Source organism: Bradyrhizobium sp. 76, assembly GCF_023073025.1.
Classification (GTDB): domain Bacteria; phylum Pseudomonadota; class Alphaproteobacteria; order Rhizobiales; family Xanthobacteraceae; genus Bradyrhizobium.
In genome coordinates this window covers 170047-227717 of record NZ_JADPIS010000103.1, presented here as the reverse complement: position 1 = coordinate 227717, position 57671 = coordinate 170047, and the positions used below count along the sequence as shown (strand labels likewise).

General features: G+C 63.8%; 51 protein-coding genes (2 of these 51 only partly in view). 30 read left to right on the top strand and 21 right to left on the bottom strand.

All coding sequences use genetic code 11. From position 1 onward, the window contains the following. From pcaH to IVB48_RS27395, 4 genes are all read left to right on the top strand, one after another. Positions 1-53 carry the 3' portion of a protocatechuate 3,4-dioxygenase subunit beta gene (gene pcaH, locus IVB48_RS27410; RefSeq protein ID WP_247404763.1) on the top strand. 649 nt of this gene lie to the left of the window's left edge, so 53 of the gene's 702 nt are visible here — the last part of the coding sequence; the start codon falls outside the window, past its left edge; it ends in the stop codon at positions 51-53. Next, positions 54-644, top strand: coding sequence for a protocatechuate 3,4-dioxygenase subunit alpha (pcaG, locus tag IVB48_RS27405; protein WP_027566037.1), 591 nt, complete (start codon positions 54-56; stop codon positions 642-644). A gap of 206 nt (positions 645-850) precedes the next feature. Beyond that, positions 851-2542, top strand: a complete 1692-nt coding sequence (locus IVB48_RS27400) for a methyl-accepting chemotaxis protein (protein WP_027566036.1) — start codon at positions 851-853, stop codon at positions 2540-2542. A gap of 48 nt (positions 2543-2590) precedes the next feature. After that, entirely contained in the window at positions 2591-3679 is a 1089-nt protein-coding gene (locus tag IVB48_RS27395) for an ecdysteroid 22-kinase family protein (RefSeq protein ID WP_247404761.1), read from the top strand. A 17-nt stretch (positions 3680-3696) separates the two neighbouring features. Here IVB48_RS27395 and IVB48_RS27390 read toward each other — a convergent pair whose 3' ends face one another. Genes IVB48_RS27390 through IVB48_RS27380 form a run of 3 tightly spaced genes read right to left on the bottom strand, consistent with a single transcriptional unit; the run spans position 3697 to position 6908 of the window. Next, positions 3697-5253, bottom strand: coding sequence for an MDR family MFS transporter (locus IVB48_RS27390; protein ID WP_247404758.1), 1557 nt, complete (start codon positions 5251-5253; stop codon positions 3697-3699). Between the two features lie 4 nt (positions 5254-5257). After that, positions 5258-6433, bottom strand: a complete 1176-nt coding sequence (locus IVB48_RS27385; RefSeq protein WP_247404755.1) for an HlyD family secretion protein — start codon at positions 6431-6433, stop codon at positions 5258-5260. After that, positions 6426-6908: a MarR family transcriptional regulator gene (locus tag IVB48_RS27380; RefSeq protein ID WP_007598134.1), complete on the bottom strand. Its 483-nt coding sequence runs from the start codon at positions 6906-6908 to the stop codon at positions 6426-6428. Before IVB48_RS27380 ends, IVB48_RS27385 begins: the two co-directional genes overlap by 8 nt. 157 nt (positions 6909-7065) lie before the next feature. Between IVB48_RS27380 and IVB48_RS27375 the strand changes: the two genes are divergently transcribed. The 6 genes from IVB48_RS27375 (at position 7066) to IVB48_RS27350 (ending at position 13232) form a co-directional block, all read left to right on the top strand. Then, positions 7066-7560, top strand: coding sequence for a transcriptional repressor (locus IVB48_RS27375; RefSeq protein ID WP_247404752.1), 495 nt, complete (start codon positions 7066-7068; stop codon positions 7558-7560). A 36-nt stretch (positions 7561-7596) separates the two neighbouring features. Further along, a complete protein-coding gene (locus IVB48_RS27370) occupies positions 7597-8550 on the top strand; it encodes a DMT family transporter (RefSeq protein WP_247404749.1) in 954 nt (317 codons plus the stop codon). 12 nt (positions 8551-8562) lie between these two features. Further along, the gene (gene ispG / locus IVB48_RS27365) at positions 8563-9846 is read left to right on the top strand and encodes a flavodoxin-dependent (E)-4-hydroxy-3-methylbut-2-enyl-diphosphate synthase (protein WP_247404745.1); all 1284 of its coding nucleotides are present in this window, start codon (positions 8563-8565) and stop codon (positions 9844-9846) included. 240 nt (positions 9847-10086) lie between these two features. Continuing rightward, positions 10087-10983: a TauD/TfdA family dioxygenase gene (locus IVB48_RS27360; protein WP_247404741.1), complete on the top strand. Its 897-nt coding sequence runs from the start codon at positions 10087-10089 to the stop codon at positions 10981-10983. Positions 10984-11069: 86 nt separating this feature from the next. Beyond that, positions 11070-12407: a Rieske 2Fe-2S domain-containing protein gene (locus tag IVB48_RS27355; RefSeq protein WP_247404739.1), complete on the top strand. Its 1338-nt coding sequence runs from the start codon at positions 11070-11072 to the stop codon at positions 12405-12407. 3 nt (positions 12408-12410) lie between these two features. Then, positions 12411-13232: an N-acetylmuramoyl-L-alanine amidase gene (locus IVB48_RS27350; protein WP_247404738.1), complete on the top strand. Its 822-nt coding sequence runs from the start codon at positions 12411-12413 to the stop codon at positions 13230-13232. A gap of 26 nt (positions 13233-13258) precedes the next feature. On the opposite strand, the gene IVB48_RS27345 is transcribed toward IVB48_RS27350, so the two are convergent. From IVB48_RS27345 to IVB48_RS27335, 3 genes are all read right to left on the bottom strand, one after another. Then, on the bottom strand, positions 13259-14866 hold the full coding sequence (locus IVB48_RS27345; RefSeq protein WP_247404736.1) for a Na+/H+ antiporter: 1608 nt from the start codon (positions 14864-14866) through the stop codon (positions 13259-13261). Between the two features lie 48 nt (positions 14867-14914). Beyond that, positions 14915-15784 (bottom strand): class A beta-lactamase, encoded by an 870-nt coding sequence (gene bla, locus IVB48_RS27340; RefSeq protein WP_247357516.1) that lies wholly within the window; start codon positions 15782-15784, stop codon positions 14915-14917. A gap of 139 nt (positions 15785-15923) precedes the next feature. Continuing rightward, the gene (locus tag IVB48_RS27335; RefSeq protein ID WP_247404734.1) at positions 15924-16298 is read right to left on the bottom strand and encodes a nuclear transport factor 2 family protein; all 375 of its coding nucleotides are present in this window, start codon (positions 16296-16298) and stop codon (positions 15924-15926) included. A 92-nt stretch (positions 16299-16390) separates the two neighbouring features. Between IVB48_RS27335 and IVB48_RS27330 the strand changes: the two genes are divergently transcribed. Further along, complete coding sequence (locus IVB48_RS27330) at positions 16391-16819, top strand: GFA family protein (RefSeq protein WP_247404732.1); 429 nt, start codon at positions 16391-16393, stop codon at positions 16817-16819. Between the two features lie 180 nt (positions 16820-16999). Further along, positions 17000-18823 carry a caspase family protein gene (locus IVB48_RS27325; RefSeq protein WP_247404729.1) on the top strand — a complete coding sequence of 608 codons (1824 nt, stop codon included), beginning with the start codon at positions 17000-17002 and terminating at the stop codon, positions 18821-18823. A gap of 16 nt (positions 18824-18839) precedes the next feature. On the opposite strand, the gene IVB48_RS27320 is transcribed toward IVB48_RS27325, so the two are convergent. Together IVB48_RS27320 and IVB48_RS27315 are read right to left on the bottom strand one after the other, a co-directional pair. Beyond that, positions 18840-19532: a DUF1345 domain-containing protein gene (locus IVB48_RS27320; protein ID WP_027566020.1), complete on the bottom strand. Its 693-nt coding sequence runs from the start codon at positions 19530-19532 to the stop codon at positions 18840-18842. Between the two features lie 7 nt (positions 19533-19539). Next, the gene (locus IVB48_RS27315; protein WP_027566019.1) at positions 19540-20463 is read right to left on the bottom strand and encodes a polyprenyl synthetase family protein; all 924 of its coding nucleotides are present in this window, start codon (positions 20461-20463) and stop codon (positions 19540-19542) included. 160 nt (positions 20464-20623) lie between these two features. On the opposite strand from IVB48_RS27315, the gene mtgA reads away from it, so the two are divergent. From mtgA to IVB48_RS27300, 3 genes are all read left to right on the top strand, one after another. Next, a complete protein-coding gene (gene mtgA, locus IVB48_RS27310; RefSeq protein ID WP_247404726.1) occupies positions 20624-21298 on the top strand; it encodes a monofunctional biosynthetic peptidoglycan transglycosylase in 675 nt (224 codons plus the stop codon). A gap of 169 nt (positions 21299-21467) precedes the next feature. Continuing rightward, the gene (gene rpmF / locus IVB48_RS27305; protein WP_007598106.1) at positions 21468-21650 is read left to right on the top strand and encodes a 50S ribosomal protein L32; all 183 of its coding nucleotides are present in this window, start codon (positions 21468-21470) and stop codon (positions 21648-21650) included. 142 nt (positions 21651-21792) lie between these two features. After that, positions 21793-22425: a hypothetical protein gene (locus IVB48_RS27300; RefSeq protein ID WP_027566017.1), complete on the top strand. Its 633-nt coding sequence runs from the start codon at positions 21793-21795 to the stop codon at positions 22423-22425. Position 22426: 1 nt separating this feature from the next. On the opposite strand, the gene IVB48_RS27295 is transcribed toward IVB48_RS27300, so the two are convergent. Then, positions 22427-22687, bottom strand: coding sequence for a hypothetical protein (locus tag IVB48_RS27295; protein ID WP_027566016.1), 261 nt, complete (start codon positions 22685-22687; stop codon positions 22427-22429). Positions 22688-22908: 221 nt separating this feature from the next. Here IVB48_RS27295 and IVB48_RS27290 point away from each other — a divergent pair, with 221 nt between their 5' ends. Beyond that, the gene (locus IVB48_RS27290; protein WP_247404723.1) at positions 22909-24603 is read left to right on the top strand and encodes a bifunctional diguanylate cyclase/phosphodiesterase; all 1695 of its coding nucleotides are present in this window, start codon (positions 22909-22911) and stop codon (positions 24601-24603) included. A gap of 17 nt (positions 24604-24620) precedes the next feature. Here the strand turns inward: IVB48_RS27290 and IVB48_RS27285 are convergent, their stop codons facing one another. The 7 genes from IVB48_RS27285 to IVB48_RS27255 form a co-directional block, all read right to left on the bottom strand. Then, the gene (locus IVB48_RS27285) at positions 24621-26129 is read right to left on the bottom strand and encodes a tripartite tricarboxylate transporter permease (RefSeq protein ID WP_247404717.1); all 1509 of its coding nucleotides are present in this window, start codon (positions 26127-26129) and stop codon (positions 24621-24623) included. A gap of 4 nt (positions 26130-26133) precedes the next feature. Beyond that, positions 26134-26619 (bottom strand): tripartite tricarboxylate transporter TctB family protein, encoded by a 486-nt coding sequence (locus IVB48_RS27280; protein WP_247404713.1) that lies wholly within the window; start codon positions 26617-26619, stop codon positions 26134-26136. A gap of 82 nt (positions 26620-26701) precedes the next feature. Next, a complete protein-coding gene (locus IVB48_RS27275) occupies positions 26702-27679 on the bottom strand; it encodes a tripartite tricarboxylate transporter substrate binding protein (RefSeq protein ID WP_247404710.1) in 978 nt (325 codons plus the stop codon). Between the two features lie 193 nt (positions 27680-27872). Beyond that, on the bottom strand, positions 27873-30740 hold the full coding sequence (locus IVB48_RS27270) for a PAS-domain containing protein (protein WP_247404707.1): 2868 nt from the start codon (positions 30738-30740) through the stop codon (positions 27873-27875). A gap of 226 nt (positions 30741-30966) precedes the next feature. Next, on the bottom strand, positions 30967-31842 hold the full coding sequence (locus IVB48_RS27265; RefSeq protein ID WP_027566010.1) for a hypothetical protein: 876 nt from the start codon (positions 31840-31842) through the stop codon (positions 30967-30969). Between the two features lie 37 nt (positions 31843-31879). Continuing rightward, positions 31880-32860, bottom strand: coding sequence for an amino acid--[acyl-carrier-protein] ligase (locus tag IVB48_RS27260; RefSeq protein WP_247404704.1), 981 nt, complete (start codon positions 32858-32860; stop codon positions 31880-31882). 74 nt (positions 32861-32934) lie between these two features. After that, a complete protein-coding gene (locus IVB48_RS27255) occupies positions 32935-34152 on the bottom strand; it encodes an acyl-CoA dehydrogenase family protein (RefSeq protein WP_247404701.1) in 1218 nt (405 codons plus the stop codon). Positions 34153-34509: 357 nt separating this feature from the next. Here IVB48_RS27255 and IVB48_RS27250 point away from each other — a divergent pair, with 357 nt between their 5' ends. From IVB48_RS27250 to mtnA, 3 genes are all read left to right on the top strand, one after another. Further along, positions 34510-34782 carry a phosphopantetheine-binding protein gene (locus tag IVB48_RS27250; protein ID WP_247404698.1) on the top strand — a complete coding sequence of 91 codons (273 nt, stop codon included), beginning with the start codon at positions 34510-34512 and terminating at the stop codon, positions 34780-34782. A gap of 119 nt (positions 34783-34901) precedes the next feature. Next, on the top strand, positions 34902-35777 hold the full coding sequence (locus tag IVB48_RS27245; protein WP_247404695.1) for an S-methyl-5'-thioadenosine phosphorylase: 876 nt from the start codon (positions 34902-34904) through the stop codon (positions 35775-35777). A gap of 18 nt (positions 35778-35795) precedes the next feature. Beyond that, positions 35796-36905 (top strand): S-methyl-5-thioribose-1-phosphate isomerase, encoded by a 1110-nt coding sequence (mtnA, locus tag IVB48_RS27240; RefSeq protein WP_247404692.1) that lies wholly within the window; start codon positions 35796-35798, stop codon positions 36903-36905. Positions 36906-36946: 41 nt separating this feature from the next. Here mtnA and IVB48_RS27235 read toward each other — a convergent pair whose 3' ends face one another. Further along, on the bottom strand, positions 36947-37582 hold the full coding sequence (locus IVB48_RS27235) for an HAD-IA family hydrolase (RefSeq protein ID WP_247404689.1): 636 nt from the start codon (positions 37580-37582) through the stop codon (positions 36947-36949). 105 nt (positions 37583-37687) lie between these two features. Here IVB48_RS27235 and IVB48_RS27230 point away from each other — a divergent pair, with 105 nt between their 5' ends. Beyond that, entirely contained in the window at positions 37688-38446 is a 759-nt protein-coding gene (locus IVB48_RS27230; RefSeq protein WP_247404687.1) for a trypsin-like serine protease, read from the top strand. 125 nt (positions 38447-38571) lie between these two features. Then, positions 38572-40074 carry an NAD(P)/FAD-dependent oxidoreductase gene (locus IVB48_RS27225; RefSeq protein WP_247285227.1) on the top strand — a complete coding sequence of 501 codons (1503 nt, stop codon included), beginning with the start codon at positions 38572-38574 and terminating at the stop codon, positions 40072-40074. Positions 40075-40190: 116 nt separating this feature from the next. On the opposite strand, the gene IVB48_RS27220 is transcribed toward IVB48_RS27225, so the two are convergent. Beyond that, positions 40191-41120: a response regulator transcription factor gene (locus IVB48_RS27220; RefSeq protein ID WP_247285228.1), complete on the bottom strand. Its 930-nt coding sequence runs from the start codon at positions 41118-41120 to the stop codon at positions 40191-40193. Further along, positions 41104-44475, bottom strand: coding sequence for an ATP-binding protein (locus IVB48_RS27215; RefSeq protein WP_247404683.1), 3372 nt, complete (start codon positions 44473-44475; stop codon positions 41104-41106). The genes IVB48_RS27220 and IVB48_RS27215 overlap by 17 nt, the downstream gene beginning before the upstream one ends. 173 nt (positions 44476-44648) lie before the next feature. Between IVB48_RS27215 and urtA the strand changes: the two genes are divergently transcribed. From urtA to IVB48_RS27170, 9 genes are all read left to right on the top strand, one after another. Next, complete coding sequence (gene urtA / locus IVB48_RS27210) at positions 44649-45908, top strand: urea ABC transporter substrate-binding protein (protein WP_018455941.1); 1260 nt, start codon at positions 44649-44651, stop codon at positions 45906-45908. A gap of 148 nt (positions 45909-46056) precedes the next feature. Continuing rightward, entirely contained in the window at positions 46057-46983 is a 927-nt protein-coding gene (gene urtB, locus IVB48_RS27205; RefSeq protein WP_018455942.1) for an urea ABC transporter permease subunit UrtB, read from the top strand. 17 nt (positions 46984-47000) lie between these two features. Beyond that, entirely contained in the window at positions 47001-48140 is a 1140-nt protein-coding gene (gene urtC, locus IVB48_RS27200) for an urea ABC transporter permease subunit UrtC (protein ID WP_027565999.1), read from the top strand. A 118-nt stretch (positions 48141-48258) separates the two neighbouring features. Beyond that, positions 48259-49014 (top strand): urea ABC transporter ATP-binding protein UrtD, encoded by a 756-nt coding sequence (gene urtD, locus IVB48_RS27195; protein WP_027565998.1) that lies wholly within the window; start codon positions 48259-48261, stop codon positions 49012-49014. Positions 49015-49025: 11 nt separating this feature from the next. Further along, positions 49026-49715: an urea ABC transporter ATP-binding subunit UrtE gene (urtE, locus tag IVB48_RS27190; RefSeq protein WP_027565997.1), complete on the top strand. Its 690-nt coding sequence runs from the start codon at positions 49026-49028 to the stop codon at positions 49713-49715. A gap of 27 nt (positions 49716-49742) precedes the next feature. Next, a complete protein-coding gene (fmdA, locus tag IVB48_RS27185) occupies positions 49743-50972 on the top strand; it encodes a formamidase (RefSeq protein WP_007615916.1) in 1230 nt (409 codons plus the stop codon). A gap of 91 nt (positions 50973-51063) precedes the next feature. Next, complete coding sequence (locus IVB48_RS27180) at positions 51064-51441, top strand: zinc ribbon domain-containing protein (RefSeq protein WP_027565996.1); 378 nt, start codon at positions 51064-51066, stop codon at positions 51439-51441. Positions 51442-51481: 40 nt separating this feature from the next. Next, on the top strand, positions 51482-52522 hold the full coding sequence (locus IVB48_RS27175; RefSeq protein ID WP_247404681.1) for an aliphatic amidase: 1041 nt from the start codon (positions 51482-51484) through the stop codon (positions 52520-52522). A gap of 325 nt (positions 52523-52847) precedes the next feature. Then, positions 52848-55853 (top strand): autotransporter domain-containing protein, encoded by a 3006-nt coding sequence (locus IVB48_RS27170; protein ID WP_247405447.1) that lies wholly within the window; start codon positions 52848-52850, stop codon positions 55851-55853. 3 nt (positions 55854-55856) lie between these two features. Here the strand turns inward: IVB48_RS27170 and IVB48_RS27165 are convergent, their stop codons facing one another. Both IVB48_RS27165 and IVB48_RS27160 read right to left on the bottom strand, forming a co-directional pair. Then, a complete protein-coding gene (locus IVB48_RS27165; RefSeq protein WP_247285234.1) occupies positions 55857-56687 on the bottom strand; it encodes an MlaD family protein in 831 nt (276 codons plus the stop codon). Between the two features lie 150 nt (positions 56688-56837). Continuing rightward, positions 56838-57671 carry the final stretch of an acetate--CoA ligase family protein gene (locus tag IVB48_RS27160; protein WP_247404678.1) on the bottom strand. 1386 nt of this gene lie beyond the right edge of the window, so 834 of the gene's 2220 nt are visible here — the last part of the coding sequence; its start codon lies beyond the right edge, outside the window; the stop codon is at positions 56838-56840.

Below are 57671 nucleotides of genomic sequence, written 5' to 3'. Positions count from 1 at the left end.
GCTTTGACATTGTGCTGCGCGGCAAGAACGCCACCCCTATGGAGAACCGTTAAGTGCAGGACAATGGGATCACGCCGTCGCAGACCGTCGGCCCGTTCTTCAAATACGGCCTGACGCCGACCGGCGAGTATGCCTGGAACGATGCGTTCACCAACTCGACCCTGACGCCCGACGTCACCGGCGATCGCGTCCGGATCGAGGGCCGCGTGTTCGACGGCGATGGCGTCGTTGTGCCTGATGTCATGCTGGAGATCTGGCAGGCCGACGCGCAGGGGCGCTTTGCCGATCCGCAGGACAAACGCGCGCTGCCGAATGCGAGCTTCCGCGGCTTTGCCCGCTGCGGCACGGACAAGGACGGCAATTATTCCTTTGAAACCATCAAGCCGGGTGCGGTGCCCGATCCCGACGGCAAGCCGCAGGCACCGCATATCCTGCTTGCGGTGTTTGGCCGCGGCATGCTGCGGCATCTCTACACCCGCATCTATTTCAGCGACGAGGCCGGCAATGCCGCCGATCCCGTGCTGGCGGTGGTGCCGGCCGACCGCCGCGCCACGCTGACCGCAGTGCGCGAGGCCGGCAAGCCGGTTTACCGGCTCGATCTGCGGCTTCAGGGCGACAACGAGACGGTGTTTTTCGACGTGTGATCCCAGCCTCGTCCCGGACAGGCGGAGCGCCGATCCGGGACGACAGCGGAGGACGGGCCTGATTTCGCTGCCCGAAACCGTTCACCTGACGCCGTTTCCCGTACTTTTTCGGAGTTCGTGCGATGCAATTTCCGCGCGACGCAATCCCGTGTTTACCGTAATCCTTTAGGGTCCGTGGGATTCAGCGCGACCCATTGGATTGTTCCATGAAAATTCGCCTTTCGCTTTCTTCCGCAATCATTGCTTTCGGCATCGTTCTGGCGATCGGTTTCACCGCCGTGGTCTCCACCAGCCTTTACGCCTTGAAAGAGCTCAAGGTCGGCGGCCCGCTCTATTCCGACATCAAGCTCGGCAATGATCTCATCGCCGACATCCTGCCGCCGCCGGAATATGTGATCGAGGCCTATCTCGAGGCCACGCTCGCCATGCGCGAGCCCGACCAACTGGCGGCCCATGGCGAACGCCTGGTCCAGCTCCGCAAGGACTACGACGAGCGCAAGGCGTTCTGGGTCACCTCCAGCCTCTCGGCCGACCTGAAAACGGCCCTGGTGTCGAAATCCGACGCCGAGGTGCAGAAGTTCTGGAAGCTGTTGTCCGACCAGCTCCTCCCCGCCCTCAAGGCCAAGGACACGGCCGCTTCCGAGCGCGCCTACGCGCAGCTCAAGGACGCCTACACCGCGCACCGCGCCGTCATCGACAGCATCGTCGAGAGCGCCAACAAGCAGAATGCCGACATGGAGAAGCTGGCCGCGGACCGCGACAGCTCCATGCTTTATATCCTCCTCGGCGTCTCCGCCGCCGTCCTCGCCTTCATTGCGGCGGGCCTGCTCGGCGTCGCCCTCGGCGTGATGCGCCCGATCGTGCGCATGACCAGCACGATGCAAAAGCTCGCAACCGGCGATCTCGCCGCCGACATCCCTTTCGCGCACCGGCAGGACGAAGTCGGCTCGATGGCGGGCGCACTCCTGGTGTTCAAGCAGGCGGCGGTCGAGAATTCCCGCCTGCGCGAGGAGCAGTTGCAGAAGGCGCAGGAGGCGGCGCTCGCCAAGCGCGGCGCCCTGCACCAGATGGCCGAAACCGTCGAGCGCGAGACCGGCCGCTCGGTCGACACCGCGAGCGCCGCGACGCAAGGCGTGGAGCGTGCCGCCTCCAGTCTGTCCGAGATCGCAAGGTCGCTCTCGACACAATCGCAGGCGGTCGCAGCCGCCTCCAACCAGGCTCTCGGCAGCTCGCAGACCGTCTCGGCCGCAGCTGAAGAACTCAGTGCTTCGATCCGCGAGATCGCAACCCAGGTCGCGCGGACCAGCACGGTGACGAAATCGGCGGTCGCTGGTCGGGAACAGGCGCGCTCGACCATCCAGACGCTGGCCGGATCAGTGAAGAAGATCGCCGAGGTCTCCGACCTCATCGGCGGCATCGCCGGCCAGACCAATCTGCTGGCACTCAACGCTACGATCGAGGCGGCGCGCGCCGGGGAGGCCGGCCGTGGCTTCGCGGTGGTCGCCGCCGAAGTGAAATCCCTCTCCGACCAGACCGCCAAATCCACCGAGGAGATCGCGCGGCTGATTGCCGAGATCCAGGCCTCGACGCAGGCCGCAGTCGATGCCGTCGAAACCATGGGAGGTCACATCGTCGAGATCGACGGCGTTGCCACCTCGGTTGCCGCCGCGATGGAAGAGCAGGACGCGGCGACGCGAGAGATCACGCGGTCGATCTCCGAATCGGCTTCCGCGGCCAAGGAGGTCTCGGCCAAGATCGGTGATGTCAGCCGCGACGCCGCCTCCGTGAACGAGCGCGCCGCGGAGGTCAGACAGGCGATCGCCGGCATGGCGGCCAATCTCGAACAGCTCCGGTCGGTCGTGGTCCGGACGGTGCGCGACTCGACAGCGGCGGCTTGAGTCGGGCGCGGGGTCGTTCGCTGGCGCCTGCGGCCGTGATCGTGCAGTGTGACGCGGGACAGGGGCATCGTGGTTATGACACCTCCACAATTGCCAGCGGTCGTTGAGCCCGCCCAGCTGACGGCTGCGCTGCGCAGGAGTGGCGTACTGGACGCTGGCGCGGTGCGCGAAGTGAAGGTGCTGCATCAGCACCCGGCCATGGTGTCGCAGGTCATCCGCCTTGGGCTGCGCTATGTCGGGGAATCCGCCGGGGCACCGCCCTCCGTCATCCTCAAGATGCCGCATCCGACCTACGCCAAGGCGTTGGCCAATTCCGGTCGGCAGGAAGTGGCCTTCTACACTCATCTTGCGCCGAATATGCCGTCGCAGATCGTGCCGTGCTGCTACGATGGTCATTTCGACGAGGAGAGCCAGGACTGGCATCTTCTGCTCGAAGATCTCACCGACAGCCATGACGTTGCAGCTGACTGGCCATTGCCGCCCTCACGCGATCAGGCGATGGCGATCGTAACGGCGCTCGCCCGCTGGCATGCATCTTGGTGGGACCATCCGGGTCTCGGCGACACCATCGGCACCTGGATGAGCCTTGATGATACGGCGAGTCTGATAGAGACATTCGCCGGCCATTACGACCGCTTCGCCGATTTGCTTGGTGATCGCCTCAGTGAGGAGCGGCGGACCCTGTATCGGCGCTTCATCGACAAGGCCGAGCAACTGTTGCAACGCTACCATTCACATCGCCATGTGACCATCGCTCACGGCGATGCCCATACCTGCAATTTCCTGCTGCCACGCGCGGGCATCGCTGACGCTGTGCGCATTTTCGATTTCGATCATTGGCGCATCAACGTTCCTACCCACGATCTCGCCTACATGATGGCGCTGCACTGGTATCCGGAACGCCGGCAGGCGTTCGAACGCCTTCTGCTCAACCATTACCACGACACGCTGATCGCGCACGGCGTCACTGGCTATACGCGCGGCGCGCTCGACCAGGACTATCGCTGGTCGGTGCTCTGGCACATCACCAAACCGGTCTGGCAATGGAGCATCAACATCCCGCCGGTGATCTGGTGGAATAATCTGGAGCGGGTGATGATGGCGGTCGAGGATCTGGGCTGCGAGGAGATTTTGTAACTGCTCGCGCCACAGCGTTACTCCATCACCGCATGTTCCGGCCCGGCCGCCTGCTTGCGCAGGGTGGCCTTGGTCGAGCCGATCAGCAGGGCGAGCGGGATCGTGCAGAGGATGAAGAACATCACCAGCTCGTAGTCGTGCGCGAAGGCGATGATCTGCGCCTGCACGCTGACCATGCGATCGGCCATGGCGCGGCCGGCGTCGGTGGAGAGATTGATCATGCCGCTGACGCTCGGCATCTGGAGCGCGTGGTTGAACGGGTTGATGTGCTCGGACAGGATCGCGTAGGTCCGCCGCGTGCCCTGTGTCAACTGGGCGATGACGACGGAAATGCCCACCGAGCTCGCGACGTTGCGCATCAGGGTCAGCATCGCGGTGCCGTCGGTGCGCAGTTCGTTCGACAAGGTCAGGAACGCCACCGTCGATAGCGGCACGAAGACGAGGCCGAAGCCGAAGCCCTGGATGACGCTGACGGTCACGATCTCCGGCACCTGGGTCAAATCGGTCCAGCCGGTCATCTGGAACAGCGAGCCCGCGGTGAGCGTCAGGCCGGTGATGATCAGCGTGCGGGCCTCGATGTAACGCATCATGCGGCCGACCAGCATCATGGCGAAGAAGGTGCCGAAGCCGCGGCTCGCCAGCAGCAGGCCCGCGGTGATGATGGGATAGCCGATCACGTTCTGCATGTAGGGCGAGGCCAGCGCCATGGTCGAGAACAGCACGAGACCCATCACGACCATGAACATGCAGCCGGTGACGAAGTTGCGATCCCTGAAGAGCGCGAAGCGGATGAACGGCGTCGAGGTCGTGAAGGAGTGCGCGATGAAGAAGTAGAAAGCGACGGCCGAGACGATGAACTCGGCAAGGATCTCACCCGATTCGAGCCAGCCCAATTGCTCGCCGCGGTCGAGCGCGAGCTGAAGCGAGCCGATCGCGACCGCCAGCGCCGCGAAGCCGAACCAGTCGAACCTGAGACTGAGATCCTTCCGGGTCTCGTCCATGAAGATGATCAGCCCGATCACGGTGATGGCGCCGAACGGCAAATTGACGAAGAACACCCAGTGCCAGGAATAAGTCTCGGTCAGCCAGGCGCCGAGCGAGGGACCCATGATCGGCCCCATCATCACGCCCATGCCCCAGATCGACATCGCCTTGGCGCGTTCCTGGAGCGTGTAATAGTCGAGCATCACCGATTGCGACAACGGCACCAGGGCCGCGCCGAACACGCCCTGCAGCAGGCGGAATAGCACCATCTGGTTGATGTCCTGCGCAAGCCCGCACAGCACCGATGCCATGGTGAAGCCGGCCGAGCAGATGATGAAGATGCGCTTGCGGCCGAAGCGGTTGGCGATCCAGCCCACCGGTGCCGTCATGATCGCGGCGGCGACGATGTAGGAGGTCAGCACCCAGTTGATCTGGTCCTGCGAGGCCGACAGCGTGCCCTGCATGTAGGGCAGGGCGACGTTGGCGATGGTGGTGTCCAGCGCCTGCATGATCGTTGCCGTCATGGCGCAGATCGTCACCATGTTCCGGCGCAGGCCGGGAACCATAAGGGCGGGATTGGACTCCGCCATAGGATTAGTCCTTGTCCTGATCTTTGTCTTGGCTCGCGGTCGCCGACAGGCCGAGCAGGCCGGCGAGCGTGCGCTGGTGGCCGGTGTCGATGGTGGCGTAGACGCTCATGCCGGCCTTCAGCTTGCGCACGGATTTGTCGGTCTCGTCGAAATAGATGCGGATCGGCACGCGCTGCACCACCTTGACGAAATTGCCGCTGGCGTTCTGCGGCGGCAGGATCGCGAATTGCGCGCCGGTACCGGGCGAGAGCGAGCCGATCTTGCCCTTGAAGATATGGTTCGGAAACGCGTCGACCTCGAGCGTGACCGGCTGTCCTTCGGTGACGTAGGTGAGGTCGCTCTCCTTCGGATTGGCGTCGACCCAGGGATGGGCAACGTCGATGATGGAGAACACCGGCGTGCCGGCGGCGACGTAGCGGCCGAGCTGGATCTGCTCGACCTGTGTTGCCACGCCATCCATCGGCGCGCGCAGCACGGTGTGGTCGAGGTTGCGCTGGGCATCGTCCAGCTTGGCTTTCGCTTGCGCGTAGGCGGGGAATTGCTCCAGCGGCAACTCGGGATTGCCGAGCAATTGCGTCTTGGCATTGGAGAGTTGCTGCTTGATGTATTGCGCCTGCGCGCCGGCGGTCACCAATGCATTCGACGCGTTGTCGAGATCGAGCTGCGAGCCGTAATTGTTCTTCACCAGCGACTGCTTGCGTTCGACGTCGCGCTGCTTCAGGTCCATGCCCTGCTGGGCGAGATTGAGCATGTCGCCGTAGATCTTGATGTTGGCAACGAGATTGTCATAGGTGATGCGGGCTTGGGCGAGTTGCGCTTTGGCTTCTTCCAATGCGTGACGGAACGGAGCGGGGTCGATCTCGAACAGCTCGTCGCCGTGCTTGACGATCTGGCCCTCCTTGACGACGACCTTCTGGATTTTGCCGGAGATATCGGGGGTCACCAGCACTTTCTGCGCGCCGACATAGGCATCGTCGGTGCCGACATAGCGGCCGCCATTGAGATAGAAGGTGAAGCCGGCCACCGCGACGACGATCGGCAGCACGACCAGAAGCAGCACGCGGCGGTAGCGGCGCAGGCCCGCCAGCAGGCGGCGGCGCGGATTGGTGCCGGCTTTCTTGGTGGGCTTGCCGCCGTCGATTTTCTGCTCGGGCTGGAACTTGAGAACCTGATCAGCCATAGCGCTGCTCCTTACGCGCTTGTTCCGCTCCGCTGGTCTGGATCGCGGACCGCACGTTTTCCTTGATTGTTTCGAGTTGGGTGAGGAGGCGGTGGGCGTCCGCCGGAGTGATGCCGTCGAGCGCGTTGGCCGTGAGCTCGGATTTCAGCCCGCTCATCCGCCCGAGCAATTGCCGCCCGGCCTTCTTCAGGTACAGCCGCTTGACGCGGCGGTCCGACGGATCGTTGCGTCGCTCAATCCAGTCGCTGTCACAGAGCTTGTCGATCAGGCGTGTCAGCGTGATCGGCTGCACCTCGAGAAGCTCGGCGAGCTCCGACTGCTTCATGCCTTCGCTGCGCTCGACCTTGGCCAGCACCGCCCATTGCGCGCGGGTGATGCCGAAGCGCGAGGCTTCCTTGTCGGCATAGACCCGGAGCAGGCGATAGAGCTCGGCGAGCGTAAACAGGAAGTTCTGGTCCACGGGCCCTGGGCTCATGAGCTTGGTCTCCAATAAGCTTGGAATATAATAAGCAAGCTTATGATTATTTCATGGCGGGTTTGCGGGACACTGTCCCGCAGGCCGAGCATGGCTGATGGCCGCATCGCCGGTGCCGCTTTGGGTTCCCCTTTCGAAATGCTAGAACGCCGGTCGCATGACCCTCGCAAAACCGGCATTTCCCGCGCCCGACCACGATCACGGCCGCTGCACCGCGGATGCGCTGGCGCATGCCGAGGTCGTCTGCGGAGAGCGCGCGCAGAAATTCACGCCGATACGCCGCCATGTGCTGGGGGCGCTGCTCTCGAGCCACCGGCCGCTCGGCGCCTATGAGGTGATCGACGAGCTGGCAAAGTCGATGCCGCGGCCGGCGCCGATCACGGTCTATCGTGCTCTCGATTTCTTGATGGCCAACGGCCTCGTGCACCGCATCGAAAGCCGCAACGCCTATCTCGCCTGCGCCGCTCACGACCACGACGCGACCTCGGCGGTGACGTTCCTGATCTGCGAGCGCTGTGGCCTGGTCGGTGAGATTCCGTCGGCTTCCTTCGCCAGGGACCTCAACGCCGCCGCGCGCAACTCAGGCTTCGCTCCCAAATTGTCCGTGGTGGAAATCACGGGCGTCTGTGCGCATTGTCAGAAAGCTGCATAGAGCAACAACGGCGCAAAGCCGGTTTTTCAGGAAGAAATGTCCTCACCTCAAGCCATACCGTCCGCCGGTCGTCCCCTCAGTGCCGGCGCCATCGCCCTGATGCTCATGCTGTGCCTGACCTGGGGATTCAACCAGATCGCAGTGAAACTGGTGCTGCCGGACATCCCGCCGATGCTTCAGGCCACGTTCCGCTCGATGGGCGCGCTGCCGGTGCTGTTCATCATCGGCAGCTTGCGCGGCGTTAAATTCTTCGAACGCGACGGCACCTGGAAGCCGGGCGTCATCGCCGGACTGATGTTCGGCATCGAGTTCGTGCTGATCTTTCAGGGCCTGCGTTTCACACCGGCATCGCGGGCCGTCGTGTTCCTCTACACCGCGCCGTTCTTCGTTGCGCTCGGCTCCTACCAGGTGCTCGGCGAGCGACTTGGCGGGACGCAATGGCTGGGGCTCGCCATCAGCTTTGCCGGCGTCGCACTCGCGATCGGCGTGCCGCAGCCCAACGTCGATTCGCATGTTCTGCTCGGCGACCTCATGATCGTCGGCGGCGCCGCGCTGTGGGCGGCGACCACGCTGGTTGCCAAGGGCACCCGGCTGCGCTTCGCGGCGCCTGAAAAGGCACTCGGCTATCAGGTCGCGACCTCGATCCCGATCCTCGGCACGGCCGCCTGGCTGTTCGGGGAGACCATCCCCCACACCCCGTCGCCGCTGTCGCTGGGCCTGATGGCCTTCCAGGCCATCTGGGTGGTAGGAACCACGTTCACGCTTTGGTTCGCACTGGTGAAGACCTATTCGGCCAGCAAATTGTCGGCTTTTACCTTCATCACCCCTTTGTTTGGCGTGGTGGGTAGCTATTTCATCATGCACGACACCCTGAGCCTGACATTCGGGGCCGCTGCGGTCCTTGTAATTGCTGGGCTTTTTCTGGTTAACCGTCCCGGCCAATCCGCGGCGGCGCCGCGCGATGCATTGCTGAACGTCACCAAAACCTGATATTTGGACGCCATGAACAAGCTCGAAAACACCATCGATTCCGACATCGCGGGGCCTGCGCCGCGTCATCACACCACCCAGGTCAAGGTCGGCGACGTTGCCGTCGGCGGCGGTGCGCCGATCGTCGTGCAGTCGATGACCAACACCGACACAGCCGATATCGACGGCACCATTGCCCAGGTCGCAGCGCTCGCCCGCGCCGGTTCCGAGCTGGTCCGCATCACCGTCGACCGCGAGGAGGCGGCAGCTGCCGTTCCGCATATCCGCGACGGCCTGCTCAAGCTCGGTCTCACCACGCCCCTGATCGGCGACTTCCACTATATCGGCCACAAGCTGCTCGCGGCCTATCCGGCCTGCGCCGAGGCGCTCGCCAAATATCGCATCAATCCCGGCAATGTCGGCTTCAAGGACAAGCGCGACACCCAGTTCGCCGACATCATCGAGATCGCCAACAAGAACAGCAAGCCGGTCCGCATCGGCGCCAATTGGGGCTCGCTCGACCAGGAGCTGCTGACCAGGCTGATGGATGAGAACACCGCCTCGGCCAATCCGCGCGATGCGCGCGCGGTGATGCGCGAAGCCATGGTGCAGTCGGCGCTGCTCTCGGCGGCACGCGCCGAAGAGCTCGGCATGCCCAAGGACCGCATCATCCTGTCGGCCAAGGTCTCGGCGGTGCAGGATCTGATCGCGGTCTACGAGGTTCTCGCCAGCCGTTCCGATTACGCCATCCATCTCGGCCTCACCGAAGCCGGCATGGGCACCAAGGGCATCGTCGCCTCCTCCGCCGCGCTGGGCATCCTGCTGCAGCAGGGCATCGGTGACACCATCCGGATATCGCTGACGCCGGAGCCCGGCGGCGACCGCACCCGTGAGGTGCAGGTCGGCCAGGAGCTCTTGCAGACCATGGGCTTCCGCACCTTCGTGCCGCTGGTTGCGGCATGCCCCGGCTGCGGCCGCACCACCTCGACCACTTTCCAGGAGCTGGCCCAATCGATCCAGGGTTTCATCCGCGACGAGATGCCGACCTGGAAGACGAAATATCCCGGCGTGGAAGAGCTCAACGTCGCGGTGATGGGCTGCATCGTCAACGGCCCCGGCGAATCCAAGCACGCCAATATCGGCATCTCGCTGCCGGGCACGGGCGAAGCGCCGGCTGCCCCGGTGTTCGTCGACGGCAAGAAGTTCCGCACCCTGCGCGGCCCGACCATCTCCGCCGACTTCAAGGCGCTCGTGATCGACTACATCGAGCAGCGCTACGGCCAGGGCGTCAAGGTGCCGGTGACCGCGGCGGAGTAGTATTGCTCCGCTCGCGCCTCATACTGAGCTGTCGTCCCGGCGGAGGCCGGGACCCATAACCACAGGATTGGTGGTTAGAACGAGCTGTCGCTCCGAGTTTTCGCCAAACCAAATCCTGTGGTTATGGGTCCCGGATCTGCGCTTCGCTTGTCCGGGACGACGGGCGGTGTTTGCAATGCAGATTGCACATCCTTAACTGCGCGCTACCATGCTCCCAATCAAACGATCGGGAGACACGCCATGAGCTCACTCACCGGCAAGCAGGGTCCGCGCTATCGCCACGCGACGGACGACGGCGTGCCGTACGAGACCATCGCGGTCGAAAAGCTCACCCCGATCATCGGCGCGGAAATCTCCGGCGTCGACATCGGCAAGCTCGTTTCCGACGATGCCCGCTCCAACCGCCAGATGGACGAGGTCCATCGCGCGCTCGCCGAAAACCTCGTCATCTTCTTCCGCGACCAGACCATCACGCCACAACAGCATCTCGCCTTCGGCCGTAAGTTCGGCGAGCTGCATTTCCATCCTGCCGCGCCGCATGAGGACGAAGACCCGGCGCTGATGAAGATCTATGCGGATGCGAATTCGCCGCGCGCCAACGGCGAGGGTTGGCATTCCGACGTATCCTGCGATCTCGAGCCGCCGATGGGCTCGATCCTCTACATCAAGCAGTGCCCGCCGCGCGGCGGCGACACGCTCTTCGCCAACATGTATGCCGCCTACGAGGCACTATCGGATCGGATGAAGGCCTATCTCGACGGGTTGATCGCGCTGCATGACGGCGAGCCGATCTATCGCGGGCTCTACGCCAATTACGGCGTCGCCGACCGCCCGTCCTATCCGAGTGCCGAGCATCCCGTGGTGCGCACGCATCCGGTCACCGGCAAGAAGGCGCTCTACGTCAACCGCGGCTTCACCCGCCACATCAACGGAATCCCGCGCGACGAGAGCGATGCGATGCTTGCCTATCTCTACCAGCACGCCGAGAATCCGCTGTTCCAGTGCCGCTTTCGCTGGACCGAGAATGCCATCGCCTTCTGGGACAACCGCTGCACCCAGCACCGCGCGATGTGGGACTACTGGCCGCACACGCGCTCCGGCACGCGCGTGACGGTGAAGGGGGAGCGGCCGGTTTAACCCGCCTGCGCACCGCGTTCCGCGTTGACGTATTCCCGCGTCCGCGCCAATCTTGCCGAAAACAAAGACCGTCGGGAGGATTTTCCATGCTCCGCGCCGAGGACAACAAATTCCTGACGGAATCGGGCTCTGGAACGGGAATGGGCGAGCTGCTGCGCCGGTTCTGGATCCCCGTGCTGCTGTCGGAAGAACTCCCCGAGCCCGACGGCGAGCCGAAGAAGATCATCGTTCTCGGCGAGGAGCTGCTCGCCTTCCGCGATACCCGCGGCGTTGTCGGATTAATCGACCAGTACTGCCCGCATCGCGGCGCCAATCTCTGGCTCGGGCGCAACGAGGAATGCGGCATCCGCTGCGTCTATCATGGCTGGAAGTTCGACACCGATGGAAGGTGCGTCGACATGCCGACCTCCTATCCCGATCTCAACGCCAAGGATCTCATCCGCATCAAATCCTATCCGGCGCGCGAATGGGGCGAGATGATCTGGGCCTATATGGGTCCCGCGGACGCGATGCCCGAGCTGCCCGATCTCGAAATGGCGCTGCTGCCGGCCTCGCACCGGTACGTCAGCAAGAAATGGCAGGACTGCAACTGGGTGCAGGCGCTGGAAGGCTCGATCGACACCGCGCATTTCACCTTCGCCCATCTCTCCTTCGACAAGGAGGAGAACGAGATTCTGGATATCAAGAAGGATTTTGTGAATCCGATCGCGCGGATGTCGAGCGATCACATGCGCTGGATCGCCGAAGACCCGCGTCCCGTGATCAAGATCGCTCCGCACGATGCGGGCCTCACCATCGCCGGCGGGCGGCTCACGGGCCGCGATGACATCTACTGGCGCATTGCGCAGTTCCTGATGCCGTTCCACGCCTATGCCCCGAGCGCGATGCCGGGCGAGAACATCTTTGGCCAGACCTTCGTGCCCGTCACCGACACCAATTGCTGGATCTACACCTATGCCTGGAATCCGGAGCGGCCGCTGACGCAAGCCGAGCGTGACGCCTTTGACCGCGGCAATGGCGTGATCGCGGAGGTCGGCGACAATTACGTGCCGCTGCGCCACAAGGGCAACGACTATCTGATCCACCGCAAGCTGCAGAAGACCAGGAGCTACACCGGCATCAAGGGCGTCTCCGAACAGGATGCGGCCGTGCAGGACAGCCAGGGCCCGATCGCCGACCGCAGCCGCGAGCATCTCGGACCGACCGATCTCGGTATCATGCATTTCCGGAAAGTCGTGATGGAGCTGGCGCGGGCGCTTCAGCAGGGCGAGCCGCCGCCGCACGCCGCACATCAGGATCGCTACGCCGTGCGCTCGGGCGCCTGCGTCACCAGCAAGACCAAGGACCTTTCCGCGGTGATGCTGGAGCGTTTCGGCGACGTCATAGGCTTTGTCGGCCGGCCGCGAACAGCGGCAGCGGAGTAGCACTTGGGGCAGCCGCGCAGTATCATCGCAAGTCTCGTCTCGACGCTGGTCGCGTCGATCCTGCTATGGTCGCTGGCGCCTGCAGGCACCGGTCATGCTGCTATCGCGCGAAAAATCGTGAAGCCCAAGCCGCCGCACGCGCCGGTCAAATGTGAGATGTCGAAATTCCGGATCGTCGTGGATGTCGGGCACACCCCGGACTCCTACGGCGCGTTGAGCGCACGCAACGACACGGAGTTCGGCTTCAACTTCCGGCTTGCAGGTCTGATCACGGCGAAGCTCAAAGCCGAAGGCTTTGCCGCGGCCCGCCTGCTCGTCACGGCCGGCAAGGCGCGGCCGAGCCTGCTCAAACGCGTCAGCACCGCGAATGACGCCCGGGCCGATCTCTTCCTGTCGATCCATCACGATTCGGTGCCGGACAAGCTGATCGAGACCTGGGAGTTCGACGGCGCGAACAGCTATTTCAGCGACCGCTTTTCGGGCCACTCTCTGTTCGTGTCGCAGCGGAATCCGCACTACGCTGCGAGCCTGATGCTGGCCCGGATGATCGGCCGGCAGCTAAAGGATCAGGACCTGCATTATGCCGGCCAATATGCCCTGCCGGTGATGGGCCGCTACCGGCGCCAATTGCTCGACAAGGATGTCGGCGTCTACCGCTATGACGGGCTCGTCGTGCTCTCGCAAACCCGCAGCGCCGCAGTGCTGCTCGAAGCGGGCTCCATCATCAACCGCGACGAGGAGATGGCGATGAACTCGCCGGAGCGGCAGGAGATCATTGCGGGCGCCGTGGCGGTGGCGATGAGGGAGTTTTGCGAGAGACGGTAGATCGCTACGCTCGCAATGACGAGAATCTATAGCGGCCCGCCTCGATACTCCCGGTTCGCCAAACTCGCCTCCTCCAGGTCCAGATCCCGCTCGATCCTCCGGCGCGTCTCGTCGGTGATCTGGCCGTCGCGCAGCAGGTCGTGGATGAATTTGCGCTCGGCGGCGATCAGGTCCCGAGTCAGGGCGGTGCCGGCGGCGGAGACGTCGTGGTGGGTGGGCTCGAGCGAATCGGGCAGCTGGTTGACCCGGATCTCGTGTCGCGCGCGCAGGAGCCGCATTACCTCGTCCGACACGTCCTTCTCCTCGGTCAGCGCGTCGAGTGACTTCAGGGCGGCATCGAGGGCCTGGCGCCGTGCTGCGATCTCGGACTCGTGCTCGGCGGCATGCTCGTTGCGACCGGCTTCCGCGACACCGAGCCAACGCACCACCGGAGGCAGCGTGAGGCCGACGCCGATCAACGTGATGAAGATGACACCGAAGGCGACGAACAGGACCAGGTCGCGAAACGGAAAGGCCTCGCCGCCCGGCAGCGTGAACGGCAGCGCCAGCGCCGCCGCCAGCGACACCGCGCCGCGCACGCCGGTGAACGCAAGCACGAACGGCCATTGCCATGGTGGTGACGGATCGCGCGCGCGCAGCGACTTGCTGAGCATCCGCGGCAGATAGGTCGCGGGATAGAGCCAGGCGAAGCGCGCGATCACGACGACCGCCAGCACCACGGCAGTCGCAATCATGATGTCGTCGAGCGGAAACGCCTTCGACTTCTCGTACAGCGCGCGCATCTGGAACCCCGTGAGCAGGAACAGCAAGCCCTCGATCAGATAGATCACGAGGTCCCAGAAGAAGATTCCTTGCAGGCGCGTCGATGCCGAGATCAGCAGCGGCCCGTTCCAGCTCACATAGAGACCACAGGCGACGGTGGCGATCACGCCGGAGCCGCCGAGATGCTCGGGCAGCCAGTAGGACACGTAGGGCGTGATCAGCGACAGTGTCAGCTCGACCTGCGGATCCCCCGACCATTTGCGGAACCGTAGGGAGAGCCAGCCGACACCGATGCCGAAGGCGATCTCGCCAGCGACGATGAGCAAGAACTCGCCGCCTGCCAGGGGCAGCGAGAAATGCCCGACCATGATCGCGGCGAGCGCGAAGCGGTAGAGGATCAGCGCGGTGGCGTCATTCGCGAGCCCTTCGCCTTCGAGGATGACCATGAGCCTGCGCGGCAAGTGCAGCCGGCGCGCGATCGCGAGCGGCGCCACCACGTCGGGCGGCGCCACGATGGCGCCGAGCAGGAAGCCGATCGTCCAGGGCAGGCCGATGAAATAATGCGTGGCGGTTGCGACCAGCGCTGTGGTGAAGATCACCGCGCCGACCGCGAGCAGCACGATCGGACGAAGATTCTTTTTGAATTCGCGCCAGCTCATCGCGACGCTCGCCGAGTAGATCAGCGGCGGCAGCACCATCAGCAGCACCAGTTCCGGCGGCAGCTCGATCGGCGGCATGCCCGGCACGAAGGCGAGGCCGACGCCGGAGAGCATCAGCAGAATGGCAGGCGCGATGTTGAAGCGGCGGGCGACAAGCGCGGTGCCCGCCAGCACGGCGAGCAGGATGAGAAAGGTCTGAAATTTCGCTTCCATGATGATCTGTCTTCACCCGGAAGCGGTCGCAACGTCAATGCGTGCGGCCTACACCAGCCGCTCGGCCACCATGCGGCCGATGCGTGCGAACACGGTTTCGATCTGCGCCGCGGTCGGCGTGCCGCCCTGAGTATAGGCCGCGATCAGGATCGGTGCATCGGGCTTCGTGTCGATTTTGGGCCAGGCCACTGCGATGTCGCCGGAGGCGTCCTTGCCGTTGTTGCCGGTCTTGTCGCCGATCTTCCAGCTTGCGGGGAGCCCGCCACGCAGCCGGTTCGCGCCGGTCTTGCAACCCACCAGCCACTCCGTGAGCTGCGCGCGCGAGGTGGCCGACAGCGCCTCGCCCGTGAGCAGCCGGCGCAGATTGCCTGCCATCGCCGCCGGCGTCGTGGTGTCGTGGGGATCACCGGGCGGTGAGCGGTTGAGCTCGGGCTCATTGTGGTCGAGCCGCGAGGTGGTGTCGCCGAGTGAGCGCCAGAATGCCGTGAGCGCGGCGGGGCCGCCGATCCGTGCCAACAGCAAATTGGCGCAGGTGTTGTCGCTGAGCTCGACGATCGCCTTGCACATCTCGGTGACCGACATTGCGCCGGCGGCAATGTTCTGCCTGGCGACCGGTGCGTACTCCAGCAGGTCGGCCTTGCCGTACGGGATCATGGCCGCAAGCTGATCCTCGCCACGATCGACCCGCGCCAGGACGCAAGCCGCCAGCGAAGCCTTGAATGTCGAGCACATGACGAACCGTTCGTCAGCGCGCCAGGCGAGCTTTGCGCCGGTCGCGAGGTTTTCGGCATAGACCCCGATCCGGCCGCCACTCTCGCGCTCATAGGTTTCGAGCTCAGGCTGCGCGTCCGCGGCGAGCGCAGGGGAGGCGGCCATCCAGCACAGCGAGGCGAGCAGCGAACGGCGGTCGAGAAGCATGGGGAACTCTTGGGCGAGACGGGGCGGGGTGGAGATGCGGCATGCACTCCATCCGCATCGTCATTGCTTCGCTGCGCTCGTAATGACGGAGGATGTGGGACAAGTGCGCCCGATTTCGGGCAGCGGAAGGTCGCGCCCCTCACTCCCGCAGGTCATACCGATAGGATTTCGACACGATCTGCCAGCCGTCGGCGAGCTTCATCGCCACCAGATAGTCGGTGAAAAAACGCGGCGGCAATTGGCACCGGACCTTGATGAAGGCGGTCTTGTCGTCCGAACGGTCGATGGTGACGATGAAATCCTCGCGCGCCTTGCCTTCGGCCTTGCCGGAGGGACGCTTGCGCACGCGGTCGAGCCAGTCCGGCAGGGTCAGCACCTGCAGCTCGCCCTTCTCGACCCAGCGCAAATCGGCGGAGGGGTGGAAGATGGCGCCGAGTTTTTCGGCATCGCCCTCGTAAAGTCCGTCGAAGTAAGATTGCACGACGGCTTCGACGCTCGAACGGTTCTGGCTCATGGTCATCCCTTTGAATGATGGCTCAGGGCGAACTTAGTCGTACACGTCAAAATGCGCTATGGTGTCCGTACCATTGGCGCAAGGACGCTGTGATGACCGGATCAGAGAATTCGAACGCTTCCTTCCTGATCGGCGAATGCTACTGCCGCACCGTGCGCTACGAGGTGGCGGACGCGTTCTCCTATGCGATGAACTGCCACTGCTCGGATTGCCGCCGCACCACCGGCGCCGCCTTCAAGCCGTTCGCCGGCATTGAGCAGAGCAAGCTCCGCATCGTCAGGGGCGAGAACCAGCGCACCATCTACGGTGACGACACCACCCACGACGCCCACTGCGCCCGTTGCGGCTCGCTGCTTTATTCCCGCGTGCGCGAGGGAAAATGGGTCCATGTCGCCATGGGAACCCTGGTCGATGCCCCCTCGATCCGACCCAACGCCCACATTTTCGTTGGCTCGAAGGCGCCCTGGCACGAGATTACGGATAATCTGCCGCAATATCGGGGCCACGTGGGAGATGCCTGAGGGAACCTGCTGTGGGATTGTTTCTCGGCGAACCGCGCCCGGACTGGCGCGACAAACAAAAGGGGCCTTTCGGCCTGCCGCTGGCGCCACCTTCGTGACCTCCATCACAAGCGCTTGCGGCGGATCCTGCTAAAGCCATCCCAAAGGGGCTTGAAATGCCCTGAACCCGGAAGTCGTGTCATGCGCCAATTGCTCAGACTTTGCCCACTTCTCCTCGTCGTCGCGCTGCTATTCGGCACCGGGCCCGCTTTCGCCGGGAAGCGCGTCGCGCTGGTGATCGCCAACTCCGCCTATCAGCATGCGCCGTCGCTTACGAACCCCGTCAATGACGGTTCGGTGATGGCCAGGACGCTGAAGGAGGCCGGGTTCGACATCGTCGATTCCCGGCGCGATCTGACGGCGCAGGAGACGCGGCGCGTGCTGCGCGAATTCGCCGACGGGACCCGCGATGCCGATATCGCCGTAGTCTATTATGCCGGCCACGGCATCGAGGTCGAAGGCTCGAATTATCTGATCCCTGTCGACGCCAAGCTGGAGCGTGACACCGACGTCTTTGACGAGGCGCTCTCCCTCGACCGCGTCCTGGTCGCGGTCGAACCGGCCAAGCAGCTTCGCCTGGTGATCCTGGATGCCTGCCGTGACAATCCGTTCGGCAAGACCATGAAGCGCACGGTCGCCTCGCGCGGCATCGGCCGCGGCCTCGCCCAGGTTGAGCCGACCAGCTCCAACACGCTGATCGCCTATTCGGCCAAGGCCGGCTTCACGGCGCAGGACGGCGACGGTGCGAACAGCCCCTTCACCGTGGCGCTGTCGAAGCATCTGACGACGCCCGGCCTCGACGTCCGCCGCGCCTTCGGCTTCGTGCGCGACGACGTGCTCAAGTCGACAGGTAACAAGCAGGAGCCGTTCGTCTATGGCTCGCTCGGCGGCGAAGACGTTCCGCTGGTGCCGGTCAAGGTGACCGCTGCGGCTGCCGCTGCGCCCGCGCCGAATCCTCAGGCTGACATCCGCCGCGATTACGAACTCGCGCTCCAGGTCGGCAACAGGCCGGCGTGGGATGCCTTCCTTGCCCAGCATCCCGACGGCTTCTATGCGAGCCTCGCCAAGCTTCAGGTCGAAAAAATCGGCGCCGAACAGGCTCATGCGGCGGCCACCGAGAAGGCCAAGCAGGCCGAGGCCGAGCGCGATCGTCTCGCCGCGGTTGGCGCGCAGAAGGATACGCAGGCCAAGGCAGCCGCCGATGCGAAGGCCGCAGAGCAGGTCCAGCTTGCCGCGCAAAAGGCCAAGGAGCAGGCGCAGCAGCAGGCGGCCGCCGCCGAGCAGCAGCGCGTCAATCTCGCCGCCGCGGCGCCGAGTGCAGCGCCCGCCAGCACGGCGAGCCCAGCCGGCACCAACGTCGCGTCGCTGACGCCGGCCATCGCGCCGGCCGATCTCAGCCGCTCGGTGCAGACCGAGCTCGGCCGCGTCGGCTGCTTCTCCGGCGCCGCCGACGGCAACTGGACCCCGTCCGCACAGCGCTCGTTGTCGCAGTTCAACCGTTATGCCGGCACCAAGCTCGACGTGAAGGTGGCGAGCACCGATGCACTCGACACGGTCAAGTCGAAACAGTCGCGCGTCTGTCCGCTGGTTTGCGAGCACGGCTTCAAGGCCGACGGCGACAAGTGCACCAGGATCGTTTGCCGTGATGGCTATGCGCTCAACGACGACAACGAGTGCGAGAAGCAGCGTGCCGCCAGGCCCGCCAAGCCTGCGACTGCAAAGCGTGACGACGGCGACGAGCGTCCCGCACGGCAGCGTCGTCAAGCCGGCGGTGAAGCTGCCGGAGCAGCTGGCGGCTTTGGCGCTGCCGGCATTGCTGCTGCTGCTGGCGCCAGCCGCCCCTCGAGTGGCGGACAGCTATTCTGCAATAACGGCGGCTGCCGTCCGGTCAACCGCGGCTGCCATCTCGAATATCGCGGCGGCGGCGGCCCCGGCAATGATGCCAATGCCGAGGTCTGTAATTAGGATTGCGGAAGTGAGTTCAAGTTGAGATCGCGCTGGCCGCGATGTTGACGGTCAGCGCCAGCAAGGCCGTGTTGTAGATGAATGAGACGATGCCGTGTGCGGTGGCGGTGCGGCGGATGGTCTTGTCGGAGATGCCGACATCGGAGACCTGCGCGGTCATGCCGATCACGAACGAGAAGTAGACGAAGTCCCAATAATCCGCGTGGTCTTCCTTGTCGCCGCTGGGAAACTGAAGGCCGCCCGGCGTGGCGTGCCGGTAATAATCATGCGCGTAATGCAGGGCGAAGATCGTGTGCACGGCGGCCCATGACAATACGATGGTGGTGATTGCGATGCTCAGCTCCAGGACGCCGCGATGCGGCGTTCCAAGCTCCGAGACGATCGCGGCGATGCTGGCGAAGGCGCCGATCGCCGTCACCAGCAGGATAACGAAGCGACCGTCGTCCTGCATCGCTGCGGCGCGGCGGATGTGCTGGTGGTCGTTGCACAGCATCATCGCGTAGACCAGCACCAGATAAACGGCGATCAACGCATCCCAGCCGAACAGAAGCCGCGTGACCAGCCGGTGCGAACCCGGGATGAGCAGGCAGACGAGAATACCAACGGCAAGCGACATGAACGTCCGCGGACGCGCATAAATCAGCCGCATCGGCCGCGACATCTTGCGAAAGCGGGCGAGGGCGGGGTCTTCCTTGTTGCCGCCCGCCATCGCGCTATCAGCTCTTCCGTTCGGCCACGAACCGCGCAGCCGCTTGCAGCACGGCGGCGCGATCGCCGAAAATCGAGACCGCGCTGTCGGCGCGCGCGAGCAGGTCGCGCACGCGCTGCTTGGCGCCTTCGATGCCGAGCTGGGTGACAAAGGTGGTCTTGCCGAGAGCTGCATCGGCGCCGGCAGGCTTGCCGAGCGCGGCGGCATCGCCTTCGACGTCGAGCAGGTCGTCGGCGATCTGGAAGGCTTCACCGAGCGCGCGGCCGTAATCGTCGAGCGCCTGATATTCTTTTTGCGAGGCCTGACCGAGGATCGCGCCGGCGATGCAGCCGTAGCGCAGCAGCGCGCCGGTCTTCATCTGCTGAATGCGGGCGACGTCGATCGGCTCGTTGCCGCCAAAGCGGCCTTCGCCGGCAAGGTCGAGAATCTGGCCACCGACCATGCCGCCGATGCCGGCGCAGCGCGCCAGTGCGCGGGTCAGCAAAAGCCTGACATTGGCGTCGCGATGGATCTCGTCGCGGGTGATGATGTCGAAGGCGAGCGTCAGGAGGCCGTCACCGGCGAGGATCGCGGTCGCGTCGTCGGTCTTCTTGTGCAAGGTCGGACGGCCGCGGCGCAGGTCCGAATTGTCCATCGCCGGCAGATCGTCGTGGATCAGCGAGTAGCAGTGGATGCATTCGAGCGCCGCACCGACGAGCAGCGCGGCTTCGCGCGGCACGCCGAACACGGCCGCGCTCTCGACCACCAGGAAGGGCCGCAGGCGCTTGCCGCCGTTGAGGCTCGAATAGCGCATTGCGTCCATCAGTCGCTTGGGCCGGGCGATCTCATCGGGCAGGATGTCGTCCGACAGCAGGCGCCCGAGCAGCGCCTCGGTGTCATCAGCGGTCTTGTCCAGACGTTTGGCGAAATCGGACGGGGACGTGCCGGTCATCAAGAAGGGCTCCAGAACTAAAATTCGGCGGGACAATCCTTTATGCGCCCGCCTCAGTCAATCGTTTGGAAGGCCTAAAAAGTGCTGGAAAAGGCCCGAATTATCACAGACTTAATGCCGGGCCCGTGGCCGCGTTTCGTTCTGCGCCGGAAAGGTTGATTTGCGCGTCGTCAAAATCCTTCTCCTGGTGCTCGCGGTCGCGGTTCTCGCGCCCTATGTCGTCGCGCCGTTCTACCGCGCCGGCCATCCCGTTTCGACGCTGATGATCTGGCGCTCGCTTCGGGGTGCGCCGATGCAGCGGGAATGGATCGATCTGGCGGCGATGTCGCCCTCGCTGCCACGCTCGGTGGTGGCGGCCGAGGACGCCCATTTCTGCAAGCATCACGGTATCGACTGGGGGGCGCTGCGTGAGGCGGTCGACGATGCCCGGGAGGACGGCACCCCGTTCCGGGGCGCTTCCACCATCACCCAGCAGGTGGCGAAAAACCTGTTCCTCTGGCAGGGGCGGGACTTCGTCCGCAAGGCGCTGGAATTCCCGCTGGCGCTGTGGATCGATCTCGTGCTGCCCAAGGCACGGATCCTGGAGATTTACCTCAACATCGCTGAGCTGGGACCACAGGGCCAGTTTGGGACCGAGGCGGGCAGCGCCTATGCCTTCGGCAAATCGGCGGCGAACCTCTCCCCCCGGGAGGCGGCGCTTCTGGCCTCGATCCTGCCGAATCCGGTCAAACGCAGCGCCAGGACGCCGGGACCGGGTGTCCGGCGGCTGGCCGGGACCTATGTGGCGAGGGCGCAGGCCAGCTCGCTTTCGACCTGCTGGCGGGAGAATCGCTGATTTCCGGTCCTTTTCGGGCGCATTTTCCGGCCCAGAGCCCTAGATTTAAGGCAGGCCTTCCTCTATAAGCCCGGCCTTGACCGGCATTCAGCTCGCCTCGGTTTGCGGGTGCTGAGCCGTCCCCTCGCGGACGATGCCCTGATGACACCAATCCCTAGAGGATACTGAAATGGCCGTTCCGAGAAGAAAAACCTCGCCGTCGCGCCGCGGCATGCGCCGCTCGGCCGACGCCATCAAGAAGCCGACCTATGTGGAAGACAAGGACTCCGGCGAGCTCCGTCGTCCGCATCATCTCGACCTCAAGACCGGCATGTACAAGGGCCGTCAGGTCCTGAAGAAGAAAGAGTCCTGAATTCAGGACCTTTCCCAGGCAGGATGATTTCGCCTGCCTGATTTCGGCCAATCCATGAGATATGACAGTGACGGCGGCGGAGCGAATGCTTCGCCGCCGCATTGTCCTGTCTGGATTTCTTGATCGAGAAGGCATTTCGCCGATGGTCGGTTTCCCGCTGCTCCTGATCCCGCTTGCGGTCTACAACATCATCGCCTTCCTGATGCCCAGCGTGTCCTTTACGGACGTGCTGTTCAGGGTGCCGATGATCACGGGCGAGGCCTGGCCGGTCACGCTTGCCGACGTGATGCTCGCGCTAGGTGTCGTGCTGCTGCTGCTCGAGGTGGTCAAGGGCGCGCGGCCCGGGTCGAAATTCCTGATGGATCATTTGCTGTCGCTGATTGTGTTCGGCGCGGCTGCGGCCGAATTCGTGATGTGGCCCAAATTCGGCAACTCCACCTATTTCCTTCTGGTGCTGCTGGCGATGGCCGATTTCCTCGGCGGCATCGCCCAGCGCACCCGCCGCCGCGTCGCTTATGTCGCCGAAACGACAGTGCCGGCGCCTCGCAAGGCCAAGCGCCAAGCCGAGACGCCGGCGGATGAAGGGACGTTCGAGCCCAAGTTCGAGCCGGTCGTTGCGCCGCCCGCATCCGCGCAATCCGCGCAATCGGTCGCCGAATCCGTACTGATGGATCATCCCGCGCCGAAGCCTGTGAGTACGCCCTCGCCGGAAATTCCCTCGCCGCATTTGCAGCCGGGCAACGGCACCCAGCCGTCTCCCGACGCGCCGCGCTGATTCAAGCCACCTGGCGCGTGCGCGCGGTCACGCTCGGAAGCGGGCGCTTGCTGCCATAGGCGACCTGCGCATCCTCAGAAGACACGCGGCGAAGTCGGCTCGCCTGGGGCAGGTGCTCGGCATTGGCGATGAGCTGGGCGACGAAGCTCGGATCGGGGCGCGGCAGCGGTGCCTTGTGGACCCACTGCAAAACCGGCATCAGCGGCACCACAGCCGAGCCTGTGCCGTTGTCCGCCATGTCCACTTGATCAGTACTCAACATCGCGATCACCGTTGACCCGGCCTGGATTGTCGCGTTTCGAGACGCTGGCGCCGGTGCGTGTGATGTACTCGCAAGGCCTATGCCGGACGGGCCGGTTTGGTTCCTGCACGAGAACAAACGTGGTTTCCAAATTGTTTATCAACTTTGCCTAGGGTCAATGGCGAATCTGGCTTTATCCTGTGCCGACTCAGGACTCCCCGCTGTCCCGAAACGAGGCGATTTTGACCCCCGCATTGCCGCAAGCCTCCGACATCCTGGCTGCCCTCGGCCAGGCCGTGTTCGCCTGGGACATCGCCAGCGATGCCATCGTCTGGGGCGAGCAGGTCGGCGCCATCTTCCCCGGGATTCCCACCGAACGGCTGGCCACCGGCGCCGAATTCGCAAAGCTGATCGAGCCCGCGCAATCGCTGCGGACCGCCGCGCTGGCGCAGACCTCAGCCGTGCATGGCGCCGACGGCACGCCCTATCGGGTCGAGTACGGCGTGCGCATGAGCGCCGCCGATCCCGTGGTCTGGATCGAGGAGACCGGCCGGTGGTTCGCCGGCCCCGACGGCCGCCCCGTGCGTGCGATCGGCTCCGTCCGCATCAACAATGAACGCCATGCCCGCGACGAGGAACTGACGAAGCTCGCCCGGCTTGATCCGCTGACCGGCGAGCTCAATCGCTCGCATCTGATCGCCGCGCTGGCCGAGGCCATCGAGGAGACGACCCGTTTCCGCTCGACCGCGGCCTTCATGCTGGTCGGCATCGATCATCTCGCGCGTGTCAACGAAGCCTTCGGCTTCGACGTTGCCGACGCCGTGATCCTCGACGTCGCCACGCGCATTCGCGCGCGCTTGCGCGGGGGCGACGTGCTCGGCCGCTTCTCCGGCAACAAGTTCGGCCTGATCCTGAAGAACTGCACCGTCGACGACATGAACGTCGCCGCCGAGCGCTTCCTCGCCGGCATCCGCGACGAGGTGGTGCCGACCAAATCCGGCCCGGTGTCGGTCACCGCCTCGATCGGCGCGGTCAGCGTGCCGCGCTATGCCCGCAACACCGATGAAGCGGTCAATCGCGCCCACGAGACCCTGGACACCGCGAAACAACGCCGCGTCGGCTCGTTCGCCGCCTGGCGCCCGGATGCCGCGCGCGACGCCCAGCGCCGCGTCAACATCCGCGTCACCGACGAGATCGTCACGGCGCTGAACGAGCGCCGCATCAAGCTCGCCTATGAGCCGGTGGTTGCCGCTCTCTCGCGCGAGTGCGCTTTTCACGAATGCCTGGTGCGGATGGACCAGGGCGACGGCCAGGTGCTGCTCGCGCCCGACATCGTGCCGGTCGCGGAACGGCTCGGCCTGATCCGCCTGGTCGATCACCGCGTGCTCGAGCTCGTGGTCGCCGAGCTCGCCGCCGCGCCCGACATCTGCCTCAGCCTCAACATCTCCCCGGACACCACCATGGATCCGGATTGGTGGGCCGGAATCGAATCGCTCATGCGCGCCCATCCCGGCGTCGCCGAGCGGCTGATCGTCGAGATCACCGAAACCGTCGCGATCCAGGACATCGACGACGTGCGCGGCTTCGTCACCCGGCTGAAGAATTTCGGCAGTCGCATCGCCATCGACGATTTCGGTGCCGGCTACACCTCGTTCCGTAATCTGCGCAAGCTCGGCGTGGACATCGTGAAGATCGACGGCGCGTTCGTGCAGAACATCACTCGCTCCGCCGACGACCGCGCCTTCGTGCAGACCTTGATCGACCTCGCTCGCCGCCTCGACATCAAGACGGTGGCCGAATGGGTGCAGGACGAAGAAGCTGCGAACATGCTGCGCGACTGGGGCTGCGACTACATCCAGGGCCGCCTGATCGGGCTCGCCTCAGCCGACCGCCCCTGGGGCGCGCCGCCGGATAGCGTGCTGCCCGCGGCAAGCTGAGACACCCTGCCAAACCCTCACGCGCCCTCATCCAGCGCCACGAGCTCGCGCTTCTTGCGCAACGCGGGCAATAACGGCGCTATCAGCAGCACCAGCGCGAGCGCCAGACACGCTGCCGAGATCGGGCGCTGCACGAAGGTCCAGAGGTCGCCCTGCGACAGGATCAGCGACTTGCGCAGATTGTTCTCCATCATCGGTCCCAGCACGAACGCCAGCACCAGCGGCGCGGGCTCGAAGCCGAGCTTGCGCATGAAATAACCGATGATGCCGAACGCGACCATCACATAGACGTCGAACACGTTGTTGCTCGAGCAATAGACGCCCAGGATCGTGAACAGGATGATCAGCGGGAACAGGATGTTGTAGGGCAGCTTGAGCAGCTGCACCCACATGCCGATCAGCGGCAAATTGAGGATCAGCAGCATGACGTTGCCGATATACATGCTGGCGACGATGCCCCAGAACAGGCCGGGGTTCTGCGTGATCAGCAGCGGCCCCGGTTGGAGGCCATGGATGACGAAGGCGCCGAGCAGTAGCGCCATTACCACGTTCGGGGGGATGCCCAAGGTCATCAGCGGAATGAAAGCGCCTCCGGCCGCCGCGTTGTTGGCGGATTCGGGACCCGCTACGCCCTCGATCGCGCCATGGCCGAAACGCTCCGGCGTTTTCGACAGCCGCTTCTCCAGGGCATAGGACGCGAACGAGGCGACCACGGCGCCGCCGCCCGGGAGAATGCCGAGCAGGAAGCCGAGGAACGTGCCGCGAGCCACCGGGCCGGCGCTCGCCTGCCAATCGGCCTTATTGGGCAACAGCTGCGTGATCTTGGCGTTGATGATATCGCGCTTGATTGCTTGCTCGGTATTGAGCAGCACCTCGGCGACGCCGAACAGGCCCATCACGACGGGCACGAGTCCGATGCCGTCGATCAGCTCCATGCGGCCGAACGTCAGCCGCGGTTGCGCCGTGATGCTGTCGAGGCCGATCAGTCCGAGCACGACGCCGATACATGCCATCAGGAGCGCCTTCGGCATTGATCCCTGAGTGAGAAACGTGAGCACGATGAGGCCGAGCACCATCAGGCTAAAATATTCGGCAGGGCCAAACGCGATGGCGATGTTGGCGAGCCGAGGTGCCACCAGCATCAGCGCAACGAGCGAAAATGTGCCGGCGATGAAGGAGCCGAAGGCGGAGATGCCCAGCGCAGGGCCGGCACGGCCCTGCTTCGCCATCTGGTGGCCGTCAATACAGGTCACGACTGAAGCCGCCTCGCCCGGGATATTGACCAGGATCGAAGTGGTCGAGCCACCATACATCGAGCCGTAATAGATCCCCGCCATCATGATGATGCCGGATTCCGGCGTTCCTGACAGTGTCACCGGAAGCAACAGAGACATCGCCGAGATCGGCCCGATGCCTGGCAGTACACCGACCAGCGTACCGATGAAGACGCCGATGAAACAGTAGAGCAGGTTGATCGGCAGGAGCGCGACGCCAAACCCGTGCGCGACGTTGACGAGCGTATCCATGCGATCAACCGATCCCGAACAGGCCCGAGGGTAGCTGGATCAGCAGCAGCCGCTTGAGTACCCACCACATTCCGAGCGGCACCAGCGCGGCGATCGGGATCGCCAGCGTCCAACGCACGGGATCGATCAAGCGCAGCAAAAGCAACATGAGCGGAATCGATGACAGCAAGAATCCCAGCGGCTCGAGGGCAAAGGAGAACGCAGTGAGGCAGGCGATGACGAGAAGCGGCTTGCTCCAGCTCACATTGTCCCAGCGCGAAGCCAGCGTCGGCCCGCCCTCGGTGATGGCCGAGATGATAATGCTGGCCGCGAACACGCACATCAGGATGCCCGTGTAGAACAGTACGTAGCCGGAGCCGGGATCGTTGATGGTGCCGAGCTTGAGCTTCACACCCTGCCAGATCACGAAGCCGCCGAGCGCGAGCCCGATCAAGCCGCCCCAGAGTTCGGAGTTGTTGAGACGGAGTTTGACGGTGGTTTGGTCGTTCATCGATACCCTCTCGGCCGTGCCCCGGACGCTACGCAGCGCGACGCGGTGCGCTGCAGATCCGGGACACGAAAGTGGCTCAATCCTACTTCTTCGCAAGCCCGAGCGTGTCGATCACCTTGCGCTCTGACTCCGTGACCTCGACGACGAACTTCTTGTATTCCTCGGTATTCTTGTAGCTCGGCACCATATCGTATTTGGCGAGCGTGGCGATCACCGCGGGATCCTCGACCGCCTTCTTGAAGGCGTCGTGCAGCTTGGCGACGATCTTGGGATCCATGCCCTTGGGGCCGGCGATGCCGAACGGGGAATCATAGACCATGGGATAGCCGAGCTCCTTCAGCGTTGGCACGTCAGGATAATTCGGCGATCGCGCGCCGGTCCACACCATGAGAAGCTTCAGCTTGCCGGCGTCAACCAAGGGCCGCCAACCGGTGGAGTCGGCTTGCAGCATGGTATGCTGGCCGAGTACTGCGGCGTTGGTCTCTGCCCCGCCCTTGAACGGCACCTGCGTGAGCTTGATGCCGGACATCGCGGCGATTTGCTCCATGCCGATATGAAGCGAGGTGCCTGTGCCCGGCGTCGCGTAGGTCACCTTGCCCGGATTTGCCTTCGCGAACTCGACCACATCTTTCCAGGATTTGAATTGCGACTCGGCGCTGGTGGTTACGCCGAAGGTGTAGCCGGTGAGGTGAACGATATAGGTGAAGTCCTTCGCCGGATCCCACGACACCTCCTGCATCAGGGGCAGGCGGAAGACGGTGATCGGAAGCTGTGAGATGGTGTAGCCGTCCGGCTTCGCAGCTGCGGCCATGGTGGCAGGTCCAACAGTGCCGCCGCCGCCGGCCTTGTTGTCGATCACGATCGGCTGCCCCAGGACCTTAGACGCACTGTCGGCGATCGCGCGCATCGAGATGTCGGTCGATCCGCCGGCGGGCCATGGCACGATCAGCGTCACCGGTTTGGTGGGATAATCCTGCGCACCGGCGGCGGTTGCGAGCAGCGCGCTCACAACGGCATGCATGGCGGCAAAGGCGATTGTCTTCAGCCCGTATCGCGACATCGAAACTCCTCCCTCGCGGTGGCCTGGTTCGGGCCGCCGTTTCTCATTGTTATGACGGGATTGTCCCCGAATTCATGGGAGAAGAAAAGCGCATTGCGCGGGCGCGATACGGTGATCCCGCCGAAAAGCGCACGTGCGACAATTGGTCGTTTGAAGGCGTGCCGAGATACGGAATTTGCCTTCGGTGGGGCCCTTACGCCACGCGGCGTACTGCGCTCAGCGTCTCGATCACGCGTCCGACCTCCGCGGCCGGGGAGGGCTTGCCGAAATAATATCCCTGCACGGCGGTGCAGCCGCATTCGCGGACGAAGTCGAGTTGTTCAATCGTCTCCACACCCTCCGCCGTGGTCTCGACGCCGAGCACCGAGCCGAGGCTGGCGATGGTGCGGACGATCGCCACACTCTCCGGGCTTTCACTGATCGTGCCGACGAAGGAGCGGTCGATCTTGATACGATCGAACGGAAATCTGCGCAAATAGCTCAGCGAAGAATAGCCGACGCCGAAATCGTCGAGGCTGACGCGCACCCCCAACGCGCGGAGCTGGTGCAGGATCTCGATCGTCGCCTCGCTGTCGTCGAGCAGCGCCGTCTCGGTGAGCTCGAGCTCGAGCCGATGCGGTGGCAGGCCGGCCTCCGCAAGCGCGCTCGTCACCATCGTCACCAGCCCGCGCGAGCGGAATTGCACCGGCGACAGGTTCACGGCGACGGTGAGATCGGGCCATGTCGCGGCGGTCGCGCAGGCCGTGCGCAGCACCCACTCGCCGATCGGAACGATCAGGCCGTTCTCTTCCGCAATCGGAATGAATTCCGCCGGTGAGACGAGGCCGCGCGAGGGATGTTTCCAGCGCAGCAGCGCCTCGAAGCCGGTAAGTTCGGTGGTGTCGAGCCGCACCTGCGGCTGGAATGCCAGGTGGAATTCACGGGCCTCCAGCGCGCCGCGCAGATCGTGCTCGAGCGCGTGCCGGCTGCGAGCCTCTTTCTCCATTTCGGGCTCGAACAGCTGATAGGCGCCGCGCCCCTTGGCCTTGGCCTGGTACAGCGCGAGGTCGGCGCATTTCATCAGCTGGTCGGCGTCGAGCCCATGATCGGGCGCGATTGCGATGCCGACGGAGACGCCAACATGCATCGACTGGTGCTCCAGCGGCGGCGGGTGACCGATGATCTCGACCAGGCGGCGCGCGAGCCTTTCCGCCGATTGCGGCTGCGGCCCGCGCTGGAGAACCGCGAACTCGTCGCCACCGAGCCGCGCGACGGTGTCGTGCTCGCCGACATTCTCCTTCAGCTGCGCCGCGACCCAGCGCAACAGCCGGTCGCCGGCCGCGTGGCCGAGGCGATCGTTGACGGTCTTGAAATTGTCGAGGTCGAAGCACAGCACGGCCATCGCGCCGCCGGCGATCGCGACCTGGTTCAGTCCCTCGCCCATCTTCTCGCGGAACAGAGTGCGATTGGGCAGGTCGGTGAGTGAATCGTGCCGCGCCATGTGCGCCACGCGGGCCTGGGCCTTGTGGCGTTCGGTGACATCCTCATAGGTGACGACCCAGCCGCCATGCTCCATTCGCTTGTGATTGAGCTTGATGATGCGGCCGTCGCCCAAATAGCGGTGCAGTGTGTGCTCGCCCTCGCGCAGTCTCTCGACATAGTCGGCATAGAGCCGCGCGGCGGTGGTGTTTGGATGGATGCCGAGCTCGCAGCTGTGCTCCATGATCTCGCGCATCGACGCACCCGGCTTCACCAATTCGGGTGACAGTCCGTACATCTCGATGTAGCGCCGATTGCAGACGATGACGCGCAAGCTCGAATCGAGCATACACAGGCCCTGGCTCATGTTGTTCAGGGCCGCGTCGAAGCGCCGATACTGCTCGCTCAGCTCCTCGACTGCGTGCTCGCGTTCGGTGATGTCCTCGTAGGTGGCCACAAAACCACCCTCGGCCAGAGCGCAATAGCGCACCGAGATCGTGGTGTCGTTCGACATCCGCCGGCGTATCGGCGAGGAGTTGCGGTCGGCAATCCTTGCGCTGGCGGCTTCCAGGAGTTGTTGCGGACTATACTCGGAGGAGAACGCGCCGTTTGCCATCGAGCGTTCGATCAGTTCGCCGAGATGCGTGCCCGGCTTGGCTTCCTCCGGCGAGAGCCGATAGATCTTCCGGTAGGTGGTGTTGCAGACGCGCAGGCGCATCTCGCTGTCGTAGAAGGCGAGTCCGTGTGCCATGTTCTCCAGCGCCGCGTCGAGCATGAAGTTCTGCTGCCTTAGCATCTCCTCGTATTGCAGCCGCTCGGTGACGTCTTCGTGCACGGTCACCCAGCCGCCGTCGGGCAGAAAACGGGAAACCACCTGCACCATCCGTCCGTCATAGCGCATCACCAGCAGGTTTTTCGCCTTCCTGGTGCGCACGTCCTCCAGCCTGGTGTCGTAGAATTCGTCGGCCGACACCCCCGGCAGGTTGCCGCGCGACATCCAGTGCTCGATGACCGTACAATGCGAGACGCCCGGCTTCACGATTTCCGGGTCGAGATTGTAGAGCTTCAGGAAACGTTCGTTGCAGACGACGACGCGGCTGTCGGCATCGTACATGATCAATCCGTGCGCCATGTTGGCGAGCGCGTGCTGGCTGCGCTCGGTCTGCACGCGCAGCTCCGCCTCGACCCGGGCGAGGCGGCTGACGTCTTCGCAGATCGTCATCCAGCCGCCGCCGGGAAGCGGTTTTAGCTCGAGCGCCATGACCACGCCGCTCGCGAGCGTCTGCTGAGTCCGGAACGGCTGGCCGGCTGCGATCCGCGTCATGCGCGCGGCATAGAGTGCGTCGACTTCCCCCGCAGGGATGTTGCCGAGGGCCACGCTGTGGGCGAGCACGTCACGGTAGCTCGTGCCGACCCGCACGATTTCGGCCGACATGTTGAACAGGCTGAGGTAGCGCTGATTGACCAGCACGATCCGGTTGCCGGCATCGTAGACGCAGACGCCTTGCTCCATGTGGTCGAGCGCAAGCTGGCTCAGCCCGACCAGGGCCTTCGGGCCCTGCTCGCGGCGTGCATCAAGCTCGTTGTCGCGGATCGACGTCATGGGGCGGCGGGGTCTCGGCGGGCAATAGACTTAACGCGATGTAATTCAGTCGCCGAGGCTAGCGAAGAAGCGGGAAAATTCCCTTAAGCGCCTTAGTTTACGGAGGGTGACCGGCGATGCAGGGATGCTGCCAATGTGAAGGGGGGGCAAGGTACCGTCGCGCCGGTCGACCTGCGCAATTGCGCGTTAGGCCCGGATGACATCGAATGTCCGGCCCAAACGGGGCCTACGGCCCGTACAGCACGAGTTCCGTATCCGTGAGATCGGCGAGCTGCGGCCGGTGTGGGCCCTTGAAATATTTGCGGCCGCGACGCTCGGTGTAGATGCCGACGAGGCCGGAAACCGGGCCGTTGGAATCGACGGCGACCGCGATCTTGCCGAGCCGCAGCAGCAGCCGGCCGATGCGGCCTGCGCATTCGGTGTATTCGGCCGCGTTGCGGCAGTAGATCAGCTTCATCGCGGGCGGCGCAATGATGCCACGGCGGATGCGCACCGGTTGCAGGATGAAGGGGAACGTTCCCTTCGGCGTGCGGCAGACCAGGCTGAGGCAATTGTAGCGCGCATGCCGCGTCAAGAGATCGGTCTCGGCATCGGAAAGCCCGTCGATCGTCTTGGCGTGCTGCGAGATGACCTCGATCTTGCTCCAGCGTGGGACGCGCGCCAGCGCTGGCACCGAGAAGAAGATGCCACGGCAATAGGCGCGAAAGCCCTGCGTCTCGATGATCGGCCAGGTCCACGGCGCCGGGCTGATGTTGAGATAGGTGACGTCCTTGTGGCGCTGCGCGATCTTGGTCAGGAGCGGGGCGTAGTTGCGGTAGGCCGGATCGACGTACCAGCTCGACAAATTGCACTGGATGGCGGTCTCATCGCCGTCCCTCCGCGCCGTGTAGATCAGCAGCAGCACGCCGACCGGCGTGCCGTCATTGTCGAGCATGTAGCCGAAGCGCGGATAGCCTTCCGGTACGGGCCTGAAGGCCTGCCGGCGCAGGCCCTGGATCCAGTAGCCGCGCGAGCGGCCGACGAAGCCGCGCGTCAGCAAGTCCGCGACCGCATCGACGTCGGACTCGGTGATCTCGCGGCATCGGACCTTGGTATGGATCACGCTCGTCTTTCCCGTGGAAATGGCCGGCCTCTTGCCGTTAGCGCCAGCCTTCGCCGTGGGCATCGGCCGCGATCTGCGGCTGCAGGCCCATGATCTCCCGCACCTTGGCGGGCCAGGCGGAAGGGTCGGTGCCGTGGGTGTGGAACATGGCGACAGCCAGGCGGTCCATGCCGAAGGCGACGCAGCCGGTGTGGGCCGGCTCGCCATTGGCGTCCTTGATGTCCCAGGTCGTGCCGAAATGCTCGAGGTGATAATTGAAGCTCATGCAGGCCGTCGGCTGCTCTTCCGAGCGCAGCGGGATCAGCAGTTCGAACTTGAGCTGCTGCTGCTTTTGGCTCACCGCCTTCATCTGACCGACGCGGCCGAAGAACGGATCGCTGGCATAATCGACGCGGAAGGTGAGACCGAGATCGGTCGCAATCGCCTGCGCGCGCACCATCCAGCGCTCGCGGAAATCGGCGACGTCGTCGGGGCTGCCGATGCAGACATATTCCCGCATCCGGAACGATTGCAGCCGGTCGAGATGTTTTGACGGCTCGCGGCGGAAGCAGTCGGCGGCGACGTCGAAGCGCAGGCCGCCCTTCGGCAACTGGCCGCGGCTCGCCGCGATCGGATAGACGGGATAGCAGGCCGCCGGCGACAGCACGAGGTCTGCCGGCGAGAGCGAGCTGGTCCAGTCACCGCCGGCATCGAAGCGGCTGACCGCGGCGTTGATCTCGCGCTCGGTGCCGTGCAGGCCGCAGACGCAACCGAGCAGGTTCGGAAAGCTCTTGAGATAGCCGGACTTCTCGAGCTGTGAACGGCTCATCACCGGCGGGAAGCGCATCACTTCGGTGCCCGCCTCGCGATGGCTCGTAATGAGTGCGGCGAGCCGCTCGACGATGCCCTCATAAAGCGCGGTGCGGGCGTAGACGCCGTCCGAGCCCATCGGATGAAAGAGCTTGTCGGCGAGATGATCGAGCGGATCCGCGATTTGCGGGGCGGTCTCGGGCGAATTGGGGAGGACGGCAATGTTCATGATTCGATGTCCTGCTATCTCAAAATTGTTCTTGTTGGTTTGGTCGCCAAGGCGCGTCAGTTAGGAAAAGGACGTCAGTCGTGAAGGCTCAATGGCACGCCGCTCATCAGGGTCGATGTTGCGGCGTTGGCCAGAATGCGGTCGTTGTTGATCATGATCGGCGACGACAGCACGTCGCGCAGGTGGCGGCCCATGGTGAACTCACCGTCATTGCGGTAGCCGGAAAGGCCTGCGGTGCGCGTCGCATGCATCACGGTCTCGACCGCGAGCTCCGAGGCCTGCACCTTCAGAAGCGTGATCGAAGACTGGAAGTCGAGCGAGCCGAGCGCGCGTTCGTCGTGCTCGGCGCGAGCAAAGGCGTCGATATTGGCTGATATCAGCGCCCGCAGCTTGGCCAGCGACATCTTGGCGGCGGTGAAATGCGCGGCCGCCGGGGGCATCTGGCCGCCTGAGGTGCGGGCCGCCTTGCGGACGAAGGCCTGCGCACGGGTAACGGCGGCTGCAGCAATACCAGCCCAGGCCGAGGACCAGCACAGATGCGCGAACGGCGTCATGGTCTGAGCGTGGATCTTGTCGTAGGATTCCGGGAAGACGCGGTCGGTCGGGCAGTCGACCTTCAGCTCGAAACCGGTCGAGCAGGTGCCGCGCATGCCGAGCGTTTCCCAGCCCAGCGTCCGCTTCAGCGAATAGTCGTCCCTGGCGAGCGCCAGAAGAACCTGGTCGGACGCAGAAGCGTCGGTGGCGCGGCGGGCGATGGTTACGAGGCCGTCGGCCTCGGCGCCGTAGGAGATCACTGTGGCGTCGCGCAGCAGCGAGACGGTGTCGCCGACGACGTCGACGGCGGCGGCGCTAGCGCGGATGTTTCCGCCGTTCTGGCCTTCGGTGGTGGAGGAGGCGAGCAGCCACTGGTCGCGCGCGACCCGGCGCATCATGGTTTCCATCCAGGGGATGCCGTGGCCGTGCCTGACGACGCAGGCGACCTTTGTCGTGTGCATGGCGTAGATCATCGCCGTGGAGGCGCAGGCGCGTCCGAGCGTGTAGCAGACGTCGGTGACGTCGTGGATCGAGGCACCGAAGCCGCCGAACTCGGCCGGGATCATGACGCCGAGCAGCTTCTGCTCACGCGCAACCTCGAAAGCCTTGTGAGGGAAGCGGGCATCGCGATCGACCCCGTCGGCGTCGGCTGCCGCCACGGTGGCGGTCCGGGCGGCGCGTTCGATGAGGGAGGGACCATGCTCGAGAAAGCTCGTCTGCGTCTCGTCGACAGTGAGGACTGCTTCACGCACGTTCATACTCGTCCGCCTCCGGTTTGCCGTTCAGGATCGCCGGCATCATTCGCGATGCCGCTTGAGCGATCCTTCGACCATCTTTGCTTATGAGATGAGGCTACGGATTTAATTCAAATTCGTCGATGAAATAGAGGGTAAACAAAGCCCAATTCCGAACGAACAGTTAAGTTCGGGTTGTTTGCATCGTCCGGATTCCCGCGATCGCGTTAGGGATCTGTAAGAAGTCGGAAATCCAGACAATCTGAGTCATCGTTTACTAAGAAACGCGAAGTAATGGTGGTGTCCATTGCGGGATCGGCCCGCCGTGCCCATCGTAGCCGGCAACCAGTCCGACCTTTGTCGACAGATGGGAATTTACCGATGCAGGCTTTCGATACCGAGTTGCGCAATCGCATCATCAAGCTGGTGAAGGGCGTCCTCGCCCAGAACTCGCTCTCCGCCGAGGTCACGCCGCAGGCCAAGCTCGTCGACGTCGGCCTGACCTCGATGGACATGGTCAATCTGATGCTCGGCGTCGAAGCCGAGTTCGACTTCACGATTCCCCAGTCCGAGATCACACCGGAGAACTTCCAGTCGGTCGAGACGCTGGAGCGTATGGTCGCGACCCAGCTGCAGTCGGCGGCCGCGGCATAATCAGGCGCGCGTCTCCATGACGGCACTTTCTGACTCCATCACCCCCCGTTCCAAAACCGACGTAAAACTGGCATAGCTTCTCCCCGGAATCGCGATGGCGCGAACGGGGTGGAGCAGGTATGACGCAGGCGGTATTGGGCATCATCGGCGGCTCCGGCATTTACGACCTGCCGGGGCTGGAGGACGCTCGCGAAGAGGTGATCAAAAGCCCCTGGGGTGAGCCGTCGGCGCCCCTGCGGCGCGGCTCAATTGCCGGCTTGCCGATCGTGTTCCTGCCGCGCCACGACAAGGGCCACCGGCTGTCGCCCTCCGACATCAATTATCGCGCCAATATCGACGTCCTCAAGCGCGCCGGGGTCACCGACCTGATCTCGCTGTCGGCCTGTGGCTCGTTCAGGGAGGAACTGCCGCCGGGAACCTTCGTTCTCGTCGATCAGTTCGTCGATCGTACCCACAAACGCGAGAGCTCGTTCTTCGGGAGGGGATGCGTCGCGCATGTGTCGATGGCGCACCCGGTCTCGCCGCGGCTGCGCATCCATCTTGCCACGGCGGCCGAAGCCGAGGGCATCGCGTTTGCGCGCGGCGGCACCTATGTCTGCATGGAGGGACCGCAATTCTCGACCTATGCGGAAAGCACGACCTACAAGACGCTTGGTTATTCCGTGATCGGCATGACCAACATGCCCGAGGCGAAACTCGCGCGTGAGGCCGAGCTTTGCTACGCCACCGTCGCGATGGTGACGGATTTCGATTGCTGGCATCCCGATCACGACGCCGTCACCGTGCAGGACATCATCCGCGTTCTGAACTCGAACGCCGACAAGGCAAAAGCGCTGGTGGCCCGGCTGGCGAAAGACTTCCCGCGCGAGCATGAGCCGTGCCCGATCGGCTCGGACCGCGCGCTCGATACCGCACTGATCACCGCGCCCGAGGCGCGCGATCCCGAGCTCTTGAAGAAGCTCGATGCGGTGGCCGGGCGCATCCTGCAAACGTGATACGAAAGGCAGAATGCCATGAAGGTCGACGGCAAGCATTTCCGTAGCATCTGGCGCGAGCGCGACGGCTGGTCGGTCGGAGCGATCGACCAGCGCCGGCTGCCGCACGAGTTCATCGTTGCGAAGCTGATCTCATGCGAGGACGCGGCCCTCGCCATCCGCGACATGCTGGTGCGCGGTGCGCCGCTGATCGGCGCAACCGCAGCCTACGGCATGGCGCTGGCGATGCGCGAGGACGCCTCCGACGCCGGCCTGAAGCGTGCCTACGACACGCTCGTGGTGGCGCGGCCGACCGCGATCAATCTGAAATGGGCCCTGGACGAGATGCGAGCGAGCCTCGCGCCGATCGATCCGCTAGAGCGGGCCGAAGCTGCCTATGCGCGCGCCGACGAGATCGTCGAGCAGGACGTCGAGATCAACCGCGGCATCGCCGGCAACGGCCTGAAACTCATCGAGGCGATCGTCGCAAGGAAGAAGCCGGGCGAGACGGTCAATTTGCTGACCCATTGCAATGCCGGCTGGCTTGCGACCGTCGATTGGGGCACGGCGACGGCGCCGATCTATCTCGCGCACGAGCGCGGCATCAAGGTCCATGTCTGGGTCGACGAGACGCGTCCGCGCAACCAGGGCGCCTCGCTCACGGCCTGGGAGCTCGGCCATCACGGCGTGGCGCATACGGTCATACCGGACAACACCGGCGGGCATCTGATGCAGCACGGCATGGTCGATCTCGCCATCGTCGGCACCGATCGCGTTGCCGCCAATGGCGACGTCTGCAACAAGATCGGCACATATTTGAAGGCGCTCGCCGCTCACGACAATAACGTGCCGTTCTATGTCGCGCTGCCGTCGCCGACGATCGATTTTGCCGTTGATGACGGCGTCCGCGACATCCCGATCGAGCAGCGCAGCGGCAAGGAGGTCACCGACATGACCGGCCGCACCGCAGACGGAAGGCTTGAGACGGTACGCATCGTGCCGGAGGGCTCGCCGGTCGCGAATTATGCCTTCGACGTGACCCCAGCGCGGCTCGTCACCGGCCTCATCACCGAGCGAGGCGTGTTGAAAGCCGATCGCGCGTCACTTGCCGCTGCGTTTCCGGAGCGGATTGCAGGCGCGACGGAGTAGGTCTGGTTCGGCGATAGCTCGCAATGACGGAGAATGACGCTCTAGCTCAGCTTCAATCCCGTCGCGGCCTCGAGCTCGGCGATCGCCTGGGTGCCGCTGGTGACCTTGATCGTCGTCATGCCCATCTCGCGGGCCGGCTTCAGATTGACGCCGAGATCGTCGAGATAGACGCAATTCTTCGGATCAACCTTCAGTGTCTCGACCATCAGCTGATAAATGCGCGGGTCGGGCTTGCGCAGGCCGATCTTGGCGGACTCGATGACATAATCGAACAGCACCATCACCTCGGCGACATAGAGTGAGCGCCCGGTCATGCTGCCGATCGCATTGGCCGGCAGATTGTTGGTAATGCAGCCGGTCTTGAATTGCGCCTTGATGCGCTTCAGCGCTTCCACCATCTCGGGGCGCAGATCGCCCTGAAGCAGCGGGAGCACATCGCGGCCGCGCACCTCCGCGCCGAGCGCCAGCGACTCCGTTGCGAACAGCTCGTCGAACGTGTCGATATCGACCTCGGCGCGCTCGAACTTGGCCCAGGCATTTTCCAGATGATTGGCGGCATTGGTGCGCCGGATGATGCCGATGGGCAGGCCACGCTCTGTCTCGAACCGTGTGAACGCCTCGAACGGCGAACTCGTCAGCACGCCGCCAAAATCAAAGATCACAGCCTCGATCGTCAAGATCCCGCCCTCGTCAATTCCTTTCCAAGAGCGCTAGCATGCGCTATCGGCAAGAGCCAGTCCGAAGCCATCCCGCCGCCGTCACCGATGCCGAAGCGTGTTCCCATGAAAAAGCTTGCAACGATCATTACAGCCGCGCTGCTGCTGGCCACGCCCGCTTATGCCATCGTTGGCGGCGGCACGCCGCAGGCCGATGGCGTCGCGCGCGCCGTCGTCACCATCGTCGGCTCGCGCGGCAATTTTTGTACGGGCACCCTGGTTGCGCCAAGGCTGGTGCTTACCGTCGCCCACTGCGTGCAGCCCGGCGCGGACTACAAGATCGTCGACCGCGGCACCGACGGGCAGCCGCAACTGCTGAATGTCCGCACCGTCGCGATCCATCCGAGTTTCAACATGCAGGCGATGCAAGGGCATCGCGCTACCGCCGACCTGGCGCTGCTGCAGCTGGAAATTCCATTGAAGGGAAAATCGACGGTACCGGTCAGTGCGCCGAATATTCCGATCCAGGTCGGCAGCCGCTTCGTCATCGCCGGTATCGGCGTCACCGTGCGTGGCGACGGCAAGAGTGGCGGCGCGACGCGTGTTGCCGGCCTCGTTGCGACGGGGCGGCCCGGCACGCTCCAGATCCGGTTGGTCGACCCCGTAACCAACGGTGTTCGCGACGGAATTGGCGCCTGCACCGGTGATTCCGGCGGTCCCGTGTTCGAGGACAAGCCGGCCGGAGCCGTGCTCGTCGGCGTGATCAGCTGGTCCACGGGGCCGAACGGAGCCGCCGGCTGCGGCGGGCTGACAGGCGTCACGCCGCTCACGCTCTATCGCGACTGGATATTGCAGACTGCGCGGAGCTGGGGTGCGACGCTGTGATTTGACCGCGTCCTGATCTATGTCATCTTGAAGCGGAACCGCGCTGGGCGACCACGTCCGTCGCAGAGGAAACGCGCCGCCCAATCAAGGGCGGCCACAAAAACAAGCAAGGCATAGAAGCAACAATGAATGTCGCTGTTCGCAGTCACGCCACGGCCAAACAGGCTTCTGAACATTTCGACGTGCTGATCGTCGGCGCCGGTATCTCGGGCATCGGCAGCGCCTATCACATGACCAAGCAGCTTCCCGGTGCGAGCTTCGTCATCCTGGAAACGCAGGCGACGTTCGGCGGCACGTGGACCACACATCGCTATCCCGGCATCCGCTCCGACAGCGATCTCCACACCTTCGGTTATAGCTTCAAGCCCTGGGTCGGGCCGCCGATCGCGACCGCCGACGAAATCCTCGCCTACATGAACGAGGTGATCGACGAAAACGATATCGCGCGGCATATCCGCTACAAGCACAGGATCAATTCGGCGAGCTGGTCGAGCGAGCAGAACCTCTGGACCATCGAGGCGGTGACGACCGACACCGGCGAGCCAAAAACTTTCACGGCGAACTTCCTCTGGATGTGCCAGGGCTATTACCGCCATTCGGAAGGCTATACGCCGGAATGGAAAGGTACCGATCGCTTCAAGGGCCGCATAGTTCATCCGCAGACCTGGCCTGATGCTATCGACCTCGCGAACAAGAAGGTCGTCGTGATCGGCTCCGGCGCGACGGCGGCGACGCTGGTGCCGAACATTGCCGACAAATGCGCGCATGTCACGATGCTGCAGCGTTCGCCGACCTATTTCCGTCTCGGCCGCAACGCCATCGAGATCGCGGAGGAGCTGCGCCGGCTGCAGGTCGACGAGGCCTGGATCCACGAGATTGTCCGGCGAAAGATCCTGTTCGAGCAGGATGCGTTCACCAAGCTTTGCTTGTCAAAACCCGAGCAGGTGAAAAAGGAGCTGATCGGCCAGATCAGCGCGGTGCTCGGTCCGGAGTACGATGTCGACACCCATTTCACGCCGAGCTACCGGCCATGGCGGCAGCGCATCGCCTTCGTGCCGGATGCCGATCTGTTCAAGGGGATCGCCAGCGGCAAGGCGTCCGTCGTCACCGACGAGATCGAGTGCTTCGTCGAGAACGGCATCCAGCTCAAATCCGGCAAGCTGCTCGAAGCCGACATCATCGTCACCGCAACCGGCTTCAATCTCGCGGCGCTCGGCGACATCGCCTTCGAGGTCGACGGCAAGCCGCTCGCCTTCGGCGACACCGTTACCTATCGCGGCATGATGTTCACGGGCGTGCCGAACATGGTCTGGGTGTTCGGCTATTTCCGCGCCAGCTGGACGCTGCGCGTCGACCTCGTTGCCGACTTCGTCTGCCGTCTGCTCGGTCACATGAAGGCCAAAGGCAAGAAGAAGGTCGAGGTGAGCTTGCGCGCCGAAGACCACAACATGCCGATCCTGCCCTGGATCGATCCGGAGAACTTCAACCCCGGCTACATGATGCGCAACATGGACCTGCTGCCCAAGCGCGGCGACAAGCCGGAATGGCAGCACAGCCAGGATTACTGGACCGAAAAGGACGAGATCCCGAAGACGGATCTGGATGGCGGGGAGTTTGTGTACGGGTGAGGCGCTCGCGCTGACCACACACTCTGCAGTCGTCCCGGCCTAGTGCGCAATTGCGCACTAGGCCGGGACGACATCTTTTGTTGGGCAAGGAGTGTTTCAACTCACTCGCAGCAAGACTACGAATTCCTTCTTGTCGCATTCGTCGCAATCGCCGCAGCCGCAGTCCGGTTCTCGACGCCGAGCTTGGAGTAGATCTGCTCGAGATGCTTGTCGACCGTGCGCGGGCTCAAGCCCAGAATCTGCGCGATGTCGCGGTTGGTCTTGCCCTTGCTGAGCCAGGCCAGCACCTCGCCTTCGCGGGTGGTGAGGCCAAGCTCGCTGGTGAATTCGGGTGGCGGCGCGGTGCCGGACTCCCGGGAGAGTCGCAGCAGGAACTCGTTCGGCGCGGTCTCGCCCATGTAGTACAGGCGGAGCTGAGGATTGTCGGGCAAGGAAGCCGCCTGAGACTTCGAGCTGCCCTTGCCCTTCGCCTGCTCCAGCCATTGCAGCAATGGTACCGGCAGGACGAAGTCGTCCTCGGCCTGCGCGCCGTGGTGGTCTGCCAGCAGCTTCTGCGCCTGCGGGGTCGCCCACAACAATTTGCCCTGGCGGTTGACCGCGAACAAGAATCGGCCGGAGACGTCGAGCGCGGCGCGCGCGCTCTGCGTCATCCGCGCGTTGCCGAGATGAACGCGGATGCGCGCCAGCATCTCCTCGATCACGATCGGCTTGGTCACGTAGTCGACGCCGCCGGCCTCCAGCCCGCGCACGATGTGCTCGGTCTCGGCGAGCCCTGTCATGAAGATCACCGGGACATTGGCAAGGCCCGCATCACGCTTGAGGCGGCGGCAGGTCTCGAACCCGTCCATGCCCGGCATCACCGCGTCGAGCAGCACGATGTCAGGCGTGATCTGGTCGACGATGCGCATCGCGGCTGCGCCGTCGAGCGCCACCATCACCGTCATCCCTGCGCTGTCGAGCGCGTCGGTAAGCAGCCGCAGCGTCTCCGGGGAGTCGTCGACTACGAGCGCGACGTCGCGCTTTTTCGACTCAGTGCTCATACGCATGCAACGTCTTCAATGTGGCCATATACTGGTCGAGATCGAAGCGGTCGACCAGCGACCGCATTTCCGCGACGAAGTCGGCATGTTCAGGATGCTCACTGCCGATCTCGTCCAGCTTCAACTGGATAGCCTTGACGTAGCCGATCTGACCGAGCCCGATCAGCGCCTCGATGTGTTGTACCGGCGGTCGCGAGCCGCTCTCCGGCCGCCACAGCGGCACGGCGATCTCCTCCGAGCCGTATTGCCATTCGACCTTGAGAAGCTGGCGGATGCTTTCCAAAAGCCTGGGAATGTCGATCGGCTTCATCAGATAGCCATCGTGGAAAGGCTGTGCCAGCGGTGTGCCGTGGGCCTCGAGCGCGCTGGCAGACACCATCAGGATGCGCGCCTGATGGTGGCCGTTGGCGCGTAGCGTCTCCGCGACCGTCCAGCCATCCATGCCAGGCATGGAGATGTCGAGCAGGAACAGATCGGGCCGGCAGTGCTGGGCCAGCGCCAGGCAGCCGGGGCCGTCGGGCGCGCTGAGCAGGATGAAGCCGAGTGGTGTCAACACCTCACGCAGGAGGTCACGATGCACGGGATCGTCGTCGGTGATGAGGATGGTCTTGCGTGCGCCGTGATAGCCTGAGATCGGGGCCTCCACCGGCGCAATACGCTGCGGATTGGTGACTTCCGAGAGCAGCATCTTGACCTTGAACGTGCTGCCGCTGCCGACCGTGCTCAAGACCTTGATGTCGCCGCCCATGACGCCGGCGAGCAGCCGGCTGATGGTCAGGCCCAGCCCGGTGCCGGTCTGCGGCTGCGAGACACCGAGCGCACCGCGTTCAAAGGGTGCGAAGATGCGTTCGAGATCGTCGCCCTGGATGCCGGGGCCGGTGTCGATCACCTCGAACTCCGCGACCGGGCTGCGATAGTGCACCACGAAATGGACGCTGCCGGTCTGGGTGAATTTGATCGCGTTGGACAGCAGATTGATCAGCACCTGGCGCAGCCGCTTCTCGTCGGCATAGACCACGACCGGCAAATGCGCCGGCCGCCTGAACACGAAGTCGATGCTCTTGGCAGCGGCTTGAAGGCGGAACATGCCGACGAGCTGGTCGAGGAACTCGGTCAGGCGCACCTCGTCGCGCGACAGGTACAGCCGCCCCGCCTCGATCTTGGAGATGTCCAGAATGCCGTCGATCAGGCCGGAGAGGTGATCGGCGCTGCGGCGGACGACGCGGACCTGGTCGCGCGGCTTGGTGTTGAGCGTGGTGTCCTGCTCCAGGAGTTGGGCATAGCCGCTGATAGCATTCAGCGGCGAGCGCAGCTCGTGGCTTAGGCCCACCACGTAGCGGCTCTTGGCGAGGTTGGCGGATTCGGCGATTTCCTTGGCGCGCTGGAGCTCGGCGTCGGTGCGCTTGTGCGCGTCGATCTCCTGGATCAGCAGCGTGGTCTGGCGCCGGGTCTCGGCCTCGGCGGCCCGTCGGCTCTGCTGCGCCAGCACGAACAGCCAGGCGACCACGCCGATGATGATGCTGAGCGAGAAGAACACCTTCCAGAGCACGTTGGAGACGAGCATGTTCTCGCCGGGCACGCTGACCGAGGTCTGGAGGTAGATCAGCCCTAGTACCAGCGCGACGAGGCCCGCGGAGACCACGAACACACCGATGTAATGGCCGAACTGCGAGTTGATCCGCTGATAGATCGCCTGCGGCAAGATCCTGGCGAGCGCGTCGGCGAACTGCACCTGCGCGCGCGCATGCGGTTTGCACAAATCGTGGCAGCGCGCGTCGAGCGAGCAGCATAGCGAGCAGATCGGGCCGGCATAGGCAGGACAGGAGGTCATGTCCTCCGGCTCGAAATGGTGCTCGCAGATACAGCACTGGATCGATTCGATATTGGCCCAGCTCCTCTTCGGCTTGCGCGCGATGTAGTATTTTCCGTCGGTGAGCCAGGCAATGACGGGCGCGGTGACGAAGGCGACCGTCAGTGCGACGAAGGCCGCGAGCGCTTTCATGGTCGAGCCGAACAGGCCGTAGAATGCCGCGATCGAGACGATGGTCGCGATCGTCATCGCGCCGACGCCGACCGGGTTGATATCGTAGAGATGGGCGCGCTTGAACTCCATCTGCGGTGGGCGCAGGCCGAGCGGCTTGTTGACCACGAGATCGGACACCAGCGCGCCGACCCAGGCGATCGCGACATTGGAGTAGAGCGCGAGCGTCTGCTCCAGCGCCTTGTAGACGCCGATCTCCATCAGCAGCAACGCCACCATCACGTTGAACACCAGCCAGACGACCCGGCCCGGATGGCTATGCGTCAGACGCGAGAAGAAGTTCGACCAGGCGATCGAGCCTGCATAGGCGTTGGTGACGTTGATCTTGAGCTGCGACAGGATCACGAACGCGCCGGTGAGTGCCAAGGCCATGTCAGGCTGCGACAGCACGTAGCGAAACGCTTCGAGATACATGTGCGCAGGCTCGGCCGCCAGCTCGCTGGAGAGACCGTGGCTCAGCGCAAAGAAGGCGAGAAACGAGCCCAGCAGCAGTTTCAGCGCGCCGAAGATGATCCAGCCGGGGCCGGCGATCAGCAGGGCGGCCCACCACGACGTTCGCGACGTGCGGCGGTCGCGCGGCAGGAACCTGAGGAAGTCGACCTGCTCGCCGATCTGGGCCACCAGCGAAAACACCACGGAGGATGCGACACCGAACAGCAGAAGATCGAAATGTCCGCTGGCGTCGCCGTGCTCGCCGGCGAATTTGCGCCACTCCGTGAACGAGTAAGGGTTGGCCCAGGCGATCGCCGCGAAGGGCAGGATGTGCAGGATGATCCAGATCGGCTGCGTCCAGAGCTGGAAGCGGCTGATCAGCGTGATGCCGTAGGTGACAAGCGGGATGATCGCGACCGCGCTGATGAGGTACCCGATCGGGCGCGGAATGCCGAAGCACATCTCGAGCGCGGTCGCCAGGATTACCGCTTCGATGGCGAAGAAGATGAAGGTGAAGGAGGCGTAGATCAGCGAGGTGACGGTCGAGCCGATATAGCCAAAGCCGGCGCCGCGGGTAAGCAGGTCAATGTCGATGCCGCATTTGGCGGCATAATAGGCAATCGGGACGCCGCAGCAGAAGATGATGGTGGAGACGACGAGGATCGCGGCGGTGGCGTTGGTAACGCCGTAGTTCAGGGTGATGGTGCCGCCGATCGCCTCCAGCGCGAGAAAGGAGATGGCGCCCAGTGCAGTGTTGGCGACGCGGGCGGCGGACCACCGGCGCGCGCTCTTGGCGGTGAAGCGCAGCGCGTAGTCTTCCAGCGTCTGGTTGGCGACCCATTGGTTGTACTGGCGCCTGACGCGATCTATTCGCTGCCGCCCTGCCACTTCAGCCCCACTCCTACTCCCGAACGCGCCGGACCCCTCGCAAAACCCGTACCAAAAGCCTACGTCGTCATTTTGCGGTGCAGTATACGCGATCTTGCGTATGCTTGCGGCGCACAAATTCGAGCCATCCTCACGGCACCAATCGCGTGTCCTCGAACAACAGTGGGGTGCTCATGTCAGACGAAGCGAACAAGGGCCTGTTATCGCCGCTCCGGCGCAAATTATTGATGGGAATGGCGGCCGTGCCGGCCATCACCATGCTGCCGCGAGCATCTTTTGCGCAGGCCCCGGCGACCTCGGCGGTCAATACCACGGGCCTCGCGGTTACCGACACCGAGGTGACGGTCGGCATCCTGCATTCGGCGACCGGCACCATGGCGATCTCCGAGACCGGCTCGATCGAGGCCGAAAAGCTCGCCATCGAGCAGATCAATGCCATGGGCGGCGTGCTGGGGCGCAAGATCAAGTTCATCCAGGAAGACGGCGCCAGCGACTGGCCGACCTTTGCCGAAAAGGCCAAGAAGCTGCTCGTCAACGACAAGGTCGCGGCGATCATGGGCTGCTGGACCTCGGCATCCCGAAAGGCCGTGCTGCCCGTCATGGAGCAGTACAACGGCATGCTCTACTACCCGACCTTCTACGAAGGTCTCGAGCAGTCCAAGAACGTGATCTATACCGGCCAGGAAGCCACTCAGCAGATCCTCGCCGGCCTGAACTGGATCGCCAAGGAGAAGGGTGCGAAGTCGTTCTTCTTCATCGGCTCCGACTACATCTGGCCGCGCACCTCGAACAAGATCGCGCGCAAGCATGTCGAGAACGTGCTGAAGGGCAAGGTCGTCGGCGAAGAGTATTATCCGCTCGGCAACACCCAGTTCAATTCGGTCATCAACAAGATCAAGCTGACCAAGCCAGACGTGATCTTCACCGACGTGGTCGGCGGTTCGAACGTCGCGTTCTACAAGCAGCTCAAGGCGGCCGGTATTGATCTCTCCAAGCAGGCGCTGCTGACGATCTCGGTGACGGAAGACGAGATCGACGGCATCGGCGGCGAGAACATCGCGGGTGCCTATGCCTGCATGAAGTACTTCCAGTCGCTCGACAATCCGAACAACAAGACCTTCGTCCCGGCGTTCAAGAAGATGTGGGGCGAGAAGACCGTGATCGGAGACGTCACCCAGGCTGCCTATCTCGGCCCGTGGCTTTGGAAGTTGACGGTGGAGAAGGCGGGCTCCTTCGACATCGACAAGATCGCGGCGGCATCGCCAGGCATCGAGTTCAAGGGCGCTCCGGAAGGCTATGTGCGCATCCACGAAAATCATCACCTCTGGTCGAAGACCCGGGTGGGACGTGCCAAGCTCGATGGCCAGTTCGAACTGATCTACGAGACCGCTGATCTGGTCGAGCCGGATCCGTTCCCCAAGGGCTACCAGTAAGACGAGAGCTATCAGTCAGTCACGGCGTTCGTCGCCGTTTCCCTTTCAGACAAAACCTCTCCCTGGCGTGGACCGCAAATCCACGCCCAAGACCCCCGCGTCGCGAACCTGCTCGCGACGCGGGACCCTTTCCCGACGGAGGACATCGATGTTCGGCGACTACTCGCTTGGTGACCTTGGCTCCATCTTCGTCATGCAGGGCTTTGCAGGACTGATCCTGTTCTCCGTCTACGTCCTGATGGCGCTGGGACTTGCGATCATCTTCGGCCAGATGGGCGTCATCAACATGGCCCATGGCGAGTTCATGATTCTTGGGGCCTACGTCACCTGGATGACCTCGAGCTTCTTCCAGTCCTATTTGCCGAGCCTGTTCAGCGGCTACTTCTTCCTCGCGATGATCCTGGCCTTTGTCGCATCCGGTGCGTTGGGGATGCTGGTGGAATGGGTGCTGATACGGCACCTCTACAAGCGCCCGCTCGACACGCTGCTTGCGACCTGGGGCCTCAGCCTGATCCTGCAACAGGCCTATCGCTCCGTGTTCGGCGCGCGCGAGGTCGGCGTCGAGCTGCCGCAATGGATGCTTGGCTCGCTGCACGTGACCGACAGCATCGAAGTGCCGATCAACGGCGTCTTCGTGATGTGCCTCACCGTCCTGATCACCGTGGGCGTCGCCTACGTAATGTACAAATCGCGCTGGGGCCGGCAGGTGCGCGCCGTCGTGCAGAACCGCATCATGGCCGGAGCCGTCGGCATCAACACCGAAAAGGTGGATCGCTACACTTTCGGCCTCGGCTGCGGCATTGCCGGTGTCGCCGGGAGCGCCTTCACGATGATCGGCTCGACCGGGCCGACCTCCGGACAGCTCTACATCGTCGATACGTTCCTCGTGGTCGTGTTCGGGGGCGCGGCAAGCCTGCTCGGCACCATCGCATCGGCCTTCTCGATCTCGCAGACCCAATCGACCCTCGAGTTCTTCCTGTCGGGCTCGATGGCCAAGGTGCTGACGCTGCTTGCCGTTGTCGGAATCCTGATGCTGCGGCCGCAGGGTCTCTTCGCCCTCAAGGTCCGCAAATAACAAGAAGCAGGCAAGTCATGGTCATCAACTCACGCTTCTTCAATCGATCCGAGCTCATGGGCTTCCTCGTGCTCGCCGCTGTGCTGTTCGTGATCCTGCCGCTCTCGCTGGATGTGTTCCGTCTCAACCTTGTCGCGAAATATCTGACCTACGCCTTCGTCGCGCTCGGTCTGGTGCTGTGCTGGGGCTACGGCGGCATTCTCAGTCTGGGGCAGGGCGTGTTCTTCGGCCTCGGCGGCTATTGCATGGCGATGTTCCTCAAGCTGGAGGCCTCCAGCGTCGAGAATACCAAGATCCAGTCGACGCCAGGCATCCCGGACTTCATGGACTGGAATCAGATCACGTCACTGCCGCTGTTCTGGCAGCCGTTTCACAGTCTCGCCTTCACCATCCTCGCCATCATCCTGGTCCCCGGCATCTTCGCGCTGATCATCGGCACTGCGATGTTCAAGCGCCGCGTCGGCGGCACCTACTTTGCCATCATCACCCAGGCGGTGGCGGCCATCCTCACCATCCTGATCGTGGGCCAGCAGGGTTACACCGGCGGGATCAACGGCATGACCGACCTGCGCACCCTCAAGGGATGGGACATCCGGCCCGACCACGCCAAGGTCATCCTGTACTTCGTCGAAGTGGTGCTGCTGTTCGCCTGCATCGGCATCGCGCAGTTCATCCGCCTGACCAAGCTCGGCCGCATCCTGGTGGCTATGCGCGAACAGGAAGACCGCGTCCGCTTCTCCGGCTACAGCGTCGCCAACTTCAAGATCTTTGCGTTCTGTATGGCCGCGGTTTTCGCCGCGATCGGCGGGGCCATGTTCGCGCTCAATGTCGGTTTCATGTCGCCGTCCTTTGTCGGCATCGTGCCGTCGATCGAGATGGTGATCTACACCGCGGTCGGCGGACGGATGTCGATCTTTGGCGCGATATGGGGGGCCATTCTGGTGAACTTCGCCAAGACCAGCCTGTCGGAATCCTTTCCGCAACTCTGGCTGTTTGGTCTCGGCGCGCTGTTCATCGCGGTCGTGCTCGCTTTCCCGAACGGTCTGTCGGGGCTCTGGGCCGACTATGTGCAGCCGCGCATCGACCGCCTGTTCGCCTCGCGCAAGAAGCCGGGCTGGACCGACAATTCGGTTGCCGACGGCGCACCCGCAGAGTGAGGAGACCATCATGCTCGTCGGTCATCACGATGCCAATGCCAAGCTGGCAGTGAGGAGATAGATCATGCTCGTCGGTCATCGCGATGCCGATGCCACGCTGGCAGTGAGGAGATAGATCATGCTCGTCGGTCATCAGCCCAAGGAATTCCTGCTCGCGGTCTCCGGACTGACGGTTTCCTTCGACGGCTTCAAAGCCGTCAACGATCTCTCGTTTTACATCGAGGAGAACGAGATCCGCGTCATCATCGGCCCCAATGGGGCCGGCAAGACCACGGTGCTCGACCTGATCTGCGGCAAGACCAAGGCGACCGAAGGCTCGATCCAGTTTCGCGGTACCGAGCTGACCAAGCTGAAGGAGAACGAGATCGTCAAGGCCGGCGTTGGCCGCAAGTTCCAGACGCCGTCAGTGTTCGAAGACCTCACCGTGTTCGAGAATCTCGAGATCTCGTTTCCGCGCGGCCGCACCGTATTCGGCTCACTCACTTTCCAGCGTGACCAGCCGGTGAGGTCACGCGTCGGAGAGGTCGCCGAGATGATTTTCCTCAAGGACAAGCTCAACACCTATGCCTCCGAGCTCAGTCATGGCCAGAAGCAATGGCTCGAGATCGGCATGTTGCTGATCCAGGATCCGGACCTGCTGATGCTCGACGAGCCCGTCGCCGGGATGAGCGTGTCCGAACGCGCCAAGACCGCCGAGCTGCTCAACCGCATCATCAAAAACCGCTCGGTGCTCGTCATCGAGCACGACATGAAGTTCGTCGAGGACATCGCGCACAAGGTCACCGTGCTTCACCAGGGCCAGATCCTCTCGGAAGGGACCATGGAGAAGGTGAAGAACGACCCCAAGGTCGTCGAAGTTTATCTCGGTCACTAAGGAGCGCGACGATGCTGGCTATCTCTGATCTTCACGTCGCCTACGGCCAGAGCGAGGTGCTGCACGGTCTCAACGTCAAGGTCGCGCCCAACGAGATCGTGGCGATCATGGGCCGCAACGGCATGGGCAAGACCACGCTGATGAAATCGCTGATGGGCATTTTGCCTACGAAGAGCGGCTCGGTGACCATGGAGGGCGCCGAGCTCGGTGCCTTGCCGAGCTACGCGCGCGTCGCCAAGGGCCTCGCGTATGTACCGCAGGGCCGCATGATCTTCTCCACCATGACGGTGAAGGAGAATATCGAGACCGGCCTCGTGGTCTCCGGCGGAACCGAGGTGCCCGGCGACATCTACGAACTGTTTCCGGTGCTGCTGGAGATGAAGGACCGCCGTGGCGGCAATCTCTCCGGCGGCCAGCAGCAACAGCTCGCGATCGCACGCGCGCTGGCGACCAAGCCAAAAGTGCTGCTGCTGGACGAGCCGACCGAAGGTATCCAGCCGTCGATCATCAAGGAGATGGCGCGCACGCTCAAGCGTATCCGCGACGAGAAGGGGCTTTCGATCGTCGTGTCCGAGCAGGTCCTGAGCTTCGCGCTCGATATCGCCGACCGTGTGCTGGTGATCGAGAACGGCGAGATCGTCCGTGACGATCCGCGCGACGCCGTCGATGCCGCGCAGGTCTCGAAATATCTGTCCGTCTAACCAACCGTATAAAAGGGGAGCATCTCGATGCCAGAGACACTGATCAAGGTCGATCTCACCAAGTCGGCCTATGAAAATGACATGGTGCATAACCGCTGGCACCCCGACATTCCGATCGTAGCCTGGGTCAATCCCGGCGACGATTTCATCATCGAGACCTATGACTGGACCGGCGGTTTCATCAAGAACAACGATTCCGCCGACGACGTGCGCGACATCGATCTGTCGATCGTGCACTTCCTCTCCGGCCCGATCGGCGTCAAGGGCGCCGAGCCCGGCGACCTGCTCGTCGTCGACCTGCTCGATGTCGGTCCGATGAAGGAGAGCATGTGGGGCTTCAACGGCTTCTTCTCCAAGCAGAATGGCGGCGGCTTCCTCACCGACCATTTCCCGCTGGCGCAGAAGTCGATCTGGGACATCAAGGGCCTCTACACCTCGTCGCGGCATATTCCGGGCGTCAACTTCGCCGGCCTGATCCATCCCGGCTTGATCGGCTGTCTGCCCGATCCGAAGATGCTGGACACCTGGAACAAGCGCGAGGCCGAACTGATCGCGACCAACCCGACCCGCGTGCCTGGACTGGCGAACCCGCCATTCGCGCCGACCGCTCATGGCGGCCGCGCCAAGGGTGACGTCAAGGACAAGATCGGCGCTGAAGGCGCACGTACCGTGCCGCCGCGTGAGCATGGCGGCAATTGCGACATCAAGGACCTCTCGCGCGGCTCGAAGATCTACTTCCCGGTCTACGTGCCGGGTGCCGGTCTCTCGATGGGCGATCTGCACTTCAGCCAAGGCGACGGCGAGATCACCTTCTGCGGGGCGATCGAGATGGCCGGCTGGCTGCATCTGAAGGTCGAGGTGATCAAGGACGGCATGGCGAAGTACGGTGTCAAGAATCCGATCTTCAAGCCGTCGCCGATCACCCCGAACTACAAGGACTATCTGATCTTCGAAGGCATCTCGGTCGACGAGGCCGGCAAGCAGCATTATCTCGACGTCACCATCGCCTATCGCCAGGCCTGCCTGAATGCGATCGAATATCTGAAGAAGTTCGGCTACTCCGGCGCCCAGGCTTATTCGATCCTCGGCACCGCACCGGTTCAGGGCCACATCTCCGGCGTGGTCGACGTGCCCAACGCTTGCGCCACATTATGGCTGCCGACGGAAATCTTCGACTTCGACGTGATGCCGTCCTCGGCGGGTCCGATCAAGCACATCAAGGGCGATATCCAGATGCCGATCTCGCCGGACAAGTAATCCCTGCGCGACGGGATGCGGGACGGCGTATCTGCCGCCCCGCATCCGCCGCGGCAGTTCTCTCACAGACAACAGCGTAGGGATGATTGCGATGCCGGTCTATGAATATCTCTGTGACGATTGCGGTCCGTTCAAAGACATGCGCCCGATGGCCGAATGCGACGATCCGCAGGTCTGTCCGCAATGTGAAATCATGGCGCCGCGCGTCATTCTGACCGCGCCGAATTTCTTCTGCATGCCCTCGGAAAAACGAAAAGCTCACGCCGTCAACGAGCGCAGCACGCACGCGCCGCAGACGCTGGCGCAATACAAGGCCTCGCACGGTCCCGGTTGCGGCTGCTGCTCCACGGGAAAGAACTCGTCGGGCAGGAGCTCATCGGACAAGAAAAAGCCGGCGCGGCTGGTAAGCAAGACCAGAAGCGGCGCCAAGGGTTTTCCGACCGCGCGGCCCTGGATGATCAGTCACTGATTCACGCGGCAATCTCAAACAGGGTAGAGGAGCAATTCAAATGCTTCACGGTGACATCTCCAGCAGCAACGACACCGTCGGCGTCGCGGTGGTCAACTACAAGATGCCCCGCCTGCACACCAAGGCCGAGGTGCTCGACAACGCCCGCAAGATCGCCGACATGGTGGTGGGCATGAAGGTCGGCCTTCCCGGCATGGATCTGGTAATCTTCCCGGAATACTCCACCCAGGGCATCATGTACGACTCCAAGGAGATGTACGAGACCGCTTGCGCGGTGCCCGGTGAAGAGACCGCGATTTTTGCGGAAGCCTGCCGCAAGGCCAAGGTGTGGGGCGTGTTCTCGCTGACCGGCGAGCGCCACGAGGAGCATCCGAACAAAGCGCCCTACAACACCTTGATCCTGATGAACGACAAGGGTGAGATCGTACAGAAGTACCGCAAGATCATGCCGTGGGTGCCGATCGAGGGCTGGTATCCCGGCAATTGCACCTATGTCTCCGACGGCCCGAAGGGGATGAAGGTCAGCTTGATCATCTGCGACGACGGCAATTTCCCGGAGATCTGGCGCGACTGCGCCATGAAAGGGGCCGAACTGATCGTACGCTGCCAGGGCTACATGTATCCGGCCAAGGAGCAGCAGATCCTGATTTCAAAGGCGATGGCGTGGGCCAACAACGTCTATGTCGCGGTCGCCAACGCCGCCGGCTTCGACGGGGTCTATTCCTACTTCGGTCACTCCGCGATCATCGGCTTCGACGGCCGCACCCTCGGCGAGTGCGGCGAGGAGGACTACGGCATCCAATATGCCCAGTTGTCGAAGCATCTGATCCGCGATGCGCGCCGCAACGGCCAGTCGCAGAACCATCTCTACAAGCTGGTCCATCGCGGTTACACCGGCATGATCAATTCCGGCGAAAGCCCGCGCGGCGTCGCCGCCTGCCCCTATGATTTCTACAAGAACTGGATCGCCGATCCCGAAGGCACAAGGGACATGGTCGAGGCGATGACGCGCGCGACGCCCGGGACCGCCGAATGCCCGATCGACGGCATCCCGAATGAAGCGGCGCCGTCGAATTACTGAGCCACGATGGCTCTGACATCGGCGTCGATGTGAACCACCATACACGTGCGTGGACACTCTGACGCAGGCCCATGTGCGTAGAATGCGAATTGTGTCTCGCAAAAGCGTGGCGCGGTTGCAACATCACCCGCTGAATCAACCCCGGTTGTGTCCCCGACGGCCGATTCCATGGATTCCGTAGTTTCACGGAGGGAACTGGTCGCCTAATTTGGCGGCGGCGCGGCTGGGAGCGCCGGTGACAAGGGGCGTTGGGGTGGAATTTCGGTCGCCATCGAGCGGGCAGAGCCGGCTGCGCGTGGGTGCGGCCGCGTCGTCCGTCGTTGCGATGCTGTTCGGCCTCTGCCTGTCGACGGACGCCGTCCAGGCGCAGCAGGTATTCAACGGATCGCAGACCACGCCGAACGGCGTCGTCAACGGCGGCGGCGGTGTATGGGACAACACCACGACCAACTGGACGGATTTCTTCGGTTCGGTCAGTACGGCCTATGATCCCTTGTCAGCCGGCACGCTGTTCGGCAGTAGCGTTCCCTCGACGCCCGCAACGGGCGGCACGGTGACGGTTACGCCGAGCGGAGTGCAACTCACGAGCCTCGTGGGCTTTGACCTCACCGGCGACGGTTCGGTCTACACCATCCAGGGCGGCGACCTCCGGCTGGCCTCGGGCGGCACTACATTTGATACCAACGATGTCACCGGCACGGCGGACCCATCGGCCGTGATCAGCTCACGCATCGTGGGCAGCGGCGGGATCAACGTTCAGGGACCCGGTATTCTAGCGTTGCTCGGCGCCAACACCTATACCGGCGGCACCTTCATCTGTTCGTGTGCGGCGTTGCAGCTTGGCGACGCGACGCATACCGCGAGCATCGTCGGCGCGGTCGTCAATGACGGGCTCTTCAGTGTCGTCAATGCCGATACGTCGGGCATCACGTCGCTCTCGAACAGTTTCTCCGGCACGACGCAGTTCCTCAACGCGACCTCCGCCAGCTCGATGGTGATCACAAACAACGGCCTGATCTATTTCGGAGATCCATTGGGGGGTGGGACCGACACCGCCACGGCCGGCCGCGCGACCATCGTCAATGATGGCGGCTTGATCGGCTTCTTTGGCCGGACCAATGCGGGCACGGCCACCATCACCAACCAGAATAACGGAGGCACCGCGTTTGCTGAGCAATCCTCGGCCGCGTCAGCTACGATCCTGAACAAGGATTTCGGTGCCACCGTATTTGGTACGCCGTTCGGAACCGACACGGCGACCGCGGGCAGCTCAACGATCATCAACGAGGCTGATGGCCTCACCAATTTCGCGGCGTTCACGACGGCCGGCAATGCCACGATCATTACCAAGGACGGTGGCGAGACCGATTTCTATGACAATTCCACCGGTGGTAACGCACGCTTCATCACCACAGGCACGGGCATCGTGGACTTCGGCAACAGCATCGGACCGAACAGCGACGGCCGCATCACCGCCGGATCGATCGAGGGCAGCGGCTTCTATTACATCGGCGGCGGCAACACCCTGGTCGTCGGCGGCAACAATCTTTCGACGGAGGTCAGCGGCGTCATCGGCGATTTCAATCCCTGCGGTTGCGGTCCCGCAGGCCCCGGCTCACTTGAAAAGGTCGGCAGCGGCACCCTGATCCTTTCGGGTACAAACACCTACACCGGTACCACGACGGTGAATGGCGGCATCCTGCGGGTCGATGGTGATATCTCCCAATCGATCCTGACCACGGTGAACGCGGGCGGCGCGCTGTTCGGCGCCGGAATCGTCGGCAACACCACAATCGCTGCTGGAGGCATCTTCGCGCCCGGCGACGGCAGGCCGGGTTCGAGCATGCTGGTTCTGGGAGACCTCGCCTTTCAGTCCGGTGCGGCCTACGTCGTGCAGGTCGGCAGCGGAACTACCGCGAGCTTTGCCAATGTTTTCGGCAACGTCACCCTGAGCGGCACCGTCGGCGTCTCGCTATATGCTGGCAGCACCGTGTTACCGCAATACAAGATCATGCAGTTTTCCGGCTCGGCCACCGATAACTTTGCCGGTGTCGCCGCTCCCGGGGGCCTTATCGGCACGACGACCGTCGATCCCGCCGGCGCTGTCTATCTCAATTTCACACTGGACTATGGTGCGAAATACGCTCTCAACGTCAATCAGAAGAATGTCGCCACGACTCTTCAGAACTTCTTCAACGCCAATGGCGGCCTGAGATCCGAGTTTGCGGGCCTCGGTCCTAACGGCCTGACGCAGGCGTCCGGCGAGTCGGCAACGGGTTCGCAGCAGGCGACCTTCAACGCGATGAACCTGTTTCTCAGCCTGCTCACCGACGTGTTTGGCGCGGGGCGCAACGGGACGCCGGGTGCGACGCCCTTCGCCGACGAGACGAGCGCGAATGCGTATGCTGCGACCGGCAAGGGCACACGCGACAGGAACGCACGCGACGCTCTTGCCTCGATCCATAGCAAGACGCCGCCGACGAGTTTCGAACAACGCTGGGACGTGTGGGCGGCCGGCTATGGTGGCTCGCAGACCACCGACGGCAATGCCGGCCTCGGCTCAAACAACACCAGCAGCAGCGTCTACGGCACCGCCGTCGGCCTCGACTACCGCTTCTCGCCGTCCACGATCGCCGGCTTCGCGCTTGCGGGCGGGGCGACCGGCTTCAACGTCAACGGACTCGGCTGGGGTCGCTCCGACCTGTTCCAGGCCGGCGCCTTCGTGCGTCACAACGCAGGACCGGCCTACATAACGGCCGCGCTGGCCTATGGCTGGCAGGACGTCACGACCAACCGCATCGTCACCGCCGCCGGCGTCGACCAGTTGCGTGCGCAGTTCAGCGCCAACGCGCTCTCGGGCCGTATCGAGGGCGGCTATCGCTATGCCTCGCAGTGGATCGGCCTCACGCCCTATGCGGCGCTCCAGGCCACCGTGTTCAGTCTTCCGAGCTATTCGGAGTTCGCTGTGGTCGGCAGCAACGTCTTCGCGCTGAATTATGCCGCCAAGGACGCGACCAGCAGCCGCACCGAGCTCGGCCTGCGCGCGGACAGGTCATTCGCCGCAGCCGGCGGCCTGATGACCCTGCGCGGCCGCGTCGCCTGGGCACATGACTACAATCCGGATCGCACCGTCGGTGCGGTCTTCCAGACGTTGCCGGGATCCGCGTTCGTGGTGAACGGCGCCGCCCAGGTGCACGATTCCGTGCTGACCACAGCGGCAGTGCAGATGAGCTGGATGAACGGCTGGTCTGCGTCGGCGACTTTCGAGGGGGAGTTCTCGAATGTCACCCGCTCTTACGCCGGCAAGGGCGTCGTCCGCTACGCCTGGTAGGCGCTACCGTTTCTGCTGCGCCGGCTTGCGCGGCGGGCGCGGAGCGGCGGCCGGTGTGGGTGTCCCGCTCATCTTGTTGGCGGCCTCGCTGACGTCGAGCAGCGAGCGACGGATGTCTTCGAGGAAGTTCGCCGATTTCTTCCTCATGGTATCGGCGAGCTCGTGCAATCCCTGGATCTTTTCGAACAGTTCATCCGCCTTGCCGTCGGCAAAGCCGGGCACTACGCCTTCGATCTTTGTGACCGCCTTGTCGAAGCCCGCGAAGGCGCTGTCGACCTTGGCCATGACGGAATCGATTTCGCCGCCCTTGCTCCGGAGATCAGCGGTGTAGTTCTCGAACGTGCGCAGGCCCTCCTTGATCGCCGGGGCGTTGCTGACGATGGTGCGGTCGACACTATGTAGGGTGTCGACGATCGATTCGGCGTCGCTGAGATCGGCGGTCAGCACGGGGACGCCGTCCGAGTCCAGCGGCACCGGCGGCGCCGAGGGCGCGCCGCCGATCAGCGAGACCGCGGCGACGCCGGTGAGACCCTGAAACTCGATGCCGGCGACGGTGTCCTTGCGGATCGGCGCGGAGTTGTCGAGCATCACCAGGGCCACGACCTTGCGCGGATTGTCCAGCTTGATCGACAGGATCTGGCCCGCGGGGACGCCGTCGAAATTGACCGGCCCGCCGCGACGCAATCCGCTGGCGGAGCCGCCCTCGAATACCACGCGCAACTGGCTGCGGCTCTGGAGGGTACGCCATTTCTGCACGCCGAGCACGCCGCCGAACGCCACGGCGATCACCGCCAGCGTCGCCGTTCCGATCACCAGATTGCTCGCGCGTGCCATGCCGGGTGATTTTACGGCCAAAACGGGGAAGTTGGAAGCAGCCCGGAAGAGGCTGTCGGCGGCAATGTTAGGCTTGGCGGGTTAACGACTTGTCCGGTGTTGCTCGAAGAGCGAAGGCGGAAGCGCAACGACGAACCGCCCTACGCGACATCAATGCCCAGCGGCGCGCTTGGCCGCAGCATTGTTCAGCACGATCAGGGCATCGACGGCGACGCCTGTTTTGGCATTGATCAGGAACGGATTGACGTCGATCGAGGCGATCCGGTCACCGGCATCCGCGATCAGGTTGGAGAGGCCGACCAGGGCCTTCACCGCGGAGGCCTCGTGCAAGGCCGGCTTGCCGCGATAGCCGCGCATCTTGATACCGGCCTTGGTGCGGCCGATCAGAAGCCGCGCCTCGTCCTCGTCCAGCGGCGCACCGGCGAGCGCGACGTCCTTCATCAGCTCGATGTCGATGCCGCCGGTGCCGAACAGCACGACCGGGCCCATCTCGGCATCGAGGGAGGCGCCGACCACGAGTTCCAGATCGGCCTTGACCTGTTGCGCGATCAGGATGCCGTCGAGATTCGGCTTGCCCTTCAACTTGTTCACCCGCGCGGTGATGTCGGCGAACGCCTTCTTCACCTCGGCCGCGCTGGTGAGATTCAGCACCACGCCGCCGATATCTGATTTGTGCAGGATCTCGGCGCTGACGACTTTGGCCACGACTGGGAAGCCGATCTGCTTGGCAATCTTCACGGCCTCGGCTGCCGTCTGTGCGATTGCCTCCTTCGAGATCGGGATGCTATAGGCCTTCAAGAGCTTCTTCGAGGCGACCTCGTCGAGCGCGGCGCCGGTTGCCGATTTCAGCGCCTTCTCCAGCACGGCACGCGCGGCGGGCTTCGAGCTGGAGACGATGTCGGGCACTTCCTTGCGCAGCTTGGCGTAGTCGAGCAGCGACTTGATCGCAGTCACCGCGCGATCCATGCCCTGCATGACCGCAAG

Bases quoted from the DNA above. Each gene is read 5' to 3' on its own strand.
- urtA (WP_018455941.1), top strand. From the start codon at position 44,649: ATGTCAGACGAAGCGAACAAGGGCCTGTTATCGCCGCTCCGGCGCAAA.
- rpmF (WP_007598106.1), top strand. From the start codon at position 21,468: ATGGCCGTTCCGAGAAGAAAAACCTCGCCGTCGCGCCGCGGCATGCGC.
- IVB48_RS27315 (WP_027566019.1), bottom strand. From the start codon at position 20,463: ATGACCGGCACGTCCCCGTCCGATTTCGCCAAACGTCTGGACAAGACC.
- IVB48_RS27220 (WP_247285228.1), bottom strand. From the start codon at position 41,120: ATGCGTATGAGCACTGAGTCGAAAAAGCGCGACGTCGCGCTCGTAGTC.
- ispG (WP_247404745.1), top strand. From the start codon at position 8,563: ATGAACAAGCTCGAAAACACCATCGATTCCGACATCGCGGGGCCTGCG.
- IVB48_RS27165 (WP_247285234.1), bottom strand. From the start codon at position 56,687: ATGGCACGCGCGAGCAATCTGGTGATCGGAACGGCGACGCTGGCGGTG.
- IVB48_RS27325 (WP_247404729.1), top strand. From the start codon at position 17,000: ATGCGCCAATTGCTCAGACTTTGCCCACTTCTCCTCGTCGTCGCGCTG.
- IVB48_RS27175 (WP_247404681.1), top strand. From the start codon at position 51,482: ATGCTTCACGGTGACATCTCCAGCAGCAACGACACCGTCGGCGTCGCG.
- IVB48_RS27355 (WP_247404739.1), top strand. From the start codon at position 11,070: ATGCTCCGCGCCGAGGACAACAAATTCCTGACGGAATCGGGCTCTGGA.
- urtB (WP_018455942.1), top strand. From the start codon at position 46,057: ATGTTCGGCGACTACTCGCTTGGTGACCTTGGCTCCATCTTCGTCATG.
- IVB48_RS27170 (WP_247405447.1), top strand. From the start codon at position 52,848: ATGCTGTTCGGCCTCTGCCTGTCGACGGACGCCGTCCAGGCGCAGCAG.
- IVB48_RS27280 (WP_247404713.1), bottom strand. From the start codon at position 26,619: ATGAACGACCAAACCACCGTCAAACTCCGTCTCAACAACTCCGAACTC.
- fmdA (WP_007615916.1), top strand. From the start codon at position 49,743: ATGCCAGAGACACTGATCAAGGTCGATCTCACCAAGTCGGCCTATGAA.
- IVB48_RS27380 (WP_007598134.1), bottom strand. From the start codon at position 6,908: ATGAGCCCAGGGCCCGTGGACCAGAACTTCCTGTTTACGCTCGCCGAG.
- IVB48_RS27275 (WP_247404710.1), bottom strand. From the start codon at position 27,679: ATGTCGCGATACGGGCTGAAGACAATCGCCTTTGCCGCCATGCATGCC.
- urtC (WP_027565999.1), top strand. From the start codon at position 47,001: ATGGTCATCAACTCACGCTTCTTCAATCGATCCGAGCTCATGGGCTTC.
- IVB48_RS27270 (WP_247404707.1), bottom strand. From the start codon at position 30,740: ATGACGTCGATCCGCGACAACGAGCTTGATGCACGCCGCGAGCAGGGC.
- IVB48_RS27250 (WP_247404698.1), top strand. From the start codon at position 34,510: ATGCAGGCTTTCGATACCGAGTTGCGCAATCGCATCATCAAGCTGGTG.
- IVB48_RS27245 (WP_247404695.1), top strand. From the start codon at position 34,902: ATGACGCAGGCGGTATTGGGCATCATCGGCGGCTCCGGCATTTACGAC.
- IVB48_RS27385 (WP_247404755.1), bottom strand. From the start codon at position 6,433: ATGGCTGATCAGGTTCTCAAGTTCCAGCCCGAGCAGAAAATCGACGGC.
- urtE (WP_027565997.1), top strand. From the start codon at position 49,026: ATGCTGGCTATCTCTGATCTTCACGTCGCCTACGGCCAGAGCGAGGTG.
- IVB48_RS27260 (WP_247404704.1), bottom strand. From the start codon at position 32,860: ATGAACATTGCCGTCCTCCCCAATTCGCCCGAGACCGCCCCGCAAATC.
- IVB48_RS27285 (WP_247404717.1), bottom strand. From the start codon at position 26,129: ATGGATACGCTCGTCAACGTCGCGCACGGGTTTGGCGTCGCGCTCCTG.
- IVB48_RS27345 (WP_247404736.1), bottom strand. From the start codon at position 14,866: ATGGAAGCGAAATTTCAGACCTTTCTCATCCTGCTCGCCGTGCTGGCG.
- urtD (WP_027565998.1), top strand. From the start codon at position 48,259: ATGCTCGTCGGTCATCAGCCCAAGGAATTCCTGCTCGCGGTCTCCGGA.
- IVB48_RS27400 (WP_027566036.1), top strand. From the start codon at position 851: ATGAAAATTCGCCTTTCGCTTTCTTCCGCAATCATTGCTTTCGGCATC.
- IVB48_RS27300 (WP_027566017.1), top strand. From the start codon at position 21,793: ATGGTCGGTTTCCCGCTGCTCCTGATCCCGCTTGCGGTCTACAACATC.
- IVB48_RS27390 (WP_247404758.1), bottom strand. From the start codon at position 5,253: ATGGCGGAGTCCAATCCCGCCCTTATGGTTCCCGGCCTGCGCCGGAAC.
- IVB48_RS27230 (WP_247404687.1), top strand. From the start codon at position 37,688: ATGAAAAAGCTTGCAACGATCATTACAGCCGCGCTGCTGCTGGCCACG.
- IVB48_RS27335 (WP_247404734.1), bottom strand. From the start codon at position 16,298: ATGAGCCAGAACCGTTCGAGCGTCGAAGCCGTCGTGCAATCTTACTTC.
- IVB48_RS27255 (WP_247404701.1), bottom strand. From the start codon at position 34,152: ATGAACGTGCGTGAAGCAGTCCTCACTGTCGACGAGACGCAGACGAGC.
- IVB48_RS27360 (WP_247404741.1), top strand. From the start codon at position 10,087: ATGAGCTCACTCACCGGCAAGCAGGGTCCGCGCTATCGCCACGCGACG.
- IVB48_RS27295 (WP_027566016.1), bottom strand. From the start codon at position 22,687: ATGTTGAGTACTGATCAAGTGGACATGGCGGACAACGGCACAGGCTCG.
- mtnA (WP_247404692.1), top strand. From the start codon at position 35,796: ATGAAGGTCGACGGCAAGCATTTCCGTAGCATCTGGCGCGAGCGCGAC.
- IVB48_RS27330 (WP_247404732.1), top strand. From the start codon at position 16,391: ATGACCGGATCAGAGAATTCGAACGCTTCCTTCCTGATCGGCGAATGC.
- IVB48_RS27180 (WP_027565996.1), top strand. From the start codon at position 51,064: ATGCCGGTCTATGAATATCTCTGTGACGATTGCGGTCCGTTCAAAGAC.
- bla (WP_247357516.1), bottom strand. From the start codon at position 15,784: ATGCTTCTCGACCGCCGTTCGCTGCTCGCCTCGCTGTGCTGGATGGCC.
- IVB48_RS27320 (WP_027566020.1), bottom strand. From the start codon at position 19,532: ATGGCGGGCGGCAACAAGGAAGACCCCGCCCTCGCCCGCTTTCGCAAG.
- IVB48_RS27370 (WP_247404749.1), top strand. From the start codon at position 7,597: ATGTCCTCACCTCAAGCCATACCGTCCGCCGGTCGTCCCCTCAGTGCC.
- IVB48_RS27225 (WP_247285227.1), top strand. From the start codon at position 38,572: ATGAATGTCGCTGTTCGCAGTCACGCCACGGCCAAACAGGCTTCTGAA.
- IVB48_RS27375 (WP_247404752.1), top strand. From the start codon at position 7,066: ATGACCCTCGCAAAACCGGCATTTCCCGCGCCCGACCACGATCACGGC.